The sequence below is a fragment of the Burkholderia sp. Ax-1724 genome (assembly GCF_011752995.1).
Taxonomy (GTDB): Bacteria; Pseudomonadota; Gammaproteobacteria; order Burkholderiales; family Burkholderiaceae; genus Paraburkholderia.
This window is the reverse complement of record NZ_VWWL01000018.1, coordinates 1-55,560: the sequence shown is the minus strand read 5'-3', so window position 1 is coordinate 55,560 and position 55,560 is coordinate 1. Positions and strand designations below refer to the sequence as shown.

Annotated in this window: 60 protein-coding genes, 4 tRNA genes, 1 rRNA gene and 1 pseudogene (1 of these 66 only partly in view); 6 read left to right on the top strand and 60 right to left on the bottom strand. The window is 61.4% G+C overall.

Annotated features, from left to right (window positions below):
* From pilQ to pilM, 4 genes and pseudogenes are all read right to left on the bottom strand, one after another.
* Positions 1–1,214: pseudogene (gene pilQ, locus F3J19_RS21220) on the bottom strand (type IV pilus secretin PilQ) (it extends 515 nt beyond the left edge of the window).
* Positions 1,215–1,237: 23 nt separating this feature from the next.
* A complete protein-coding gene (locus F3J19_RS21215) occupies positions 1,238–2,185 on the bottom strand; it encodes a hypothetical protein (RefSeq protein WP_167045489.1) in 948 nt (315 codons plus the stop codon).
* Positions 2,182–3,006, bottom strand: coding sequence for a fimbrial assembly protein (locus tag F3J19_RS21210; protein ID WP_240159126.1), 825 nt, complete (start codon positions 3,004–3,006; stop codon positions 2,182–2,184). The genes F3J19_RS21215 and F3J19_RS21210 overlap by 4 nt, the downstream gene beginning before the upstream one ends.
* Positions 3,003–3,998 (bottom strand): pilus assembly protein PilM, encoded by a 996-nt coding sequence (gene pilM, locus F3J19_RS21205; protein ID WP_167045486.1) that lies wholly within the window; start codon positions 3,996–3,998, stop codon positions 3,003–3,005. The genes F3J19_RS21210 and pilM overlap by 4 nt, the downstream gene beginning before the upstream one ends.
* 269 nt (positions 3,999–4,267) lie before the next feature.
* Here pilM and F3J19_RS21200 point away from each other — a divergent pair, with 269 nt between their 5' ends.
* Positions 4,268–6,673 carry a penicillin-binding protein 1A gene (locus F3J19_RS21200; protein WP_167045483.1) on the top strand — a complete coding sequence of 802 codons (2,406 nt, stop codon included), beginning with the start codon at positions 4,268–4,270 and terminating at the stop codon, positions 6,671–6,673.
* Positions 6,674–6,787: 114 nt separating this feature from the next.
* Here F3J19_RS21200 and cyaY read toward each other — a convergent pair whose 3' ends face one another.
* The gene (gene cyaY / locus F3J19_RS21195) at positions 6,788–7,108 is read right to left on the bottom strand and encodes an iron donor protein CyaY (protein ID WP_167045480.1); all 321 of its coding nucleotides are present in this window, start codon (positions 7,106–7,108) and stop codon (positions 6,788–6,790) included.
* 35 nt (positions 7,109–7,143) lie between these two features.
* On the opposite strand from cyaY, the gene F3J19_RS21190 reads away from it, so the two are divergent.
* Together F3J19_RS21190 and lysA are read left to right on the top strand one after the other, a co-directional pair.
* A complete protein-coding gene (locus F3J19_RS21190; RefSeq protein WP_167045477.1) occupies positions 7,144–7,488 on the top strand; it encodes a lipoprotein in 345 nt (114 codons plus the stop codon).
* 9 nt (positions 7,489–7,497) lie between these two features.
* Positions 7,498–8,760 (top strand): diaminopimelate decarboxylase, encoded by a 1,263-nt coding sequence (gene lysA / locus F3J19_RS21185; protein WP_167045474.1) that lies wholly within the window; start codon positions 7,498–7,500, stop codon positions 8,758–8,760.
* A gap of 161 nt (positions 8,761–8,921) precedes the next feature.
* Here the strand turns inward: lysA and msrQ are convergent, their stop codons facing one another.
* From msrQ to F3J19_RS21160, 5 genes are all read right to left on the bottom strand, one after another.
* Positions 8,922–9,635, bottom strand: coding sequence for a protein-methionine-sulfoxide reductase heme-binding subunit MsrQ (gene msrQ, locus F3J19_RS21180; RefSeq protein ID WP_205193123.1), 714 nt, complete (start codon positions 9,633–9,635; stop codon positions 8,922–8,924).
* Positions 9,636–9,651: 16 nt separating this feature from the next.
* A complete protein-coding gene (gene msrP / locus F3J19_RS21175; protein ID WP_167045468.1) occupies positions 9,652–10,647 on the bottom strand; it encodes a protein-methionine-sulfoxide reductase catalytic subunit MsrP in 996 nt (331 codons plus the stop codon).
* Positions 10,648–10,876: 229 nt separating this feature from the next.
* Complete coding sequence (ccsB, locus tag F3J19_RS21170; protein WP_167045465.1) at positions 10,877–12,100, bottom strand: c-type cytochrome biogenesis protein CcsB; 1,224 nt, start codon at positions 12,098–12,100, stop codon at positions 10,877–10,879.
* A gap of 4 nt (positions 12,101–12,104) precedes the next feature.
* Positions 12,105–14,309: a cytochrome c biogenesis protein ResB gene (locus F3J19_RS21165; protein ID WP_167045462.1), complete on the bottom strand. Its 2,205-nt coding sequence runs from the start codon at positions 14,307–14,309 to the stop codon at positions 12,105–12,107.
* Positions 14,310–14,424: 115 nt separating this feature from the next.
* A complete protein-coding gene (locus tag F3J19_RS21160) occupies positions 14,425–15,078 on the bottom strand; it encodes a c-type cytochrome (RefSeq protein ID WP_167045459.1) in 654 nt (217 codons plus the stop codon).
* Positions 15,079–15,298: 220 nt separating this feature from the next.
* Between F3J19_RS21160 and yihA the strand changes: the two genes are divergently transcribed.
* Complete coding sequence (gene yihA, locus F3J19_RS21155) at positions 15,299–15,952, top strand: ribosome biogenesis GTP-binding protein YihA/YsxC (protein ID WP_167045456.1); 654 nt, start codon at positions 15,299–15,301, stop codon at positions 15,950–15,952.
* A 260-nt stretch (positions 15,953–16,212) separates the two neighbouring features.
* Entirely contained in the window at positions 16,213–17,211 is a 999-nt protein-coding gene (gene hemB, locus F3J19_RS21150) for a porphobilinogen synthase (RefSeq protein ID WP_167045453.1), read from the top strand.
* 153 nt (positions 17,212–17,364) lie between these two features.
* Here hemB and dsbD read toward each other — a convergent pair whose 3' ends face one another.
* From dsbD to rpoB, 38 genes are all read right to left on the bottom strand, one after another.
* On the bottom strand, positions 17,365–19,239 hold the full coding sequence (gene dsbD, locus F3J19_RS21145) for a protein-disulfide reductase DsbD (protein WP_167045450.1): 1,875 nt from the start codon (positions 19,237–19,239) through the stop codon (positions 17,365–17,367).
* Positions 19,232–19,558 carry a divalent-cation tolerance protein CutA gene (gene cutA, locus F3J19_RS21140; RefSeq protein ID WP_205988803.1) on the bottom strand — a complete coding sequence of 109 codons (327 nt, stop codon included), beginning with the start codon at positions 19,556–19,558 and terminating at the stop codon, positions 19,232–19,234. The genes dsbD and cutA overlap by 8 nt, the downstream gene beginning before the upstream one ends.
* Positions 19,559–19,748: 190 nt before the next feature.
* Positions 19,749–20,141 (bottom strand): 50S ribosomal protein L17, encoded by a 393-nt coding sequence (rplQ, locus tag F3J19_RS21135; protein ID WP_013589828.1) that lies wholly within the window; start codon positions 20,139–20,141, stop codon positions 19,749–19,751.
* A gap of 183 nt (positions 20,142–20,324) precedes the next feature.
* Positions 20,325–21,302: a DNA-directed RNA polymerase subunit alpha gene (rpoA, locus tag F3J19_RS21130; RefSeq protein WP_075303258.1), complete on the bottom strand. Its 978-nt coding sequence runs from the start codon at positions 21,300–21,302 to the stop codon at positions 20,325–20,327.
* Between the two features lie 124 nt (positions 21,303–21,426).
* Positions 21,427–22,050 (bottom strand): 30S ribosomal protein S4, encoded by a 624-nt coding sequence (rpsD, locus tag F3J19_RS21125; protein WP_167045447.1) that lies wholly within the window; start codon positions 22,048–22,050, stop codon positions 21,427–21,429.
* A gap of 148 nt (positions 22,051–22,198) precedes the next feature.
* The gene (rpsK, locus tag F3J19_RS21120) at positions 22,199–22,603 is read right to left on the bottom strand and encodes a 30S ribosomal protein S11 (protein WP_006052224.1); all 405 of its coding nucleotides are present in this window, start codon (positions 22,601–22,603) and stop codon (positions 22,199–22,201) included.
* 28 nt (positions 22,604–22,631) lie between these two features.
* Positions 22,632–22,997: a 30S ribosomal protein S13 gene (rpsM, locus tag F3J19_RS21115; protein WP_006052223.1), complete on the bottom strand. Its 366-nt coding sequence runs from the start codon at positions 22,995–22,997 to the stop codon at positions 22,632–22,634.
* A gap of 41 nt (positions 22,998–23,038) precedes the next feature.
* Positions 23,039–23,155: a 50S ribosomal protein L36 gene (gene rpmJ, locus F3J19_RS21110; RefSeq protein ID WP_004199844.1), complete on the bottom strand. Its 117-nt coding sequence runs from the start codon at positions 23,153–23,155 to the stop codon at positions 23,039–23,041.
* 20 nt (positions 23,156–23,175) lie between these two features.
* Positions 23,176–23,394, bottom strand: a complete 219-nt coding sequence (gene infA, locus F3J19_RS21105) for a translation initiation factor IF-1 (protein ID WP_004521905.1) — start codon at positions 23,392–23,394, stop codon at positions 23,176–23,178.
* Positions 23,395–23,402: 8 nt separating this feature from the next.
* Positions 23,403–24,749, bottom strand: a complete 1,347-nt coding sequence (gene secY, locus F3J19_RS21100; RefSeq protein ID WP_008923333.1) for a preprotein translocase subunit SecY — start codon at positions 24,747–24,749, stop codon at positions 23,403–23,405.
* A 46-nt stretch (positions 24,750–24,795) separates the two neighbouring features.
* The gene (gene rplO / locus F3J19_RS21095; protein WP_008923334.1) at positions 24,796–25,230 is read right to left on the bottom strand and encodes a 50S ribosomal protein L15; all 435 of its coding nucleotides are present in this window, start codon (positions 25,228–25,230) and stop codon (positions 24,796–24,798) included.
* Between the two features lie 29 nt (positions 25,231–25,259).
* Entirely contained in the window at positions 25,260–25,442 is a 183-nt protein-coding gene (gene rpmD / locus F3J19_RS21090; RefSeq protein WP_008923335.1) for a 50S ribosomal protein L30, read from the bottom strand.
* 11 nt (positions 25,443–25,453) lie between these two features.
* Positions 25,454–25,972 carry a 30S ribosomal protein S5 gene (gene rpsE / locus F3J19_RS21085; RefSeq protein WP_167045433.1) on the bottom strand — a complete coding sequence of 173 codons (519 nt, stop codon included), beginning with the start codon at positions 25,970–25,972 and terminating at the stop codon, positions 25,454–25,456.
* Between the two features lie 14 nt (positions 25,973–25,986).
* Positions 25,987–26,352 carry a 50S ribosomal protein L18 gene (gene rplR, locus F3J19_RS21080; RefSeq protein ID WP_008923336.1) on the bottom strand — a complete coding sequence of 122 codons (366 nt, stop codon included), beginning with the start codon at positions 26,350–26,352 and terminating at the stop codon, positions 25,987–25,989.
* A 12-nt stretch (positions 26,353–26,364) separates the two neighbouring features.
* Positions 26,365–26,895: a 50S ribosomal protein L6 gene (gene rplF, locus F3J19_RS21075; protein ID WP_167045430.1), complete on the bottom strand. Its 531-nt coding sequence runs from the start codon at positions 26,893–26,895 to the stop codon at positions 26,365–26,367.
* A gap of 18 nt (positions 26,896–26,913) precedes the next feature.
* Positions 26,914–27,309, bottom strand: coding sequence for a 30S ribosomal protein S8 (rpsH, locus tag F3J19_RS21070; RefSeq protein ID WP_006052216.1), 396 nt, complete (start codon positions 27,307–27,309; stop codon positions 26,914–26,916).
* Between the two features lie 14 nt (positions 27,310–27,323).
* Positions 27,324–27,629 carry a 30S ribosomal protein S14 gene (gene rpsN / locus F3J19_RS21065; RefSeq protein WP_013340737.1) on the bottom strand — a complete coding sequence of 102 codons (306 nt, stop codon included), beginning with the start codon at positions 27,627–27,629 and terminating at the stop codon, positions 27,324–27,326.
* Between the two features lie 7 nt (positions 27,630–27,636).
* Positions 27,637–28,176, bottom strand: coding sequence for a 50S ribosomal protein L5 (rplE, locus tag F3J19_RS21060; RefSeq protein ID WP_085489231.1), 540 nt, complete (start codon positions 28,174–28,176; stop codon positions 27,637–27,639).
* 16 nt (positions 28,177–28,192) lie between these two features.
* Positions 28,193–28,501, bottom strand: coding sequence for a 50S ribosomal protein L24 (gene rplX / locus F3J19_RS21055; RefSeq protein WP_008923340.1), 309 nt, complete (start codon positions 28,499–28,501; stop codon positions 28,193–28,195).
* A gap of 9 nt (positions 28,502–28,510) precedes the next feature.
* On the bottom strand, positions 28,511–28,879 hold the full coding sequence (gene rplN / locus F3J19_RS21050) for a 50S ribosomal protein L14 (RefSeq protein WP_006998478.1): 369 nt from the start codon (positions 28,877–28,879) through the stop codon (positions 28,511–28,513).
* A 290-nt stretch (positions 28,880–29,169) separates the two neighbouring features.
* Positions 29,170–29,442 (bottom strand): 30S ribosomal protein S17, encoded by a 273-nt coding sequence (gene rpsQ / locus F3J19_RS21045; protein WP_007180129.1) that lies wholly within the window; start codon positions 29,440–29,442, stop codon positions 29,170–29,172.
* Positions 29,439–29,633, bottom strand: a complete 195-nt coding sequence (gene rpmC / locus F3J19_RS21040; protein WP_007180130.1) for a 50S ribosomal protein L29 — start codon at positions 29,631–29,633, stop codon at positions 29,439–29,441. Before rpmC ends, rpsQ begins: the two co-directional genes overlap by 4 nt.
* Before the next feature lie 10 nt (positions 29,634–29,643).
* Entirely contained in the window at positions 29,644–30,060 is a 417-nt protein-coding gene (gene rplP, locus F3J19_RS21035) for a 50S ribosomal protein L16 (RefSeq protein ID WP_008923342.1), read from the bottom strand.
* 2 nt (positions 30,061–30,062) lie between these two features.
* Complete coding sequence (rpsC, locus tag F3J19_RS21030; RefSeq protein ID WP_167045427.1) at positions 30,063–30,866, bottom strand: 30S ribosomal protein S3; 804 nt, start codon at positions 30,864–30,866, stop codon at positions 30,063–30,065.
* Positions 30,867–30,877: 11 nt separating this feature from the next.
* A complete protein-coding gene (gene rplV, locus F3J19_RS21025; RefSeq protein ID WP_007730533.1) occupies positions 30,878–31,207 on the bottom strand; it encodes a 50S ribosomal protein L22 in 330 nt (109 codons plus the stop codon).
* Between the two features lie 12 nt (positions 31,208–31,219).
* Positions 31,220–31,495, bottom strand: a complete 276-nt coding sequence (gene rpsS / locus F3J19_RS21020) for a 30S ribosomal protein S19 (protein ID WP_006998484.1) — start codon at positions 31,493–31,495, stop codon at positions 31,220–31,222.
* A gap of 10 nt (positions 31,496–31,505) precedes the next feature.
* Positions 31,506–32,333 carry a 50S ribosomal protein L2 gene (rplB, locus tag F3J19_RS21015; RefSeq protein ID WP_167045424.1) on the bottom strand — a complete coding sequence of 276 codons (828 nt, stop codon included), beginning with the start codon at positions 32,331–32,333 and terminating at the stop codon, positions 31,506–31,508.
* Positions 32,334–32,335: 2 nt separating this feature from the next.
* Entirely contained in the window at positions 32,336–32,650 is a 315-nt protein-coding gene (gene rplW / locus F3J19_RS21010; RefSeq protein ID WP_008923345.1) for a 50S ribosomal protein L23, read from the bottom strand.
* Positions 32,647–33,267 carry a 50S ribosomal protein L4 gene (gene rplD / locus F3J19_RS21005; RefSeq protein ID WP_008923346.1) on the bottom strand — a complete coding sequence of 207 codons (621 nt, stop codon included), beginning with the start codon at positions 33,265–33,267 and terminating at the stop codon, positions 32,647–32,649. The genes rplW and rplD overlap by 4 nt, the downstream gene beginning before the upstream one ends.
* A complete protein-coding gene (gene rplC, locus F3J19_RS21000; protein ID WP_167045421.1) occupies positions 33,267–33,926 on the bottom strand; it encodes a 50S ribosomal protein L3 in 660 nt (219 codons plus the stop codon). Before rplC ends, rplD begins: the two co-directional genes overlap by 1 nt.
* A 201-nt stretch (positions 33,927–34,127) precedes the next feature.
* Positions 34,128–34,439 (bottom strand): 30S ribosomal protein S10, encoded by a 312-nt coding sequence (rpsJ, locus tag F3J19_RS20995; protein ID WP_017777154.1) that lies wholly within the window; start codon positions 34,437–34,439, stop codon positions 34,128–34,130.
* A gap of 123 nt (positions 34,440–34,562) precedes the next feature.
* Complete coding sequence (gene tuf / locus F3J19_RS20990) at positions 34,563–35,753, bottom strand: elongation factor Tu (protein ID WP_167045394.1); 1,191 nt, start codon at positions 35,751–35,753, stop codon at positions 34,563–34,565.
* Between the two features lie 48 nt (positions 35,754–35,801).
* Positions 35,802–37,904, bottom strand: a complete 2,103-nt coding sequence (gene fusA, locus F3J19_RS20985) for an elongation factor G (RefSeq protein ID WP_167045418.1) — start codon at positions 37,902–37,904, stop codon at positions 35,802–35,804.
* 131 nt (positions 37,905–38,035) lie between these two features.
* Positions 38,036–38,506 carry a 30S ribosomal protein S7 gene (gene rpsG, locus F3J19_RS20980; protein ID WP_006053291.1) on the bottom strand — a complete coding sequence of 157 codons (471 nt, stop codon included), beginning with the start codon at positions 38,504–38,506 and terminating at the stop codon, positions 38,036–38,038.
* Between the two features lie 180 nt (positions 38,507–38,686).
* A complete protein-coding gene (rpsL, locus tag F3J19_RS20975; RefSeq protein WP_006053290.1) occupies positions 38,687–39,067 on the bottom strand; it encodes a 30S ribosomal protein S12 in 381 nt (126 codons plus the stop codon).
* Between the two features lie 221 nt (positions 39,068–39,288).
* Positions 39,289–41,136 (bottom strand): DNA helicase RecQ, encoded by a 1,848-nt coding sequence (gene recQ / locus F3J19_RS20970; RefSeq protein ID WP_167045414.1) that lies wholly within the window; start codon positions 41,134–41,136, stop codon positions 39,289–39,291.
* Positions 41,137–41,347: 211 nt separating this feature from the next.
* Entirely contained in the window at positions 41,348–45,586 is a 4,239-nt protein-coding gene (gene rpoC / locus F3J19_RS20965; RefSeq protein WP_167045411.1) for a DNA-directed RNA polymerase subunit beta', read from the bottom strand.
* A gap of 21 nt (positions 45,587–45,607) precedes the next feature.
* The gene (gene rpoB, locus F3J19_RS20960; RefSeq protein WP_167045408.1) at positions 45,608–49,714 is read right to left on the bottom strand and encodes a DNA-directed RNA polymerase subunit beta; all 4,107 of its coding nucleotides are present in this window, start codon (positions 49,712–49,714) and stop codon (positions 45,608–45,610) included.
* Positions 49,715–49,838: 124 nt separating this feature from the next.
* Between rpoB and F3J19_RS20955 the strand changes: the two genes are divergently transcribed.
* Positions 49,839–50,051, top strand: coding sequence for a hypothetical protein (locus F3J19_RS20955; RefSeq protein ID WP_167045405.1), 213 nt, complete (start codon positions 49,839–49,841; stop codon positions 50,049–50,051).
* Positions 50,052–50,084: 33 nt separating this feature from the next.
* Here the strand turns inward: F3J19_RS20955 and rplL are convergent, their stop codons facing one another.
* The 12 genes from rplL to rrf all read right to left on the bottom strand — a co-directional run bounded on the left by rplL (position 50,085) and on the right by rrf (position 55,551).
* The gene (gene rplL / locus F3J19_RS20950) at positions 50,085–50,462 is read right to left on the bottom strand and encodes a 50S ribosomal protein L7/L12 (RefSeq protein ID WP_167045402.1); all 378 of its coding nucleotides are present in this window, start codon (positions 50,460–50,462) and stop codon (positions 50,085–50,087) included.
* A 63-nt stretch (positions 50,463–50,525) separates the two neighbouring features.
* Positions 50,526–51,029, bottom strand: a complete 504-nt coding sequence (rplJ, locus tag F3J19_RS20945) for a 50S ribosomal protein L10 (RefSeq protein ID WP_167045857.1) — start codon at positions 51,027–51,029, stop codon at positions 50,526–50,528.
* Positions 51,030–51,331: 302 nt separating this feature from the next.
* The gene (gene rplA / locus F3J19_RS20940; protein ID WP_167045400.1) at positions 51,332–52,030 is read right to left on the bottom strand and encodes a 50S ribosomal protein L1; all 699 of its coding nucleotides are present in this window, start codon (positions 52,028–52,030) and stop codon (positions 51,332–51,334) included.
* Positions 52,031–52,462 carry a 50S ribosomal protein L11 gene (gene rplK / locus F3J19_RS20935; protein WP_042329781.1) on the bottom strand — a complete coding sequence of 144 codons (432 nt, stop codon included), beginning with the start codon at positions 52,460–52,462 and terminating at the stop codon, positions 52,031–52,033.
* A 162-nt stretch (positions 52,463–52,624) separates the two neighbouring features.
* Complete coding sequence (nusG, locus tag F3J19_RS20930) at positions 52,625–53,182, bottom strand: transcription termination/antitermination protein NusG (RefSeq protein ID WP_075303275.1); 558 nt, start codon at positions 53,180–53,182, stop codon at positions 52,625–52,627.
* 1 nt (position 53,183) lies between these two features.
* On the bottom strand, positions 53,184–53,564 hold the full coding sequence (secE, locus tag F3J19_RS20925; protein ID WP_167045397.1) for a preprotein translocase subunit SecE: 381 nt from the start codon (positions 53,562–53,564) through the stop codon (positions 53,184–53,186).
* Between the two features lie 35 nt (positions 53,565–53,599).
* Positions 53,600–53,675 (bottom strand) — tRNA-Trp (locus tag F3J19_RS20920).
* 64 nt (positions 53,676–53,739) lie between these two features.
* Positions 53,740–54,930 (bottom strand): elongation factor Tu, encoded by a 1,191-nt coding sequence (tuf, locus tag F3J19_RS20915; RefSeq protein ID WP_167045394.1) that lies wholly within the window; start codon positions 54,928–54,930, stop codon positions 53,740–53,742.
* 62 nt (positions 54,931–54,992) lie between these two features.
* A tRNA-Thr gene (locus F3J19_RS20910) sits at positions 54,993–55,067 on the bottom strand.
* A 16-nt stretch (positions 55,068–55,083) separates the two neighbouring features.
* A tRNA-Gly gene (locus tag F3J19_RS20905) sits at positions 55,084–55,157 on the bottom strand.
* A gap of 40 nt (positions 55,158–55,197) precedes the next feature.
* Positions 55,198–55,283, bottom strand: a tRNA-Tyr gene (locus tag F3J19_RS20900).
* A gap of 154 nt (positions 55,284–55,437) precedes the next feature.
* Positions 55,438–55,551: ribosomal RNA gene (gene rrf, locus F3J19_RS20895) — 5S ribosomal RNA — on the bottom strand.
* Positions 55,552–55,560 lie beyond the last annotated feature (9 nt).

The window sequence follows — 55,560 nt, the reverse complement described above, 5'->3', positions numbered from 1 at the left end:
CGAACAACGTGAGGCCCGCGGTGGCGGCATCGAAGCCCGAGACCGGCCGGGCGGACAGATCGAAGACGGTGCCGTCCGCGCCGCCGCCGAGGCCTCTTGCCGTGCCGTCCGCACTCGTGCCCGCGAGCGAGAGCTTCACGCCGAGATTGCGCGAAAAGCCATGGTCGCCCTCCACGATGCGCGCCTCGATCAGCACCTGGCGGGTCGGCCGGTCGACGGCCGCGATCAGCGCCGCGATCTGTTCGAGCCGCCCCGCGAGATCGGTCACGAACAGCAGATTGGTACGCGGATCGGCGGTCACGGCACCGCGTTTGGACAGCACGCGCTGGGTGCCTGAGCCGGTCAGCAGACGCCGCACGTCCTCGGCGTGCGCGTAGTGCAACTGGAACGTGCGGCTCGCGAGCGGTTCGAGATCGGCGGCCCGCGCGTGCGCTTCGAAGCGCTGCCGTTCGCGCCGCGGCCAGCTCCGCGGCCGGCGCGACCCAGAGCACGTTGCCGTGCCGTTCCATCGACAGATTGTTGACGTCGAGCAACGTGTCGAACGCGGTGCGCCATGGCACCTTGTCGAGCCGCAGCGAAACGGCGCCGCGCACCTTGTCGCTCGCGACGATGTTCAGGCCGGTGAACTCGGCGAACGCTTTGAGCACGGCGCCGAGTTCCGCGTGCTGGAAATTCAGCGAGATCGGTTTGTCGCCGGCCGGCAGACCGGCGTCGGCGGCAGCGTTCGCTGCGTCGCTCAGGCGCGCGGGCGGCGGCAGCGGGACGGGTGGGCCTTCGAGCGTGCCGCCGGCGGTGTCGTCGCGCGCGGCTGCGGCGGATTGTTTCGGCGACGGGACGGCGCTGCCGGTGCTTGCCGTGCCGTCGGCGGAGTCGCTCAGGGATGCGTTTGGCGCATCGGCCGAGGGCGCGGCCGTTCCGGTAGCGTCCGCATCTTGCGCGGTGTTTTGCGCCGCGCTTTGTGCCGCGTTTTGTGCCGAACCGTCGCGAAACGGATTCGGCACCTCGCCGCCGCCACCGCTTGACAACGGCGCCGTTCCGTATCCCGAATCCGCTGACGAATCCGTATCTTCGAGCGACATATAGGCCGGCAGCGGCGGCAACAATGGCGGTATCGAAGCCTGCGCGAGGTCTGCACCCACCGTGGCGTTGATGCAGAGGCCGAGGCAAAGACCGGCACTGCCGCTCCAGCCGCGCCCGATGCGCGACACGACCATGCCCCATCGCTTCACCCGATTCGTCATGACGCCTCCGTCAACGTGAGCGTGCGTGTCGCCGCGCCGTTCGCGAGCGTGATGCCGAGCGCGTCGAGCCGCGCGACACGCTCGGTGCCAAGCTGCTGCCCGGCCGTGATCGTGGTGGCGCCGTCCGGCGTATCGAGCAGTGCGAGCCCGTGCCCGCGATCGCTGAGCAGGCCGACCAGACGCAACGGTTCGGCATCGTCCGGTGCGCCGCTGGTGTACGTCGGCGGCTGCGCAAACGGATCGAAGAACACGAGCTCCTCGTCGTCTTCATCGGTCTCGTCCGGATCGAGGCTGGCATCGACGCTCGCGCCATCGCGCAGCCGAGCCGCGTCGGCCGCCACGGCCGGCCGCCGCGCCTCGAACACGCGCAACGTCGCGCTCACCGCGAGCGCCGTGCTGTCCTGCTTGACGGTCACGTCGACGGGAACGATCAGCACCGGCAATTGCGCGAGCCCATGAAAGAACGCCATCAGATGAACGAAGTCGCTGCGCGCCGTGAGTTGCAAAGGGCGCATGCGTTCGGCGCCGTCGCCGCTCGCGGCACCGGGTTCCACGGAGAGCAACGCCACGCCGTTCTGCGCGGCCAGTTCGGAAACGACGCGCACGTCGTCCGCCGAACCCCATGAGGCAGCAACCGGAGAGACAACCGGCAGCGCGGCCGCCTGACGGCGCAACGACGGCAATTGCGCGAGCGCGCGCCGCGCATCGGCGAGACGCTGCGTGCTGAGCGCGAGCGTCGCTCGGCTCGCGACCAGACCGCCAAGATCGGCGGCAATCCAGCCATACGCGCCGAGGCCAAACACGAGCAGCGCAAGCAGCGACGCGACCAGCCAGCGGCGACGCCGGCTCCACGCATCGAGCGGCACCCGCACACGCCTTATCCAGCGCGAGAGATCGAACGAGGCGTACGGCACGCCGCCCGCTTCGAAAAAGGTCGTACTCATTTTTCACCTCCCGATTTTGCGGACTTCGCCCCGTGCGCCGCCGACGCCCCAGCCAGCAGCGTGTTTTTCGGTGGCGGCTCCCCCCAGCGCAAACGCGCGTCGAACTCGACTGGACCGCTTGCCGTCTTATCCGCCGTCTTATCCGCCGTCTTATTTGCCGCCTTATTTGCCGCCTTATTTGCCGCCTTATTTACCGTCTTATCCGTCGCCGCGCCGCCGCGCGTGGCCGGCCGATGCAGGTCGCGCATCTCCGCGCCCTGCACGCCGTGAACCGCCCCGACGCGTTTGAGCCATTCAGCCGACGCAACATGGCTGCGCGACGTCGCGAGCAACTCCGTCTCATACTCGCGCTGGCGCAACTGCCGCAGCACGACGCCGTCGCCGGGTTCGAAACTCAGCACTTCGAGCAGATCGAGCAGGTGCGCGAGCGGCACCGACAGGCTCGTTGCTCGCGCAGCGTCGTTGCGCTGCTCGTCCTGCGCTCGCCGCAGCTTCGCGTGCTCGGCGAGCGGCGCCGCGAGTTGCGCGAGCGCCTGTTCGGCCGACGCACGCCGTGCCTCGAGCCGCGTCTTTTCGACTGCCTGCCAGCCGGCAAATGCAAGTACGCCGGCCGCGCCGACGCACGCCGCCACCGCCCAGTCGCGCAGACAGCGCCGCCGCGCCAGCCGTGCATTGCGTTGCCGGTAAGGCAGCAGATTGAAACCGCCGAGCCACGGCTTCGCGAAGCGCGTCTCACGCGACGCGACCGGCGGCGTCGGCGGCAGCGATGGGCGCGCCGCCGGCCAGAACGGCAGAAACACAAACGAAAGGCCGCGCATCATTCGATCACCCCGCGCAGCGCGAGCCCGAACGCGACCGCGCCGGCCGGCTCGTACAGCAGTCCGTCGTCGAGCGGCCGCATGCGGCTGCCGAGCAGCGCGCATTCGAATGGCAGCACCGAGCAGCCGAGCACGTCGCCGATATCGGCCATCGAAAAGCCGACGCCATCGAGCAGATCGATCTCGCCGCCGACCAGCGCGCAATCGAACACCGGCCCGCGAACGAGGTCGCGCAGCGCATCCGCGAGATCGGTGTGCTCGGGCGCCGGGTAATGCATCTCGCCCTCGATCGCGCCGTCGACGACACGCCACCCGTACACGCCGTCCGTGCCGATCCACAGCGCCGCATACGGCTCGTGCGCATCGAGTTCCTGATCCGCTGCATAGCGCAGCGCGCGCAACGCCGCATGCGGCTCGCCGTCGATCGCGGTCAGCGAAATGCCCGCGGTCGCCGCGCATTCGATGCGCGCTTCGAGATGCTGGCGAGCGGTCGCCGCGATCGTCACCGAACGCACCGGCGCCGGCGTGTCGTCGACATACCAGTCGACCGCGAGCGCATGCCGCTCGATGCCGGCGATGCGCTCCGCCTCGCCCATTACCGCGGGCGCGAGGCCGGCAAGCGCGGGACCGCCGTCCTCTTCCACGCAATGACTCTGCGCCGCGAGCTGTGCGAGCGGCACCGTGGTCGTGAGCGTCGCCGACGCGGGCACCGCCATCGAACATTGCAGCGCATGCGTCGCGCACAGCCGCGGCAGCCCCGCAAACGCATCGCGCAAGGCGCGCGCGATGGCTTGGCGGTCGGCGATCTCGGTGCCCGCCATCGCGCCAGCCGCCAGCGGCACCGTCTTCACATATTCGAGATGCAGCGCGCCATAGGCGCGCGCACGCTGACTCAGCACGACGAGCCGCACGCTTTGCGAACCGACGTCGATCCCGGCGGCGAAGCGCTGCCGCCCCGACTGCATCGCTTCAAGCCACGAATTTTTATATGCCATCAGGCCCTCCCTCTGACTCACGCGACGAACCATTCGAACGCGAGCAACGAGGGACCATTGTGGAGAGACAGGGCTCCGAGCGACATTCAGCCAAATGGCTAACGTTGCGGCGAGGACGCCCCTCGCGGGATCAAAGCGACTACAGTGAAGCCATCTCCAGGCACGGCGCGCCGCCGGTTTTCACACTGCTTTCCAGACCATTCGTAAGCATGCCGAAAGCTGAGGAAGCGAGGCGGCTATAATCGCGGGACCGTTTTTTCGATACCCCTATGCAACCCACGTCTCCTACGTCCCCGCCGCCCGCGCCGACAAAGCGCAAACGCCCGTTGTGGCTGAAGCTCGTCCTCGGCTTTGTGGGCCTGATCGTGGCGGGCGTCGTGTGCATGGCGCTGGTGCTCGGCTATGCGCTCGTGGTCGCCACGCCGAACCTGCCTTCGCTCGATGCGCTGACCGACTATCGTCCGAAAGTGCCGCTGCGCATCTACACGGCCGACCACGTGCTGATCGGCGAATTCGGCGCGGAACGGCGCGACATCGTGCATATCCAGGACGTGCCCGACAGCCTGAAGAACGCGATCCTCGCGATCGAGGACGCGCGCTTCTACGACCACGGCGGCGTCGACCTGACCGGCATCGCGCGCGCGGGCTTCGTCGCGCTGGCCAACGGCCACGCGACGCAAGGCGCGAGCACGATCACGATGCAGGTCGCGCGCAACTTCTTCCTCTCCAGCGAGAAAACCTATACGCGCAAGATTTACGAGATGCTGCTCGCGTACAAGATCGAGTCGAAGCTGACGAAGGATCAGATTCTCGAGGTGTACATGAACCAGATCTATCTCGGTCAGCGCGCCTATGGTTTTGCGAGCGCCGCGCGGGTGTACTTCGGCAAGGATCTCAAGGATCTGACGCTCGCCGAATCGGCGATGCTCGCGGGCTTGCCGAAAGCGCCGTCCGCGTATAACCCGGTCGTCAATCCGAAGCGCGCGAAGGTACGGCAGGAGTACATCCTGCAACGCATGTACGAGCTGCGCTACATCACCCAGCAGCAGTACGACGACGCGCGCGGCCAGCCGCTCGTCGTCAAGGGCATGGGGAAGGAGTACAGCGTGCACGCGGAGTACGTCGCGGAAATGGTGCGGCAGATGATGTACACGCAGTATCGCGAGGAAGCCTACACGCGCGGGCTGAACGTCGTGACCACGATCGACTCGGCCGATCAGGACGTCGCCTATCGCGCGCTGCGCAAGGGGCTGATGGACTACGAACGGCGGCACGGCTATCGCGGGCCGGAGGCGTTCATCGATCTGCCGTCCGATGCGCAGGAGCGCGAACAGGCGATCGACGACGCGCTCGTCGAGCATCCGGACAACGGCGAGATCATCGCGGCCGTCGTCACGGCGGCGAGTCCGAAGCAGGTGCAGGCGACGTTCATCGACGGCAACGTCGCGACGATCCAGGGCGACGGCCTGCGCTATGCGCAGTTCGCGCTCGGCCCGCGCGCGCAGCCGAATCAGCGCATCCGGCCCGGTGCGATCGTGCGGCTCGTGAAGAACGACGACGGCGACTGGTCGATCACGCAATTGCCGCAGGTGGAAGGCGCGTTTATTTCGGTGGTCCCGCAGGACGGCGCGATTCGTGCGCTGGTCGGCGGCTTCGACTTCAACAAGAACAAGTTCAATCACGTCACGCAGGCGTGGCGTCAGCCGGGGTCGAGCTTCAAGCCGTTCATCTATTCGGCGTCGCTCGAAAAGGGACTCGGGCCGGCCACGATCATCAACGACGCGCCGCTCTTTTTCAGCGCCGCCGAAACCGGCGGCCAGGCGTGGGAGCCGAAGAACTACGGCGGCGGCTTCGACGGTCCGATGACGATGCGCACCGCGCTGCAGAAGTCGAAGAACCTCGTGTCGATCCGCATCCTGAACCAGATCGGCACCAAGTACGCGCAGCAGTACATCACGCGCTTCGGCTTCGACGCCGAGCGTCACCCCGCCTATCTGCCGATGGCGCTCGGCGCGGGTCTCGTCACGCCGTTGCAGATGGCGGGCGCGTTCTCGGTGTTCGCCAACGGCGGCTACCGCATCAACCCGTATCTGATCGCCGAAGTCACCGATCAGCGCGGTGTCGTCGTCGCCCATGCGCAGCCGCTCGTGGCCGGACAAAGCGCGCCGTTCGCGATCCAGCCGCGCAACGCCTACGTGATGAACAGTCTGCTGCAAAGCGTCGCGCAGCGCGGCACCGGCGCGAAGAGCAACGCGCTCAAGCGCACCGATCTCGGCGGCAAGACCGGCACGACCAATGATTCGCGCGACGCGTGGTTCGCCGGTTATCAGCACACGCTCACGGCCATCGCATGGATCGGCTACGACAACCCGCGCAGTCTCGGCGACAAGGAAACCGGCGGCGGCCTCGCGCTGCCGGTGTGGATCGAGTACATGGGCCACGCACTGAAGGGCGTGCCCGAGTACAAGATGGCGCGCCCCGATGATGTCAGCGAAATCGGCTCGGAGCTTTATTTCGACGACTTCACGCCGGGGCACGGTTTCGTCGCGACGGTCGGCGTGAGCCAGGCCACGCTCGACGCCGGGGCGAGCGCCGCTTCCGCGGCCTCGGCGGCGCCCGAGCAGGTCGGCGAGCAGGAGAAGCAGGACATCATGAATCTGTTCCGCGGGCATTGAGCCGCGGACACCGAGGCTGCCTCGCGAAGTTGCGTAGAACTCCCGCCGGAAAGCAAAAACCGCCGCGTTCGATGGCTCGATACGCGGCGGTTCTGTTTTGAGAGCGCCTCGGGCTTACTGCGCGGCGATCTGCACCGGCTCGCCGGCCTGCTCGGTCGCGTACTGCGAGAGCGCCGCGAAAAACTCCGCGCCGCTGCGCGTGTCGCGCCATTGCCCATCGACGAAACGGAAGTGAAAACCGCCCGCCTTCGCGGCGATCCAGATCTCGCTCATCGGCGGCTGAAGGTTGACGATGATCTTCGTGCGGTTCTCGAATTCGAGCGTCAGAACGTTGCCGCTGCGCTCGGCTTCGATGTCGGCGCCGATGTCGTCGAGCGCGCTCTCGATGGCGGCCAGCACGGCTTCCGCACGGGTCAGGTAATCACTATCGGACATGCTAAACTCCATCGATTATTCATTCAGGGACAGTCATGCGAGTCGTATCTCGGATGCGCGCGGCGGCACCCGGCCGCGCGATTGTAGCGGTTTTAGCCATTTTCGCAGGTTGCGTGCTCGCCGGTTGCGGTCAACGCGGCTCGCTCTATCTGCCAACCGTGCCGCCCATGCCTGCCCCGCCGGCTCATCGCACGCAAACGCCGGCGCCGGATCAAACGCAACCGGCTAGCGGCAGCGCGGCCGACATGGGCTCGATCCCGGACACCTCGGGCACGCCGCTCACGCTGGCCCCCGAAGATCAGCTTGCCACGCCGCCCGCTTCGGCGGCTTCCGCTCCCGCCGTGCCGCTGCCCGCCTCTGCCGCTCCTTCCGTTCAATAAGACTTTCGCATGACTCGATCCGCATTTGACTACGTCGACGGCATATTGCACGCTGAAGACGCGTCCGCCGTTTCCCTCGCCGAGCAGTTCGGCACGCCGCTCTACGTTTATTCACGCGCCGCGCTCACCGCCACATGGAACGCCTACGCAGGCGCCTGCGCCGGACGCCGCGCGAGCGTGCACGTGGCCGTCAAGGCCAACAGCAATCTCGCGGTGCTGAACGTGTTCGCGCGCCTCGGCGCGGGCTTCGACATCGTCTCGGGCGGCGAACTGGCGCGCGTGCTGGCGGCGGGCGGCAAAGCGGAAAACACCGTGTTTTCGGGCGTCGGCAAGCAGGCGGGCGAAATGCGCGACGCGCTCGCGGCCGGCGTCAAATGCTTCAACGTCGAATCGATTCCCGAACTCGACCGCCTCAACACGGTGGCCGGCGAAATGGGCAAGAAAGCGCCGGTGTCGCTGCGCGTGAATCCCGACGTCGACGCGAAAACGCATCCGTATATTTCCACCGGACTCAAGAGCAACAAGTTCGGCGTCGCCTTCGAAGACGCGCGCGCCACGTACCGGGCGGCCGCGGCGATGGCGAATCTCGAGGTGGTCGGCATCGACTGCCATATCGGCTCGCAGATCACCGAAGTCGCGCCGTATCTCGACGCGATCGACAAACTGCTGGACCTCGTCGAGCAGATCGAGCAGGACGGCGTGACGATTCGCCATATCGACGTGGGCGGCGGTCTCGGCATCACCTACGACGACGAAACGCCGCCGGAAATCGGCATGTTCGTGCGCACGGTGCTTGATCGCATCGAAGCACGCGGCCACGGCCATCGCGAAGTGTATTTCGAGCCGGGCCGCTCGCTGGTCGGTAATGCGGGCGTGCTGCTCACGCGTCTCGAATTCCTGAAGCCGGGCGCGGACAAGAACTTCGCGATCGTCGACGCGGCGATGACCGATCTCGCGCGCCCCGCGATGTACGAGGCGTATCACGCGATCGACCCCGTCGTGAAGCGTGACGTGCCCGCGCACGTGTACGACGTGGTCGGCCCGGTCTGCGAAAGCGGCGACTGGCTCGGCCGAGAACGGTTGCTCGCCGTCGAGCCGGGCGACCTGCTCGCGATCCGCTCGGCCGGCGCGTACGGCTTCGTGATGAGCTCGAACTACAACACGCGTGCACGCGCCGCCGAAGTGATGGTGGATGGTACACAGGCGCATGTGGTTCGCGCGCGTGAAGAGGTACAGCAGCTGTTTGCGGGTGAGGCGATTTTGCCGGAGTAAACATCGATAAGCACCGGTCAGCATCGAAGAACGTCGAGCGCCGCACTGAACCCGGTTCCTCGTGCAAGCAGCAAAAAGCAAAAAGGCGATGCCACTACGGCATCGCCTTTTTGCTATTGAACGCTATCGCCACCCAAGCAGCGTAAACCGAGCGCCCGCCGTCACCGTCGCCGCGTTTTCAGACTCCGCTCGCGCAGCCACACCACCAGACGCCAGCCGAGCAGCGCGATCATGATCGCGCCGTAAATCTTCGGCAGCAGCAGATCGTGCTTGCCGGCCTTCATCCACCAGAAGTGCAGGATCGCGAGCACGCCGATCGCGTAGATCGCGCGATGCAGCGTCTGCCAGCGACGCCCGAGCTTGCGCACCATCGCGCGTGGCGAGGTGGCCGCGAGCGCGATCAGCAGCACGAACGCCGCGAAGCCCACCGTGATGAACGGCCGCTTGCCGATGTCCTTCAGAATCGCCGCGAGATCGAACCACTTGTCGAACCAGAGGTAGGTGGTGAAATGCAGCGCCGCGTAGAAGAACGCATAAAGACCGAGCATGCGCCGCAAGCGCAGCAACGCGGCGACACCGGTGAGGCGGCGCAGCGGCGTCACCGCCAGCGTGATGCAGAGGAACACGAGCGTCCACAGGCCCGTCGAGCGTGTGATGAACTCGATCGGATTCGCGCCGAGCCGGTCGGTCATGCCGAACAGCACGATGCGCGCGAGCGGATACAGCGCCGCGATGAACACCGCGACCTTGGCCGGCACGATCCAGCGCGCGCCGCCCACGGGCCGCTGCGCCGCCGACGCTTTCGCTCGCGCGGCCGAGGTCGCCCCTTGCGTCGCGGGTTCGTTCCGGGTGACGGATTGCGTCTCGGAAGTCATCGTCATCGCCGTCGCCTCAGAAATTCTTCTTCAGGTCCATGCCCTGATAGAGCGATGCGACCTGATCGCCGTAGCCGTTGAACATCAGCGTCTTGCGCTTCGGCGTGAAAAAACCGTCCTCGCCGATGCGCCGCTCGGTCGCCTGGCTCCAGCGCGGATGATCGACGTTCGGATTCACGTTCGAATAAAAGCCGTATTCGTTCGACGCATACGTGTTCCAGCTCGTCGGCGGCTGCTTCTCGACAAAGCGGATTTTCACGAGCGACTTCGCGCTCTTGAAGCCGTACTTCCACGGCACCACGACCCGCACCGGCGCGCCGTTCTGGTTCGGCAACACCTGGCCGTAGACGCCCATCGTCAGCAGCGTCAGCGGATGCATCGCTTCGTCCATGCGCAGGCCTTCGGAGTAGGGCCAGTCGAGCACGGGCGTCGACAACCCCGGCATCTGCGACGGATCGGCAAGCGTGATGAACTGCACGTACTTCGCGTTGCCGGTCGGCTCGACGCGCTTGATCAGTTCCGACAGCGACACGCCGATCCACGGAATCACCATCGACCAGCCTTCGACGCAACGCAGCCGGTACACGCGTTCCTCGAGCGGCGCGAGCTTCAGCAATTCGTCGATGTCGTACACCTTCGGGTTCTTGATCGCCCCCTCGACGCTCACCTTCCACGGGTGCGGGCGCAGCGTGCCCGCGTTCTGCGCGGGATCGGATTTGTCGGTGCCGAACTCGTAGAAGTTGTTGTAGGTCGTGATGTCCTTGTACGGCGTGATCTTGTCCAGCGCGACGAACTTCGTGTTCGTTTTCGCCGCGAGTTTCTGCGCCTTCGGGTCCGGTGACGAGTACGTCGCGAGCGCCTCGCCGCTCACGCCGATCAGGCTGCCGAGCGCCATCGCGCCCGCCGCCTGCAGGATGCGCCGCCGGTTCTCGAAGACATGCCGCGGCGTGATTTCGCTGCGCGCGATGTCATCGCCGGTCAGTTGAATGCTGTCGCTTCGCTTGATCCACATGGTGCTGCTCCTTGCTGCCCCGCCGCGTCGCGCGCGTCGCAGGGCCGTATTGATGATCGCCCGTTCGGGGGCATCTGTCATCCGCGGCATTGACGCCAATCCCCGCGCCGGTACTGGCGCAGGCACTCGAACGGCAAACGTCTGGATGCAACGGATATTCCGTCCGCCATGAAAAAACCGCCGGTGACCAGGCACTCGGCGGTTTTTAGTCGGTGCAGCGCGGCCGATCTTACAGCTTGCCGTAACTATGCAAGCCCGACAGGAACATGTTCACGCCGAGGAACGCGAACGTCGTGACCAGCAGGCCGGTCAGCGCCCACCATGCGGCCACCGCGCCGCGCAGGCCTTTCATCAGACGCATATGCAGCCACGCCGCGTAGTTCAGCCAGACGATCAGCGCCCACGTTTCCTTCGGGTCCCAGCTCCAGTAGCCGCCCCACGCTTCGGCGGCCCATAGCGCGCCGAGAATCGTCGCGATCGTGAAGAACGCGAAACCGACCGCGATCGACTTGTACATCACGTCGTCGAGCACCTCGAGCTCGGGCAGACGATCCGCGAGTATGCCGCGTTCCTTCGCCAGATACGCGACGCCGACCATCGCCGACAGCGCGAAGCTGCCGTAGCCGATGAAGTTCGCCGGCACGTGAATCTTCATCCACCAGCTTTGCAGCGCCGGCACGAGCGGCTGAATCTGCTGCGCATCGCGTGCGACCGAATACCACATCAGGAAGCCGACCGCCGCGCTGATTACGAGCAGCACGAATGCGCCGAGCGCACGCGTGTTGTAGTGCTGCTCGTAGTACAGATAGAACAGCGCCGTAATCAGGCTGAACAGCACGAACACTTCATAGAGGTTCGAGATCGGAATATGGCCGACATCCGCGCCGATCAGGTACGACTCGTACCAGCGCACCATCATGCCGACGAAGCCCATCAGCACAGCCGCCCACGTCATTTTCGAGCCGATCGCGGCGCCGGTCGGCGAGCGCGACAGCAGCGCGATCCAGTAGAACACGGTCGCAAATACGAACAGCGCGCTCATCCACAGGATCGCGGACTGGCTCGACAGGAAGTATTTGAGGAAGAACGCGTTGTCGGCGCGGCTCAGATCGCCGTGATAGATCTGGATTGCGAACAGCGACAGCGCGGCGATCCCCACCATCAGCGGACGCACCGGCTTCCAGCGCCAGCCGAGCACGACGAAAACCGGCACCGAGCACACCAGCACCAGTTTGTCGTAGTAGTTCATGAACGGGTGATAGCGCGACAGCGCGAACCCGGCGCCCCCGACGAGCACCAGCGCGAACAGCCAGTCGACGATACCGAGCCGTTTCAGGAACGGCCGTTCGTCGTAGTACGGAAGCTGTTCGGGCGTGCCGCCCGCGAACGCCTTGTCGGCACGCGCGGCGGAAGCGGGAGAAGAAGCGGATGAGGAAACGTGAGTCAAGTCCATGATCTTACCGGGTCGAATCCTGTGAGCTTGGCGCGCCGGCCTGAGCGGACGGGCCGGCGTCGGCTGCTGCGCTGAGTTTCGCGCCCAGTGCGGCGCCTACGGCGTCGCGCGTCTGGACGAACTCCTTTTCGAAGTCGAGCGTCTTGCGCGCACTCGACATCGCCATCACGACGTTCGTGCCGTGCTCGGTATCTTTGAGCCAGAACCACAGACGCCGTTCGCGGACGTAGAACATCGAAAAGATGCCCAACACGAGAAGCAGGCTGCCAAGATACACGACTTTTTTGCCAGGCGCGCGCGTCAACTGAAATACCGAAGCTTGCACCTGCTTGAATGAGTCAAGCTGCAAATAGACGGGCGATCCATACAGAAAGCTGTCGGATATCGCGTTGAGCGAACTCTGGATGAAGCGGCTCGAGTCCGCGTTGGCCGGCGCGGCGGGCTCGCCGAGTTGCTGGCGCGACAGTTGCCACAAGTCCCACGTCACGCCTTCGAGCATGCGCAGCAGCAGGCCCGCAGCCTTTTCCTGCTCGCCCTTCGGCACCGAATGGTCGATAAAACCCGCGATCGCCTGGAAACCGCCGGGCGTTTCGCCATTCGGCATCTTCAGGCTGCTGTCGGCGCCCGCAAAAAGGGTCAGCACCCGCAGCGCGCTTTCCTCGAGATGTTGCTGCAGTTCGGCATTCGAGCCCGGCACCGAGCGCTGCGCGAACTGGTGCGCGGCCGTGGCGCGTTTCGCGGGGTCTTCGAGCGTCGCGCGCAGGCCCATCCACTCCTTGAGCGTGCCGCCACTGTCGGCCGGAATGCGCAGGTAGCGGAACGGGTCGTCGGGGTTCAGGCGCATGCCGGCGAGGAACATCTTTTCGCCGTTCACGTCGACCGGCAGCATGTAATTGTTGTACTCGCGCGCCTGGCCATCCTTGCCGCGAATCTTGTACTGCACCGACGGGCCGACGTTGTGCAGATCGAGCGGCTTCGAGGTCTTCGCGCCGGAGCCGAGGCGCTCGTCGAACGCTTCCTTCAGCGAGTGATGCGCGGCGACGCCGCGCGCGTCGTTCTGGCCGCTGCCGTTCGAGATGTTTTCGACGTTGATCGCGCGGAAGTCGGTGAACTCGACGGTCTGCCCGTCAGCGAGCGGCGTGGCCGTGCTCAGCGGCGCGCTGCCGCCGATCGTGCCGCCGAACGGCGCGGTCTTCGCGCTCGGACCCGACATCGGGTAGGCGGTCATCTGCATCTGCGAGCCGCCGTCCTGGAAGCTCGACTGGTAAATCGACACGCCGTCGTATTCGAACGGCTTGTTGACCTCGACGCGCGCCGGCACGCGCGCGCCGGTCTTGTGATCGATCACGACGATGTCGCTTGCGAACAGCTTCGGCATGCCGGTCGAGTAGTAATCGACGATGAACTTGTTCAGCTCGATCGAAAACGGCAGGTCCTGGATCAGCGAGCCGTTGGGCTGGTTCAGGATCGCCGTCGACACGTGCTGCCCTTCGGGGACCCACGCGTAGCCGCGGAACGTCGGGTTCGATTGCGACAGCCGATGCTCGGGCGGAATCTCGTTGATGACCGTGTTCGAGTTGATCGGCGACTTGTCGAACAGCCACATCTGCAGCTTGATCGGCAGGTTGCTGTCGAGCAGGCCGCCGAGGCAGATCACGACGATCGCGAGGTGCGCGGAAATGTAGCCGAACTTCGTCAGCGCGCCGCGCTTCGCGGCGATCAGCGTCGCGCCTTCCGACTCGCGCGTGACGAACTTGTAGCCGAGTTTCGCCGAGAGCCTGGCGAGCACCGCCGAGGTCTGCGCGCGCGTGCCGTGCACCGCGAACTCGCCCTTGTGATGAAACGCACGCAGGCTGCCTTCGCGGACCTTGTCCTTCCAGCTCTTCGCGTCGGCGAGCATCTTCGGCGCATTGCGGATCACGCACAGCGACACCGACACCATCAGGAAGCCGAGAATCAGCATGAACCACCACGAGCTGTACACCGTGTAAAGGCTCAGCGCGCGGAAGATGTCCGCCCAGAACGGGCCGAACTGGTTGACGTAGTTGGGATACGGATCGTCCTGCGTGAGGACAGTGCCGATGATGCTGGCGATCGACAGAATCACGAGCAGTGCAATGGCGAAACGCATCGAGCTCAGAAGCTCGACGGTACTGCGCAAGACGCGATTGCTCGACTTCGACTGCAGACCCGACGTGGTGACGCTCATTCAAACTCCGACTGAACAGCAAAAAAGGGTGCAGGGCTATCGTAGAGACGACACCCTCACCCTTTTCTTGTTTTTACCGGCCTCGCCGAGCCGGTTGCATTCCGCGTGCGGATTCCTAATGCAAGCCCGCGATGTAATCGGCGACGGCCTTGATCTCGTTGTCCGACAAACGCGATGCTATCGCATGCATCGCGTCGTTGTTATTACGCGCGCCCGGCCCTTGGGCAAACGCGGTCAACTGCGCCACCGAGTACTCGGCCCACTGTCCCGACAAATGCGGGAACTGCGACGGGATGCCTTGACCGGTGGGACCATGGCAGCTTGCGCAGGCCGGCACGCCCCGGTCGGCGATGCCGCCGCGATAAATCTGCTGACCGAGTGCGACAGTGTTCTTATTATGCGCATAGCCGGGCTTCGGCGTCTGCGTCGAGAAATAGGCCGCGACGTTGACCATGTCCTGATCGGACAGCGCCGCAGCCATGCCCGCCATGATCGCATTGTTGCGCGCGGGCTGCCTGGCGCCCGGCTGCGTCTTGAAATCTCTGAGCTGCTTGACGAGATACTCAGGATGCTGGCCCGCCAGCTTCGGATAGGCACCACCGGCGCTGTTGCCGTCTGCCCCGTGGCATGACGCGCAGACCTGCATGGCGATTGCCTGCCCCCGATTGACGTCCGGTTTCGCCGGATCTGCTGCTCGTGCCTGAATTGCCAAACCTGAAAGACCTGCCGCTACGTGAAGCACCATCAGAGTCTTGCACAGTCGATTCATTCGCACACCCTGTCTCGTCTTGTGGGATTTTAGAGGTTCTGCAAAGTACGACGACGGCGACCGAGTGACCGCCAGGAGCCCCCAAGGCACGTGGGGCGGCCCCCTCAGGTTTTCAGTAAACCATCGTATTGTACAATAACTCGCTAATCGCTTAGACGCCAGTCGGGCTTGACCCCGTTCCCGCTGCGAGTTCCGCGGCGTCTTCCATCTGGCTTCCACCATGCCCTTCCTGCTCCACGAATCCCGTTTCTTCACTACCGTCAATCATCTGCGCGATCTGCCCGCAACCGCGCAGCCCGAAATCGCTTTTGCCGGACGCTCGAACGCGGGCAAATCGACCGCGATCAATGTGCTCTGCAATCAGAAGCGGCTCGCGTTCGCGAGTAAGACGCCCGGCCGCACGCAGCACATCAACTATTTTTCGGTGGGCAAGGTGGACGAACTGACGGGCTATCTCGTCGACCTGCCCGGCTACGGCTATGCGGAAGTGCCTGGCGCGGCGAAGGCGCACTGGGAAGCGCTGCTGTCCACCTATCTGCAATCGCGCTCGCAGTTGCGCGGCATGATCCTGATGATGGACTCGCGCCGGCCGCTGACGGAGCTGGACCGGCGCATGATCGAGTGGTTCGCGCCGACCGGCAAGCCGATCCACACGCTGCTGACCAAATGCGACAAATTGACGCGCCAGGAAAGCACGAACGCGTTGCGCACCGCCCAGAAGGGATTGGCCGAATACCGCGCCGCCGGCTATCGCGGTGAACTGAGCGCGCAACTGTTCTCGGCGCTCAAGCGCACCGGGCTCGATGAGGCGCATGCACTGATCGAAAGCTGGCTGATTCCCGAGGCGGCGGCCGATACGCAGACCGCCGAATGAATGCCAACCGGCACCGGAAACCATGAAATGGCGGCTAAGACCGCACTTTCCGGCCGCCCATAAAAAAACCCGCCGCTTGAACGGCGGGTTAAACAGCCTAATCGAAAAAACGACAGGCACCCGCTCAGGGAGGAGAAGCGGGGAGGTCAGCGCAAGGCGCCTTGCTCGATCGGTATGATATACCATTGTCTCGAAAAGTTTCCGGGAGCGGAGGCAGGCGCTACGTGTCCACTCCACCCATCCACGATCCTCGATTCGATATGAGCTTCTATCCTCACCACCGTCCGCGCCGCATGCGCCATGACGACTTCTCGCGTCGCATGATGCGCGAAAACATCCTCACCACCAACGATCTGATCTACCCCGTCTTCATCGTCGAAGGCACGAATGTGCGTCAGGCCGTGCCGTCGATGCCGGGCGTCGAGCGTGTATCGGTCGACCTGCTGATGGGCGTCGCCGAGCAATGCGTCGAGCTGGGCGTGCCGGTCCTGTCGCTGTTTCCCGCGATCGAGCCGTCGCTGAAGACGCCCGATGGCCGCGAGGCGGCCAACCCTGCCGGCCTGATTCCGCGCGCCGTCCGCGAGCTGAAAAAGAATTTCCCCGATCTCGGCGTGCTCACCGACGTCGCACTCGATCCGTACACGAGTCACGGCCAGGACGGCGTGCTCGACGAAGCCGGCTATGTGATCAACGACGATACCGTCGAGATCCTCGTCGAACAGGCGCGCGCGCAGGCTGAGGCCGGCGTCGACATCGTCGCGCCGTCGGACATGATGGACGGCCGCATCGGCGCGATCCGCGAGATGCTCGAGAGCGAGAACCACATCCACACGCGCATCATGGCTTACGCGGCGAAGTACGCTTCGGCGTTCTACGGCCCGTTCCGCGACGCCGTCGGTTCGGCGACGAACCTCGGCAAGAGCAACAAGATGACGTACCAGATGGACCCGGCCAATTCGAACGAGGCGCTGCGCGAAGTGCAGGCGGACATCAACGAAGGCGCGGATATGGTGATGGTCAAGCCGGGCATGCCGTACCTCGACATCGTGCGCCGCGTGAAGGACGAGTTCCAGTTCCCGACCTACGTGTATCAGGTAAGCGGCGAATACGCGATGCTGAAGGCCGCCGCGCAGAACGGCTGGCTCGATCACGACAAGGTGATGATGGAATCGCTGCTCGCGTTCAAGCGGGCTGGTGCGGACGGTGTGCTGACGTATTTCGCGCTCGATGCCGCGCGAATTTTGCGTTCGCAGAAGTAGGCCGCAGCGCGCAGTAGCTTGAGCGCGATTTAGCGCTCGCCTGCTGGTTGATGCAACGAAGAACGGCGGCAGACCTCGTGGTCGAGCTGCCGTTTTTTATGCAGGTCTTCTTCAGGCGATGCGGCGCAGGAGCGCCGCCTGCGGCACGCCCCACTACACGCCGGCCGGCTTCACCCGATCCAGCGTGCGAAGAAATTTATCCGCCGACTCGTAGCCGACAACCCGCAGTACTTCCTTGCCGCCCGGGTCGAAGAAAATGATGCCCGGTGGCCCGAACAGATCGAAGCGCTTGAGCAGCGCCTGATCGTCGGTATTGTTCGCGGTGACATCGGCGCGCAGCAGCTTCATCTGCTTCAGTTTTGCCTGGACGCGCGGGTCGCTGAAGGTGAACTTCTCCATTTCCTTGCAGCTCACACACCAGTCCGCGTAGAAATCGAGCATGGAGGGCTGTGCGGCGGTTTTGACGGCCTGGTCGAGTTGATCCGACGAACGTACCGGCGCGAACGTCAAATCGCTCTGTGGCGCCGCACCAGTGGAATCGGGCCCATTGGCGGCAGTCGCCTCGACGCCGCCGCGCGCCGCGAGGACCGCGAGCGGCCGCAGTGGGTCCGACGATCCCGCCGCCAGACCGACCAGCAATGTCGCCGCCCATACGGCCATCACCACCCCGACCGCGCGGCCGAGCCGGCGCCATACCGATCCGCCGGCGATCGGCGCTGAAAAAAGCCCGAGCGCGGCCGCCGCGATCAGCAGCCAGAGTGCGCTCAACAGCATGGTCGCGGCCGCGCCCAGCACCGGCCAAACGATCCACAGCGCGGCAGCGAGCAGCACGACGCCGAAGAACACCTTCACGCCGTCCATCCACGCACCCGCGCGCGGCAGGAACGTGCCTGCGCCGAGACCGAGGATCAGCAGCGGCACGCCGAGCCCGATACCCATCGAGAACAGCGCGGCACCGCCGAGCACGGCGTTGCCGGTATGCGCGATAAACGCGAGCACGGCAAAGAGCGGAGCAGTCATGCACGCGCCGACCACCAGCGCGGAAAGCGCACCCATCACAGCGACAGCGGTAAATTTGCCGCCCGAGCGTCCCGCCGACGCGCTCGACATGCGATCCCGCCAGCGCGCCGGCAGTTCGATGTCGACACCGGAGATCAACAGCAGCGCGAAAATCGTCAGCAACACGCCGAACGCGCCGAGCACCCACGGGTTTTGCAACCACGCGCCGAGACTCTGCCCAACGAGTGCCGCCGCGACGCCGAGCGCGGTGTACACGAGCGCCATACCGATCACATAGGCGAGCGACAGCGCGAAGCCACGCGAACGCGTGACTCGCGCGCCTTCACCGATGATGATCGCCGACAGGATAGGGATCATCGGATACGAACACGGCAACAGGCTCAGAATCGCGCCGGCCACGAAATACAGCCCGACGATCGCGAAGAAGCCGCCGCGCTGCAGCAGCGACTGGGCATAGTCGGCGCTGGTGGCGCGCTCATACCAGGGCTCGTCGTCCGCCGTGGATTGCTGGGTGGCCACGGCGGGCGCCCCGCTGCCAGCAGGCTGCAAAGCCGCGCCGCTCACGTGATACACACGCTCCATCGGCGGATAACAAATGCCGGCGTCGGCACAACCTTGCGACGTCACCGCCAGATCGAATGGGCCCGTGGCCTGTTTGACCGGAATGCGGATCGTCAACTCGTTGCGATAGGTTTCGACGTTCTTGTTGAACGTCTGATCGAACTTGACGTGACCCGCCGGCAATTGCGGCTCACCGAGCGTGACCGTGCCGTTTCGGGTCGCGAATGCAAAGCGCTCGCGGTACATGTAGTAGCCGTCCGCGATCTTGTATGTCACGTCGACTTCGCCGGGCTGCTCGGTCGCGCTGAATTTGAATGCGACGGCGGGGTCGAGAAAGTCGTCTGCGGCACGGGCAGGCGTGGCGAATTGCGCGAGCATCGCGCAGCCGAGCAGGAAGAATACGACGCGCAGGACATCTCGCGCACGTCGGTCGAGACCGTTAAACATGGAGAGTACGTTGGGTTTCAGCAGTGATCCACTGGCCGTACGCGGCCGATGCCGTCGCTTGCCAGCAAAGGATCTCCGGCGTGTCGTAGGGATGGTGAGCCTGGATGTACTGCTCGAGTTCGGGCGCGCGTGCCAGGCTGGTCTTGAACAGCAACTGGATTTCCTCGGCAGTCTCGACTGCACCCTGCCAGTGATAACTCGACTGCACGCTGCCGAGTTGCGTCACGCACGCACAAAGACGGGCGGCGAGCGCCTCCGCAGCGAGCTTCTGAGCGACGGCCGCATCCGGCACAGTCGTCAGCATCAAGGTCACATTCACACTCACAAAAAACTCCGGCGACGCGCGATTCAGACCCATATCGTATCACCGGGTCCTTCCGCCCCGCAGATCGCTGCCCGCTGCATTTGGCCGCTGCCGAGGCGCTGTTTGCGTGTGGCGATCAGGAGTCAGGCGTGGAAAACAAAAAAGCCAGGCTAGGTGCCTGGCTTTTTCTCGAAGCTAAAAAAGCTTATTCAGCTTCTTGCACTTCAACTTCTTCAACTTCCGGACGGTCGAGCAGTTCGACCAGTGCCATCGGTGCGTTATCGCCAACGCGGAAGCCGAACTTCAGGACGCGCAGGTAGCCGCCCGGACGATTTGCGTAGCGCGGGCCGAGCACGTCGAACAGCTTCGTGACCGAGTCACGATCGCGCAGGCGGTTGAACGCGAGACGACGGTTTGCCAGCGACGGCTTCTTGCCGAGCGTGATCAGCGGCTCGACGACTTTACGGAGTTCTTTTGCTTTCGGCAGCGTGGTCTTGATGACTTCGTGCTCGATCAGCGAGTTGGACATGTTACGGAGCATTGCCAGACGGTGGCTGCTCGTGCGGTTCAGTTTCCGCAGACCATGACGGTGACGCATGTTAATTCCTTCAGTTCAAAGTTTTGGTCCAGCTCTTCTATCGCGCTCGTTTCGCTGCATCGACATGCAGGCGGTGAGAGTGCACGGGCCGGTAGTGAAAAAAGACAAGACGTGGATTTTAAAGGAAAATCCGCGTCTTTGCCAGTACAGTACAGCGGAACGACTCGCGGGCTACACCCGAAATTACTTGTCGAGACCAGCCGGCGGCCAGTTTTCGAGCTTCATACCGAGCGTCAGACCACGCGACGCCAGAACTTCCTTGATTTCGTTCAGCGACTTGCGGCCAAGGTTCGGCGTCTTGAGCAGCTCGTTTTCCGTGCGCTGGATCAGGTCGCCGATATAGTAGATGTTCTCGGCCTTCAGGCAGTTCGCGGAACGAACTGTCAGTTCGAGGTCATCGACCGGACGCAGCAGGATCGGATCGATCTGCGGTGCGCGCGACGGCGCTTCAGCCGCAGCTTCCGTACCTTCCAGAGCCGCGAACACCGACAGTTGATCGACCAGAATGCGAGCCGATTGACGGATCGCTTCTTCCGGCGAAATCACACCGTTGGTTTCGATGTTCATCACGAGCTTGTCGAGGTCGGTACGCTGCTCGACGCGAGCGCTTTCGACCGCGTAGCTCACGCGGCGAACCGGCGAGAACGACGCGTCCAGCACGATACGGCCGATGATCTTGGCCGACTCTTCGCCGTAACGACGCACGTTGCCCGGCACATAGCCGCGGCCCTTTTCGACCTTGATCTGCACGTCGAGCTTGCCGCCCTTCGACAGGTGCGCAATCACGTGATCCGGGTTGATGACTTCGCAATCGTGTGCGAGTTCGATATCGCCGGCAGTGACCACGCCTTCGCCGTCCTTGCGCAGCGTAACCGTCACTTCGTCACGGTTATGCAGCTTGAAGACGACACCCTTCAGGTTCAACAACAGGTTGACCACATCCTCTTGCACACCGTCGAGCGTCGAATACTCATGCACGACGCCTGCGATCGTCACTTCGGTCGGCGCGTAGCCCACCATCGACGACAACAGTACGCGCCGAAGCGCGTTACCCAAGGTGTGGCCATAACCGCGTTCAAACGGTTCCATGACCACTTTCGCGTGGCTCTCGCCAAGCGATTCAACTGCGATGATCTTGGGCTTCAACAAACTGGTTTGCATAGGTTTTCCTTTTCAATACCCTCGGCTCGTTACACCGATAAGGCTGACCGGTAACAACCTGAAAATAAACAGCCGAGACGGCCCCTTGCACAACGCAATCGGGCCGCCCCGGCAGTCAATCCGATTACCGCGAATACAATTCGACGATCAGGCTTTCGTTGATGTCGCCAGCGATGTCGCTGCGTTCCGGCTTCTGCTTGAAGGTACCTTCGAACTTCTTCGCGTCGACCGCGACCCAGCTCGGCATACCGCCTTGCTCAGCGAGCGACAGGGCTTCGATGATACGAGCCTGCTTGCGCTTCTGTTCGCGCACGGCGACGATGTCGCCAGCCTTCACTTGCATCGACGGGATGTTCGTCACGACGCCGTTCACTGTGATCGCCTTGTGGCCCACGAGCTGACGTGCTTCAGCGCGCGTCGAGCCGAAACCCATGCGATACACGACGTTGTCCAGACGCGACTCGAGCAGTTGCAGCAGGTTTTCACCCGTGTTGCCCTTCAGGCGATCTGCTTCAGCGAAGTAGCGGCGGAACTGGCGCTCGAGCACACCGTAAATGCGCTTCACTTTTTGCTTTTCGCGAAGCTGCGTACCGTAGTCGGACGTACGTGCGCCCGAGGTGCGGCCGTGCTGACCAGGCTTGCTGTCAAGCTTGCACTTGTCGGCGAGCGAGCGGCGGGCGCTCTTCAGGAAGAGGTCGGTGCCTTCACGGCGGGACAGCTTGGCCTTAGGGCCGATATAACGTGCCACGTTGATTCCTTCTGTGAATAATCACGCGAGTGTATCCACTCACGCTAGTCCGAACCCTTTGGGTCGAACGGTGGGCTTAGTCAATTCAGTAACGCGCGCAGCCCGCCGCCGCGCAAAGCGGCAACAGGCGCTCGCAAAAACCAGCGTCTTAGATACGACGACGCTTCGGCGGACGGCAGCCGTTGTGCGGGACCGGCGTCACGTCGGAGATCGCGGTGATCTTGATACCAAGACCATGCAGCGCGCGCACCGCCGATTCACGGCCAGGACCAGGGCCCTTGATCCGCACTTCGAGGTTCTTCACGCCGTATTCCATCGCCACGCGGCCAGCCGATTCAGCTGCAACCTGAGCTGCAAACGGGGTCGACTTACGCGAACCCTTGAAGCCCTGACCACCCGACGTTGCCCAAGCAAGCGCGTTGCCTTGACGGTCGGTGATCGTGATGATGGTGTTGTTGAACGACGCGTGAACGTGAACCACGCCCTCGGCGACGTTCTTCTTGACCTTCTTGCGAACGCGTTGCGCCGCGGAGTTGTTCGAAGCCTTAGCCATTACGTTTTCCTGTAACTGTCAGTTCCGCTTACTTCTTCAGCGACTGCGCTGCACGACGCGGACCCTTGCGCGTACGGGCATTCGTACGCGTACGCTGGCCGCGCAGGGGAAGACCCTTACGATGCCGCACGCCACGATAGCAGCCGAGATCCATCAAGCGCTTGATGTTCATCGTCGTTTCACGACGCAGATCACCTTCGACGATGAACTTGCCGACTTCTTCACGCAGCTTTTCGAGGTCTGCGTCGTTCAGGTCTTTGACCTTCTTCGAAAATGCCACACCAGCAGCGACGCAAATGTCGCGCGAGCGCGTGCGGCCGATACCGTAAATAGCCGTCAGGCCGATTTCGGTATGCTGGTGATTCGGGATGTTAACCCCTGCGATACGAGCCATTGTTTTTCCTCAAACAAAAAGCGCAAGCAAAAGCGCGGCGTTCAGCCTTGACGCTGTTTGTGGCGCGGATCAGAGCTGCAAATCACGCGCACAACGCCTTTGCGCTTGATGATCTTGCAATTGCGGCAAATGCGCTTAACCGATGCCATCACTTTCATGATATTACCCTTTTTTCAAATCACTTCGCCCGGAACACGATCCGCGCACGCGACAGATCGTAAGGCGTCAATTCAACCGTCACCTTGTCGCCCGGCAGAATTCGGATGTAATGCATCCGCATCTTGCCGGATATGTGTCCCAATACGACATGGCCGTTTTCCAGCTTCACCCTGAAGGTAGCGTTAGGCAGGTTCTCGATTACTTCGCCCTGCATCTGGATAACATCGTCTTTGGCCATAAGTCCTTTCAACGCATCGGGACGCCGCCGCCTTTGAAATTAGCTTTCTTCAGCAGCGATTCATACTGTTGCGACATAACGTACGACTGCACCTGCGCCATGAAATCCATTGTGACGACGACAATGATCAGCAGCGACGTTCCACCAAAATAAAACGGCACGTTCCAGCGCAGCACCAGAAATTCGGGCAGCAGGCAAACGAACACGATGTAGATCGCACCGGCCAGCGTCAGACGCGTGAGGATGCGGTCGATATATCGCGCTGTCTGATCGCCCGGGCGGATGCCTGGGACGAAAGCGCCACTCTTTTTCAGGTTGTCGGCCGTTTCTCTGCTGTTGAACACCAGTGCGGTGTAGAAGAAACAGAAGAAGACGATCGCCAACGCGTACAGCAACACGTACACGGGTTGACCAGGCTTCAAGGCCTCGGCCACGTTGTGCAACGTGTCTGCGAACCAGCTGGTGCGCGAACCCGAACTGAACCAGTTCAGGATGGTTGCCGGGAAGAGAATGATCGACGATGCGAAGATCGGCGGAATCACACCCGACATGTTCAGCTTCAGCGGCAAATGCGAAGACTGGCCACCGTAAATCTTGTTGCCCACTTGGCGTTTCGCGTAATTCACAAGAATCTTGCGCTGGCCGCGTTCGATGAACACCACCAGATACGTCACAGCGGCAATCAGCGCGACGACGATAATCGCCGAGATGATGCTCATCGAGCCGGTTCGCACCAGTTCAAAGAGACCACCGATTGCGTTCGGGAAACCGGCCGCAATACCACCGAAAATGATGATCGAGATACCGTTGCCAAGCCCGCGCTCCGTGATCTGCTCACCCAGCCACATCAGGAACATCGTGCCGGTCACCAGCGTTACGACCGTCGTCAACCGGAACACCATCCCCGGATCGATCACGAGGCCCGGCTGATTTTCCAGCGCGACGGCAATGCCGAACGCCTGAAAGGTCGCCAGCACAACCGTGAAGACCCGCGTGTACTGCGTAATCTTCCGTTGGCCTGCCTGCCCTTCCTTTTTCAACGCCTCGAGCTGCGGCGAGACAATCGCCAGCAACTGCATGATGATCGACGCCGAAATGTACGGCATGATCCCCAGCGCGAAAATCGTGAACCGCGAAAGTGCGCCACCCGAGAACATGTTGAACATGCCAAGGATGCCGCCCGACTGGCTTTGGAACAGCTTCGCCAGTTGGTCCGGGTCGATACCCGGCACCGGAATGTGCGCGCCGATACGATAGACGACCAGCGCCAGCAGCAGGAACACTGCTCGCCGACGCAGATCGCCAAACTTCGCCGCGCTGCGACCGGGTTTTGCGAGACTCGGGCTGTTAGCCAAGTACCTTCTCCGATGCAAATGCTAGTGCCGGCAAATAACTTGCGCGTTACTCGGCAAACGAGCCACCGGCTGCTTCGATAGCAGCGCGTGCGCTCTTCGTCGCACCCAGACCCTTCACAACGACCTTGCGCTTGAGCTCGCCCGTTGCAATGATCTTGGCGCTACGGATCAGCTCGCCGACCAAGCCGGCTTGCTTGAGAGCCAGCAGATCGATTTCGTCGACCGGCAGCTTCTCGATATCCGAGAGACGCACTTCACCGACGAATTCCTTCGTCAGCGAGGTGAAGCCACGCTTCGGCAGGCGACGTTGCAGCGGCATTTGACCGCCTTCGAAGCCAACCTTGTGAAAGCCGCCCGAACGCGACTTCTGACCCTTGTGACCACGGCCAGCGGTCTTGCCGAGGCCGGAGCCGATGCCGCGGCCAACGCGACGCTTTGCATGCTTCGCGCCTTCAGCCGGCTTCAGGTTATTCAATTCCATTATCAACTCCTTGAGTCCTGGTCAGCCGCTTAGCTGATGACCTTAACGAGGTACGAAACCTTGTTGATCATGCCGCGCACAGCCGGCGTATCCTGCAACTCGCTAACCGAGTTGAGTCGGCGCAGGCCCAGACCACGCACCGTTGCACGGTGCGATTCGCGAGTGCCGATCAGGCTCTTGACGAGCTGGACCTTGACAGTTTTATCAGACATGGTGTCCACCTTTAGCCCAGAATTTCTTCGACGGACTTGCCACGCTTCGCAGCGATGTCGGCCGGCGTGGACTGCTTGCGCAGGCCGTCGAGCGTCGCACGAACGAGGTTGTACGGATTCGTCGAACCGTGGCTCTTGGCCACGACGTTCTGCACGCCCATCACGTCGAACACTGCACGCATCGGACCGCCAGCGATCACACCGGTACCGTCCTTCGCCGGAGCGAGGAGGACCATCGATGCGCCGTGCTTACCGTGCACTTCGTGTTGCAGGGTACCGTTCTTCAGCGGCACCTTGAACATGTTGCGGCGGGCCTGCTCCATCGCCTTCTGGACAGCAACCGGCACTTCCTTCGCCTTGCCCTTGCCCATACCGACGCGACCATCACCGTCGCCAACCACGGTCAGTGCAGCGAAGCCGAGAATACGGCCCCCCTTCACGACCTTGGTCACGCGGTTGACCGAGATCATCTTTTCACGAAGGCCGTCGTCGCGTTCGTCAGCCTGAACTTTAGCTTGCATCTTTGCCATGACGAATTCTTCCCTTAGAACTTGAGTCCGGCTTCGCGCGCCGCATCAGCCAGCGCTTTCACGCGGCCGTGGTAACGGAAACCCGAACGGTCGAAGGCGACGGATTCGATGCCGGCAGCCTTAGCCTTTTCTGCAATGCGCTTGCCGATCAGGGTCGCAGCAGCAACGTTGCCGCCCTTGCCCGATTGATCAGCCAGTTGCGCACGCACTTCGGCTTCGAGCGTCGACGCGCTGGCGAGCACCTTGGTGCCGCACGGCGAGAACACTTGTGCGTAGATGTGCGTGTTCGTGCGATGCACGGCGAGACGCGCGACCTGCAGCTCAGCGATCTTGATACGCGTCTGACGAGCGCGGCGCAGGCGAGATTGAGTCTTATCCATGATTGCGCACCCTTACTTCTTCTTCGTTTCTTTGAGGATCACAACCTCGTCGGCGTAACGCACGCCCTTGCCCTTGTAGGGCTCCGGCGGACGGTAGCCGCGCACTTCTGCCGCGACTTGACCGACTTGTTGCTTGTTGATCCCCTTGATCACGATTTCGGTTTGCGACGGGGTTTCTGCCTTGACGCCAGCCGGCATCTGGTGCACCACCGGGTGCGAGAAACCCAGCGACAGATTCAGCTTGTCGCCTTGCGCCTGCGCGCGGTAACCAACGCCAACCAGCGTCAGCTTGCGCTCGAAACCCTTCGTCACGCCGTGCACCATGTTCGCCACCAGTGCGCGCATCGTGCCCGACATCGCATTCGCTTCGCGGCTTTCGTCGACCGGCTCGAACTTCAGCGTGCCGTTGTCGTTCACCACCTTCACGAGGCTGTTTGCAGCCTGCGAAATCGTACCCAGCGGACCCTTGACAGTGATGCTGTCGGCGCTCAGGGCCGCTTCCGCGCCTTGCAGCGCGATCGGGCTCTTACCTACTCGAGACATGTTTCTCTCCTTTCGGCCTTAAGCGACGTAGCAGATGACTTCGCCGCCAACGCCCGTTGCACGTGCCTTGCGGTCCGTCATCACGCCCTTCGGCGTCGACACGATTGCGACACCGAGACCATTCATGACCACGGGGATGTCGTTGCGGCCGCGGTACACACGCAGACCCGGCTTCGAAACGCGTTCAATGCGCTCGATGACCGGACGGCCAGCGTAATACTTCAACACGATGTTCAATTCCGACTTCGCACCTTCGGACTTCACTGCGAAATCGTCGATATAACCTTCGTCCTTCAGGACCTGCGCAATCGCAACCTTGACTTTCGACGAGGGCATAGTCACCGAAACCTTCTCGACCATCTGCGCATTGCGGATGCGAGTCAGCATATCGGCGATAGGATCACTCATGCTCATTTATGTTTCTCCTATTACCAGCTCGCCTTGGTCAGGCCAGGGATCTCGCCGCGGAACGCGATTTCACGAATCTTGTTACGCGCCAGCCCGAATTTACGGAACGTGCCGCGCGGACGACCGGTAATTGCGCAACGGTTGCGCTTACGAGTCGGATTGGAGTTACGCGGCAGTTGCTGCAGTTCCAGACGTGCTGCGTAATGCTCTTCGTCCGACTTGCTCATATCGCTAATGATCGCCTTCAACTCTGCACGCTTGGGAGCGTACTTAGCTGCGAGACGAGCACGCTTCTTTTCACGTTCGATCAGTGCCAGTTTAGCCACGGTAACCTCAGTTTCTGAACGGGAACTTGAAGCTGGCGAGCAGAGCCTTTGCTTCATCGTCAGTCTTCGCAGTCGTCGTGATGCTGATGTTCAGCCCACGCAGTGCGTCGATCTTGTCGTAGTCGATTTCGGGGAAAATAATCTGCTCTTTCACACCGATGTTGTAGTTGCCGCGACCATCGAACGCCTTACCCGACACGCCACGGAAGTCGCGCACACGGGGGAGCGCAACCGTCACGAAACGGTCGAGGAATTCGTACATTGCCTGGCCACGCAGCGTGACCATTGCACCGATCGGATAGCCCTGACGGATCTTGAAGCCAGCGATTGCCTTACGCGCCTTCGTGATCACCGGCTTCTGACCAGCGATCTTCGTCAGATCGCCAACGGCGTTTTCGATGATCTTCTTGTCAGCGATCGCTTCGCCAAGGCCCATGTTCAGGGTGATCTTGGTGATGCGCGGCACTTCCATCACGGACTTGTAACCGAACTTCTCGATGAGGCCGGGTACAACCTTCTCTTTGTAAAACTCTTGCAAACGAGCCATTTTTTACTCCGCAGCGTCAGGCGCTCAGCACGGCACCGGTCGTCTTCAGGAAACGGACTTTCTTGTCTCCTTCGACCTTGATGCCTACACGCGATGGCTTGCCATTCGCGTCGACCAATGCGACGTTCGAAATTTGCAGCGGCATCGTCTTGGCTTCCACGCCGCCCGTCGTACCCTTCATCGGGTTCGGCTTGACGTGCTTCTTGACGAGGTTGATACCCTCGACAGTCACGGTTTCGCCGTGAACGGCCAGCACAACGCCACGCTTGCCTTTGTCTTTGCCGGTAATGACGATAACTTCGTCACCCTTGCGAATCTTGTTCATCGCGACTCCTTACAGCACTTCAGGCGCCAGCGAAACGATCTTCATGAATCGTTCGCTGCGCAACTCGCGCGTGACAGGCCCAAAAATACGGGTGCCAATAGGTTCGAGCTTGGTATTCAGCAGCACTGCGGCATTGCCGTCGAACTTGATCAGCGAGCCGTCCTGACGGCGCACGCCCTTGGCGGTGCGAACCACCACGGCGTTGTAAATTTCGCCTTTCTTCACGCGCCCGCGCGGCGTTGCCTCTTTGACAGTCACCTTGATGATGTCGCCAATACTGGCATAACGACGCTTCGAGCCGCCGAGCACCTTGATGCACATGACTTCACGTGCACCCGTGTTGTCGGCTACTTCAAGCCGAGTTTCGGTCTGGATCATGGTTTATCTTTCCCAACTTAATCCGGTTACACCACCATGGTGCTTCCCGGTCAGTCTTGGTCCCGTCAGCCAATCGGCTGCTTGGGTTAGAACAGCAGCGACGGCAAACGAAACCCGCCATCGCAATCCGGTGAATCCTTCGATACAGGCTGGCGCCCGAACCGCTTCCCCCACCAACTTCGCCCGCGACGGGGCTCCCATAAAGAGGGAAGACCGAGATTATATCAAATAATCCCGGTCTTGCAAGCGAAACTTACTGCGATTTCAACTACTTCTACAGCTTTGCGACATTAGATGACGCGAGCAGCCTCGACCAGGCGAGCCACAACCCAAGCCTTCGTCTTCGAAATCGGACGAGTTTCCTGGATTTCAACGAGGTCGCCCTCGTTGTACGTGTTCGCATCGTCATGCGCGTGGTACTTCTTCGAACGCACGACGTACTTGCCGTAGATCGGGTGCTTCACGCGGTGTTCGACCAGCACGGTAACCGTCTTGTCCATCTTGTTGCTGACGACCTTGCCGACCAGCGTCCGCTTGAGCGAGGTTTTTACGCTATCGTTCATTTCTGGTTCGCCTTCTCAGTCAGGACGGTCCGCACACGTGCGATGTCGCGACGGACCTTCTTCAGCTGGCTCGTGTTCGTGAGCTGCTGGGTCGCGAGTTGCATGCGCAGGCCGAATTGCGCCTTCAGCAGGTCCGACAGCTCCTTGTTGAGCGCGGCCTGATCTTTCTGGTGAAGTTCGGAAGCCTTCATCATTTGCTCCTTAGGCGCCGAGCTGACGCACGATAAACGTCGTCTTCAGCGGCAGCTTCGCTGCAGCCAGACGGAACGCTTCGCGCGCCAGTTCTTCGGTTACGCCGTCCATTTCGTACAGCATCTTGCCCGGTTGAATCTCAGCGACGTAGTACTCCGGGTTACCCTTACCGTTACCCATACGCACTTCAGCCGGCTTGGTCGAGATCGGCTTGTCCGGGAAAATGCGGATCCAGATGCGGCCACCGCGCTTGATGTGACGCGTCATTGCACGACGCGCCGCTTCGATCTGGCGCGCGGTCAGACGGCCACGACCGACAGCCTTCAGGCCGAATTCACCGAACGACACCGCGTTGCCGCGGGTAGCAACGCCGGTGTTACGACCTTTCTGCTCTTTGCGATACTTTCTGCGTTTCGGTTGCAGCATCGTTATTCTCCAGTCTTCCCGTCGCCGGCACCGCCAGCACGACGGGGAGCGCCACGGCGTGCACCTGCCGGGCCACCACCTTCACCATCACGACGCGGACGGCGATCACCACCCGGACGTGCGTTGCGGCGCGGACGCTTTTCTTCGGTGACTTCTTCGACCACCGGTGCGTCGTTGCGGCCGAGCGTGTCGCCCTTGTAGACCCACACCTTCACGCCGATGATGCCGTACGTCGTCTTTGCTTCCGACGTCGCGTAGTCAATATCGGCACGCAGCGTATGAAGCGGCACGCGACCTTCGCGATACCATTCCGTACGGGCGATTTCGATACCGTTCAGACGGCCAGCGCTCATGATCTTGATGCCTTGAGCACCCAGACGCATCGCGTTCTGCATCGCACGCTTCATCGCGCGGCGGAACATGATCCGGCGCTCGAGCTGCTGCGTGATCGAATCAGCAATCAGTTGCGCGTCGGTTTCCGGCTTGCGGATTTCTTCGATGTTGACGTGAACCGGAACGCCCATGCGCTTTTGCAGCTCGGACTTCAGCAGTTCGATGTCCTCGCCCTTCTTGCCGATCACGACACCCGGACGCGAGCTGAAAATCGTGATACGCGCGTTCTTTGCAGGACGCTCGATCACCACGCGGCCGACGGACGCGTTCTTCAGCTTCTTCTTCAGGTATTCACGAACACCGATGTCTTCCTGCAACATCGCCGCGAAATTGTTGTTGTTCGCGTACCAACGCGAAGCCCAATTGCGGCTGACGGCCAAACGGAAGCCAGTCGGATGAATTTTCTGTCCCATCGTATGACCCCTTAATTCCCGACCGTCACAGTGATGTGACAGGATTGCTTCTCGATGCGGTTACCGCGGCCCTTGGCGCGTGCGGTGAAACGCTTCAGCGATGCTGCCTTGTCGACGTAAATGCTCGTGATCTTGAGCTCGTCGATATCGGCACCTTCGTTGTGCTCCGCATTCGCGATCGCCGACAGCACGACCTTTTTCACGATTCCCGCAGCCTTCTTCGGCGAGAACGTCAGAACGTTCAGCGCCTTGTCGACCGGCAAACCGCGGATCTGGTCAGCCACAAGGCGCGTTTTCTGCGCCGAGATGCGGGCACCGCGATGAATTGCTTTCACTTCCATCTTGATTGCCCCTTATTTCTTGGCCTTCTTGTCGGCCGCGTGACCCTTGAACGTACGGGTCAGTGCGAACTCGCCAAGCTTGTGGCCGACCATGTTTTCCGTGACATACACCGGAACGTGTTGACGGCCGTTGTGCACGGCGATCGTCAGACCGATGAAGTCCGGCAGGATCGTCGAGCGACGCGACCAGGTCTTGATCGGTTTCTTGTCACGCGATGCTGCAGCCGCCTCAACCTTCTTCAGCAAATGGGCGTCGCAGAACGGACCTTTCTTAATAGAACGTGCCATTGCCTACTCCTTAACGCTTGTGACGGCGCTGGACGATCATGCTCGTCGTGCGCTTGTTGCTGCGGGTGCGATAGCCCTTCGCCGGCGTACCCCACGGGCTCACCGGATCGCGACCAGCCGCAGTCTTGCCTTCGCCACCACCATGCGGGTGGTCGACCGGGTTCATTGCAACGCCGCGCACCGTCGGACGGATACCGCGCCAGCGGTTTGCGCCAGCCTTACCGATTTGACGGAGGCTATGCTCTTCGTTGCCCACTTCACCGATCGTCGCGCGGCATTCAACGTGCACGCGGCGGATTTCGCCCGAACGCAGACGAACCTGCGCGTAGACGCCTTCGCGAGCCAGCAGCATTGCCGACGTACCAGCCGAACGCGCCATCTGCGCGCCCTTGCCCGGCAGCATTTCGATGCAGTGAATCGTCGTACCGACCGGAATGTTGCGGATCGGCAGCGTGTTACCTGCGCGGATCGGCGCTTCCGAACCCGACATCAGTTGCTGACCGACTGTGACACCCTTCGGAGCGATGATGTAGCGGCGCTCGCCGTCTGCGTACAGAACCAGCGCGATGTTCGCGCTACGGTTCGGGTCGTACTCGAGACGCTCGACCTTGGCCGGAATGCCATCCTTCGTGCGACGGAAGTCGATGACGCGATAGTGATGCTTGTGACCACCACCCTTGTGACGCGTGGTGATGTGGCCGTTGTTGTTACGGCCGGCGGTCGAGGATTGCGTGTCGAGCAGCGCAGCAAACGGCTTGCCCTTGTGCAGTTCCTTGTTGACCACCTTGACCATCGCGCGGCGACCCGGCGAAGTCGGCTTAACTTTCACGATTGCCATGATTACTTGGCCTCCGCTTCAAAGTTGATTTCCTGGCCGGGCTTCAGGCAGACATACGCCTTCTTCACGTCCTTGCGCTTGCCCATGAAGCGACCAAAGCGCTTGGCTTTGCCCTTCGCGACCAGCACGTTGACGGAATCGACTTCCACCTTGAACAGCAGCTCGACTGCGGCCTTCACTTCCTGCTTCGTGGCATCCGGCGCGACTTCGAACACAACCTGCTCGTTCTTGTCGGCAACCAGCGTCGCCTTTTCGGAGACCACCGGCGCGAGCAGGACCTGCATCAAACGATGATCGTTCTTGCGAATCTCGCTCATGACAGCAACTCCTCGATCTGGGCGACCGCAGCCTTCGTGATCAGGACTTTCTTGAAGTAGATCAGCGACAGCGGGTCGGCGTAACGCGGCTCGACAACCGCCACGTGGGCGAGGTTGCGCGACGCGAGGTACAGGTTTTCGTCAACCGTGTCGGTGATCACCAGCACGGAGTCGAGACCCATCGCCTTGAATTTTTCGGCCAGCAGCTTCGTCTTCGGCGCTTCGAGCGTCAGTTCGTCGACCACCGAGATGCGGCCTTCGCGAGCCAGCTGCGAGAAGATCGAGCAGAGACCTGCGCGATGCATCTTCTTGTTGACCTTGTGCGAAAAGTTTTCTTCCGGCGAATTCGGGAAGATACGGCCACCGCCGCGCCACAGCGGGCTCGACGACATACCGGCACGGGCACGGCCCGTACCCTTCTGGCGCCACGGCTTCTTGGTCGTGTGCTTGACCTGCTCACGATCCTTCTGCGCGCGGTTGCCGCTACGGGCATTCGCCTGGTACGCAACCACAACCTGGTGAATCAGGGCTTCGTTGTAGTCACGGCCGAACACGACGTCCGACGCGCTAACGCCTGCACCTTCCTGACCATTGGCATTCAGGAGCTTAAGTTCCATTATTTCGCTCCTTTCACGGCACGCGTCTTCACGGCCGGCGTAACGAATACCTTGCCACCCTTCGCACCCGGAACGGCGCCCTTGACCAGCAGCAACTTGCGGTCAGCGTCGATACGAGCGATTTCGAGGTTTTGCACCGTTACATTCTCGTCACCCATGTGACCGGTCATGCGCTTACCCGGAAAAACACGACCCGGATCCTGCGCCATACCGATCGAGCCCGGCACGTTGTGCGAGCGCGAGTTACCGTGCGATGCACGGCCGGACGAGAAGTTGTAACGCTTGATGGTACCGGCGTAGCCCTTACCGATCGACACGCCTTGCACGTCAACCTTCTGGCCCACTTCGAACAGTTCGGGACCAACCACGGTGCCGTTCGACAACTCGGCAGCCTTGGCGGCATCGATCTTGAATTCTTTGAGGATTTCACCGGCTTGAACACCGGCTTTGGCGAGATGACCTGCCAACGGCTTCGTCACGCGCGATGCACGGCGCGTACCGAATGCAACCTGCACGGCCGTGTAGCCGTCGGTTTCAACAGTCTTGATCTGCGTCACGCGGTTGTCGGACACGTCCAGCACGGTGACGGGAATCGAATCCCCTTCAGCCGTGAAGATACGGGTCATGCCAACCTTGCGACCTACGAGTCCAAGGCTCATCGTTTTCTCCATTCCCGACTGCGATTGGTCGGGGCTAATTTACAAAATGCCGGCGCCGTTTCGGGCATGAAACCATGCTGCAGCACGCCGACTTTTTTACGCAAATGCGCGAAAAGCCTAGCATTATAGCGAGGCCTTTCGTTTTTCGCAAGCAATCAATGACTTAGCGTTCTCCGATCAACCTGAGAACCGCTGGAAGCCTTACTGCAGCTTGATTTCAACGTCCACGCCGGCCGGCAGATCCAGCTTCATCAGCGCGTCGACGGTCTTGTCCGTCGGATCGACGATGTCCATCAGACGCAGGTGCGTGCGGATTTCGAGCTGATCACGCGACGTCTTGTTGACGTGCGGCGAACGCAGGATGTCGAAACGTTGAATACGGGTCGGCAGGGGCACCGGGCCACGAACGATTGCGCCAGTCCGCTTTGCCGTGTCGACGATCTCAGCTGCCGATTGATCGATCAGGCGATAGTCGAAAGCCTTCAGGCGAATGCGGATTTTCTGGTTTTGCATGACGAATTCCTTGAAAAGAGCGAGGCGATATTGCACCGCCAATTAGAAAAAGAACGTAGGCCCGGGCGCTCGCAGGGAGCGAGTGCCCGGACCCGGGCACAGCAAATACAGCAATCTTCGATTCTACTCGATGATCTTGGCGACGACACCAGCGCCGACCGTACGACCGCCTTCGCGAATCGCGAAACGCAGACCTTCTTCCATCGCGATCGGGTTGATCAGCTTCACCGTGATCGACACGTTGTCGCCCGGCATCACCATTTCCTTGTCCTTCGGCAGCTCGATCGAACCCGTCACGTCCGTCGTACGGAAGTAGAACTGCGGACGGTAGTTGTTGAAGAACGGCGTGTGGCGGCCGCCTTCATCCTTGCTCAGCACGTACACCTCTGCCGTGAAGTGCGTGTGCGGGTTGATCGAACCCGGCTTCGCCAGAACCTGACCACGCTCCACGTCTTCACGCTTCGTGCCGCGCAGCAGGATACCCACGTTGTCGCCTGCCTGCCCCTGGTCGAGCAGCTTGCGGAACATTTCCACGCCCGTGCAGGTCGTCTTGGCCGTTGCGCGGATACCGACGATCTCGATTTCCTCGCCGACCTTGATGATGCCGCGCTCGACGCGACCCGTCACCACCGTGCCGCGACCCGAGATCGAGAACACGTCTTCCACCGGCATCAGGAACGAACCGTCAACCGCGCGCTCCGGCGTCGGGATGTACGTGTCCAGCGCGTCGGCCAGGCTCATGATCGCCACTTCGCCCAGTTCGCCCTTGTCGCCTTCCAGCGCCAGCTTGGCCGAACCCTTGATGATCGGCGTGTCGTCGCCCGGGAAGTCGTACTTCGACAGAAGTTCGCGCACTTCCATCTCGACGAGCTCCAGCAGCTCAGCGTCGTCCACCATGTCGCACTTGTTCAGGAACACGATGATGTACGGAACGCCAACCTGACGCGCCAGCAGGATGTGCTCACGCGTTTGCGGCATCGGGCCGTCTGCGGCCGAGCACACCAGGATTGCGCCGTCCATCTGCGCTGCGCCCGTGATCATGTTCTTCACGTAGTCGGCGTGGCCCGGGCAGTCGACGTGTGCGTAGTGGCGGTTTGCCGTTTCGTACTCGACGTGCGCGGTGTTGATCGTAATACCACGTGCCTTTTCTTCCGGCGCTGCATCGATCTGGTCGTATGCCTTCGCTTCGCCGCCGAACTTCTGCGTCAGAACCGTCGTGATCGCCGCCGTTAGCGTGGTCTTGCCGTGGTCAACGTGACCGATCGTGCCCACGTTCACGTGCGGCTTGGTCCGTTCGAATTTACCTTTAGCCATGTTTCTCTTCTTTCAAAAAGTTAATCGTTGAATGACTTTACCGCGCGCTTACTTCGACTTCGCGTTGATGATCGCTTCGGACACGTTACGCGGAGCTTCAGCATAGTGCTTGAATTCCATCGTGTACGTTGCACGCCCCTGGGTCAGCGAACGCAGCGACGTCGAGTAGCCGAACATTTCCGACAGCGGCACTTCGGCGCGAACGATCTTGCCGCCGCCAACCATGTCGTCCATGCCCTGGACGATACCGCGACGGCCCGACAGATCGCCCATCACGTTGCCCATGTAGTCTTCCGGCGTTTCGACTTCGACTGCCATCATCGGTTCGAGGATGACCGGCTGAGCCTTGCGCATCGCTTCCTTGAACGCCATCGAACCAGCCATGCGGAACGCATTTTCGTTCGAGTCGACGTCGTGGTACGAACCGAACGTCAGGTGAACCTTCACGTCAACGACCGGGAAGCCAGCCAGCACGCCGGCCTTCAGCGTTTCCTGGATACCCTTGTCGACTGCCGGGATGTATTCACGCGGAATCACGCCGCCCTTGATCTCGTCCAGGAACTCGTAGCCCTTGCCTTGCTCGTTCGGCTCGAGCGTGATGACCGCGTGACCGTACTGGCCGCGACCACCCGACTGCTTGACGAACTTGCCGTCAACGTCTTCCGCCTTGCCGCGAATAGTTTCGCGGTAAGCCACTTGCGGCTTGCCAACCGTTGCTTCGACGCCGAACTCACGCTTCATCCGGTCGACCAGAATTTCCAGGTGGAGCTCACCCATACCCGAAATAATGGTTTGACCCGATTCCTCGTCCGTTTGAACGCGGAACGACGGATCTTCCTGCGCCAGACGGTTCAGCGCCAGCCCCATCTTTTCCTGGTCCGGCTTCGTCTTCGGCTCAACAGCCTGCGAAATCACCGGTTCCGGGAAAATCATGCGCTCGAGCACGATCGGGCTCGTCGGATCGCACAGCGTGTCGCCGGTGGTCGCATCCTTCAGGCCAACCGCAGCAGCGATGTCGCCTGCTCGCACTTCCTTGATTTCTTCGCGCTGATTCGCGTGCATCTGCAAAATACGGCCCAGACGTTCCTTCTTGTCCTTGGTCGCGTTCAGCAGCGTGTCGCCAGAATTCACCACGCCAGAGTACACACGGAAGAAGATCAGTTGGCCGACGAACGGGTCGGTCATGATCTTGAATGCCAGTGCCGAGAACTTTTCGTCGTCGGCTGCGCGGCGCTCGCCCCTTTCACCGTTTTCCAGCTCGCCGGTAACCGGCGGGATGTCGATCGGCGACGGCAGGAAGTCGAGCACGGCGTCCAGCATGCGCTGCACGCCCTTGTTCTTGAACGCGGTGCCGCACAGCATCGGCTGGATTTCGCAAGCGATCGTACGGTCGCGCAGACCCTTGATGATTTCTTCCTCGGTCAGCTCGCCCGACTCGAGGTACTTGTTCATCATGTCTTCGCTGGCTTCAGCCGCGGCTTCGACCATCTTTTCACGCCATTCGTTGCACGTGTCGACGAGTTCTGCCGGGATGTCTTCGTACGAGAACTTGGTACCCTGGGATGCGTCGTCCCAAATGATCGCCTTCATCTTCATCAGGTCGACGACACCCGTGAAGTTTTCTTCCGCGCCGATAGGCACGACGACCGGAACCGGATTCGCCTTCAAACGCAGCTTGAGCTGGTCGTAGACCTTGAAGAAGTTCGCGCCGGTACGGTCCATCTTGTTGATGAACGCGAGACGGGGCACCTTGTACTTGTTAGCCTGACGCCACACGGTTTCCGACTGGGGCTGCACGCCACCCACGGCGCAGTACACCATGCAGGCACCGTCGAGCACGCGCATCGAGCGCTCGACTTCAATCGTGAAGTCGACGTGGCCCGGGGTGTCGATAATGTTGATGCGGTGCTCGGCGCGGTCGCCCGCCATGCCCTTCCAGAATGCCGTGGTAGCAGCGGAAGTAATCGTGATGCCGCGTTCCTGCTCCTGCTCCATCCAGTCCATGGTGGCAGCGCCGTCGTGAACTTCACCAATCTTGTGGTTCACGCCGGTGTAGAACAGAATGCGCTCGGTCGTCGTCGTTTTGCCGGCGTCGATGTGAGCGCTGATACCGATGTTACGGTAGCGCTCGATAGGTGTCTTGCGAGCCACTTTGATCCTCTATTGGGATGACGCGATGCGAGAAATACCCATCGCGCTGTAACACAAACGGGCGAGGCGCTCTGGAAGCGCACCCGCCCGGAATTTCTTTCCGTTTTTCGCTAAACCCGGAACCGGGAAGCTTAGAAACGGAAGTGCGAGAACGCCTTGTTGGCTTCTGCCATCCGGTGAACTTCGTCGCGCTTCTTCATCGCGCCGCCGCGGCCTTCAGCCGCTTCGGAGAGTTCACCTGCCAGCCGCAGGGCCATCGACTTCTCGCTGCGCTTCTTCGCGGCTTCACGCAGCCAACGCATCGCCAATGCCATACGACGCGACGGACGCACTTCGACCGGAACCTGATAGTTCGCACCACCAACGCGGCGGCTCTTCACTTCGACCACCGGCTTGACGTTGTTGAGCGCCACCGTGAACACTTCCAGCGGGTCCTTGCCACCCTTGGTCTGGATCTGTTCGAAAGCGCCGTACACGATACGCTCGGCAACCGACTTCTTGCCGGAGAGCATCAGCACGTTCATGAATTTTGCTACATCTACGTTACCGAATTTCGGATCCGGCAACACTTCCCGCTTGGGGACTTCGCGACGACGCGGCATGTTTCTTCCTTTACCTTTTCAGTTGGAGCTATTTCAGCTCCGCGGCCACCAACTAACCCGATTCATCCCTAAGACTTACCAGCCTGGTCGGGTGACCACTTACTCGATAGCGCCGGCAATTCCGGCACCATCGCTATTACCGCCATGACAGGCGACCTGAAACTACGAGTGACCGGCTAATTACTTGCCAGCCTTGGCACGCTTCGCGCCGTACTTCGAGCGAGCCTGCTTACGATCCTTGACACCCTGGGTATCCAGCGAGCCGCGAACCATGTGGTAACGCACACCCGGCAAGTCCTTCACACGGCCGCCGCGAATCAGCACGACCGAGTGTTCCTGCAGGTTGTGGCCTTCACCACCGATGTACGAAATGACTTCGAAGCCGTTCGTCAGACGAACCTTGGCGACCTTACGGAGTGCCGAGTTCGGCTTCTTCGGCGTCGTCGTGTACACACGGGTGCACACGCCGCGACGCTGGGGGCAGTCCTGCAAGGCCGGGCTCTTGCTTTTCGTCGTTTCCGACGTGCGGCCTTTGCGAACCAGTTGATTGATGGTTGGCATTGTTTATTCCTGAAATTGAACAAAATCGACGCATCTGTTTCCGGGCAAAGCGGAAACGCCTGCGCATCGAACTTCCGGATGGCCTGACTGCGCACAAATTGAAGCCGAGCGCAGACACCCCAAGAACCGGAACCTAGCATAATATTCCGAAAATACTAAGGAAGTCAACAGCTTGCGATGTTTCGCACCCCTGTTGATCAATCCAAACGATCGCGTACCGGTCAGTCGGCGGCCACGACGTGCAGCAATTCGTGGCCGAAACGGTCGAGTTTGCGGGCACCCATGCCCGGAATACCGCGCAGGTCGTCGATGGAATCGGGGCCGATACGCGCAATTTCCGCGAGCGTCGCATCGTGGAAAATCAGATACGCCGGCACCCCATCGCTCTTCGCGGTGTCGGTACGCCATGCGCGCAGGCGTTCCCAGCGGGAACGCTCGAGCGGCCCCATGCCGATCGTCGGATCGGCCCGCTCGCTCGTGCGGCCGGACGATTGGCGCGTGCGGGTCGGCTTCACATAGCGGCGCATCGTCACCTTCTGCTCACCCTTGAGCACCGGCTTGCTCGCTTCGGTCAGCACGAGCGAGCCAAAGCCTTCGTGGTCGACCGTCAGATAGCCGAACGCCACGAGCTGGCGGAACACCGCGCGCCATTCCGGCTCACCGAGCGCCGAGCCGATACCGAAAGTGGTCAGTTTCTCGTGACCGCGTTGCAAGATTTTCTCGCTGCGATTGCCGCGCAGAATGTCGATCAGATGACCGGCACCAAAGTGGAAGCCACTCGCCCGCTGCGCCCGGAACACGCACGACAGCGCCATCTGCGCCTCGCGCGTCGCATCCCACGTGGGCGGCGGTTCGAGACAGTTGTCGCAGTTGCCGCAGGGCTGGCTCGTTTCGCCAAAGTACGCGAGCAGCCGTACCCGCCGGCAGGTTGCGGTTTCGCACAGGCCGAGCAGCGCGTCGAGCTTGCCAGTCTGGACGCGCTTGTGCGCCTCGTCGGCGTCGGACTCGTCGATCATCTTGCGCTGCTGCACGACGTCGCCAAGACCGTAGGCCATCCACGCGTTCGAGGGCATCCCGTCGCGCCCCGCGCGGCCGGTCTCCTGATAGTAGCCCTCGACGCTTTTCGGCAGATCGAGGTGCGCGACGAACCGCACGTCGGGCTTGTCGATGCCCATGCCGAAGGCGATCGTCGCGCACATCACGATGCCCTCTTCGCGCTGGAACATCTCCTGGTGCTTCTGACGCACCTCGAACTCCATGCCGGCGTGGTAAGGCAGCGCGCGCATGCCCTTTTCCTTGAGCCACTCCGCCGTTTCCTCGACCTTGCGGCGCGACAGGCAATAGACGACGCCCGCGTCGGTCGTGCCGTCCGGCTTCGTATGCTCGGCGCGGATGAAGTCGAGCAGCTGCGCACGCGCATTGTCCTTTTCGGCGATGCGATAGCGGATGTTCGGCCGGTCGAAGCTCGACACGAACACGCGCGCATCCTCAAGCGCGAGACGGTGAATGATTTCATCGCGCGTGATCGCATCCGCCGTGGCCGTGAGCGCAATGCGCGGCACATCCGGAAAGCGCTCATGCAGCACCGACAGCTGGATATATTCGGGCCGGAAATCGTGCCCCCATTGCGACACGCAGTGGGCCTCGTCGATCGCGAAGAGGCCGATGCGCGTGCGCTCCAGCAGCTCCTGGAAGCGCGGGGTCATGAGCCGTTCCGGCGCGACGTACAGCAGATCGATGTCGCCATCTCGCAGCGCACGCTCCGTGGCCATCGCCTCGGCGCTCGACAGCGTCGAGTTCAGATACGCGGCGCGCACGCCGACTTCCGTCAGCGCCGCCACCTGGTCCTGCATCAGTGCGATCAACGGCGACACCACGATGCCCGTGCCGAAGCCGCGCTCGCGCCGCACGAGCGAAGGAATCTGATAGCAGAGCGATTTACCGCCACCCGTCGGCATCAGCACGAGGCAATCGCCGCCGTCGGCGACGTGCTCGACAATTTCGCCCTGCTGTCCTCTGAATGCGGGATAACCAAAGACTTCGTTGAGGATTTCGAGCGGACGGGACATGAATTTGAGAGAGGCGGCCAAAGGCAGATGACACGAATTTTACCAACGCATGCGTGCTGCGCCCGCGCTTTACGACAACCTTAGCCATCCGGCCTAGGCTCGCGCCGGCGCATGACGCCAATGGCATCCGCAAAAACATAAAAAAAGCCGCCCAGTCGAAACTGGGCGGCTTGCGTGGCTTGTCAAGCGTGGCGGCTTACGCCGCCCGCACTTACTCGCCCGTGTGCTGCTGTTCGGCAGCCGGCGCTTCCGGCGTACCGAATTCGAACGACTCTTCCGCTGCGATCTGATCGAAACGCTCGCGGTCGGCCAGTTCCTTGCTCTTGCGCGCCTTGTGGAACGCGAGACCCGTACCGGCCGGAATCAGACGGCCGACGATCACGTTTTCCTTCAGGCCACGCAGATCGTCGCGCTTGCCCATGATCGCCGCTTCGGTCAGCACGCGGGTCGTTTCCTGGAACGACGCCGCAGAGATGAACGAATCGGTCGACAGCGACGCCTTCGTGATACCGAGCAGCACGTTTTCGTACGTCGCCGGACGCTTGTCTTCCGCGATCATGCGGTCGTTCTCGTCGAGCATGTCCGACCGCTCGACCTGTTCGCCCGGGATGAAACGCGTATCGCCGTTGTCGACGATCTGCACGCGGCGCAGCATCTGACGCACGATCACTTCGATGTGCTTGTCGTTGATCTTCACGCCCTGCAGACGGTACACGTCCTGCACTTCGTCCACGATGTAGCGCGACAGCGCCTCGACGCCCTGCAGACGCAGGATGTCGTGCGGATCAGCCGGTCCGTCGACGATCATTTCGCCCTTGTTGACGACCTGACCATCGTGCACCAGAACCTGCTTTTCCTTCGCGATCAGGAACTCGTGCTGGTTGCCCTCGAGGTCCGTGATAACGAGACGCTGCTTGCCCTTCGTGTCCTTACCGAACGACGTCGTACCCGTGACTTCCGCCAGGATACCCGCGTCCTTCGGCGAACGTGCTTCGAACAGTTCCGCCACACGCGGCAGACCGCCGGTAATGTCACGCGTCTTCTGCGATTCGGTCGGGATACGTGCGAGCACTTCACCGACCTGCACCTGCTGACCGTCCTTCACGGTAATCAGCGCGCCGACCTGGAAGCCGATCTGCACCGAGTGCTCGGTGTTCGGGATCTTCACTTCCTCGCCGTTCGCGTCGAGCAGCTTGACCTGCGGACGCACCGTCTTCGAGGCCTGCGAACCGCGACGCTTCACGTCGATCACGACGAGCGTGGACAGACCCGTCACGTCGTCGATCTGCTTCGCGACGGTCACGCCTTCCTCGACGTTCTCGAACTTCACCGTACCACCGTACTCGGTGATGATCGGACGCGTCATCGGATCCCACGTCGCCAGTTGCGTGCCGGCCTTGATCTGCGCGCCGTCGAGCTGCAGCAGCGTGGCGCCGTACGGCACCTTGTGACGCTCGCGCTCGCGGCCGTGATCGTCGGTGATCATCGCCTCGCCCGAACGCGAGATGACGATCTGCTCGCCCTTCGCATTCGTGACGTAACGCATCGTCGCCGTGAAACGCACCGTACCGTTCGACTTCGCTTCGACCGACGAAGCCACCGCCGCACGCGACGCCGCACCACCGATGTGGAACGTACGCATCGTGAGCTGCGTGCCCGGTTCGCCGATCGACTGCGCCGCGATCACGCCGACCGCTTCGCCGACGTTGACCGACGAGCCGCGGCCGAGGTCGCGGCCGTAGCAGGCCGCGCACAGACCGTAGCGCGTTTCGCAGGTGAGCGGGGTGCGCACGCGCACTTCGTCGATGCCGAGGCGTTCGATTTCCTCGACCGCGTCTTCGTCGAGCAGTGTGCCCGTTTCGAACAGCGTTTCCTGCGATTCCGGATTGACGACGTCAGCCACCGCGACGCGACCCAGAATACGGTCACGCAGCGCTTCGACCACTTCACCGCCTTCCACGAGCGCCTTCATCGCCACGCCGTTGGACGTGCCGCAATCGCTCTCGACCACGACCAGATCCTGCGTCACGTCGACCAGACGGCGCGTCAGGTAACCCGAGTTCGCGGTCTTCAGTGCCGTATCAGCCAGACCCTTACGAGCACCGTGGGTCGAGATGAAGTACTGCAACACGTTCAGACCTTCGCGGAAGTTCGCCGTAATCGGCGTCTCGATGATCGAGCCGTCCGGCTTCGCCATCAGGCCGCGCATACCGGCCAGCTGACGGATCTGAACCGCGGAACCGCGCGCGCCCGAGTCGGCCATCATGTAGATGGAGTTGAACGACTCCTGACGCGTTGCGTTGCCGTCGCGGTCCGTGACCGGTTCCGTCGACAGCTGCTCCATCATCGCCTTGCCGACCGCTTCCGACGTTGCCGACCAGATGTCGACCACGTTGTTGTAGCGTTCCTGCGCGGTGACGAGACCCGACATGTACTGACGGTCGTATTCCTTCACCTTCTTCGCAGCGTCGCCGACGATGGTTTCCTTCTGCGGCGGCACGAGCATGTCGTCGACGCAGATCGAAATACCGGCGCGAGTTGCGAGGCGGAAGCCCGACTGCATCAGCTGGTCGGCGAAAATCACCGTCTCGCGCAGACCGCACTTGCGGAACGCGGTGTTGATCAGACGCGAGATTTCCTTCTTCTTCAGCGGCTTGTTCAGCACCGAGAACGGCAGACCCGGCGGCAGGATTTCCGACAGGATCGAGCGGCCGACCGTGGTCGCATACAGCGTGACCTTCGGCACGAACGCCGGCGCGCCTTCCGACTTGTCTTCGTTGTGGACCATTTCCGTGATCCGCACGTTGACGCGCGAGGCCAGCTCGACTTCCTTGTTCTCGTAGGCGCGCAGCACTTCCGACACGCCCGTGAACGTCAGGCCTTCGCCCTTGCCGTTCACTGCTTCACGCGTCGCGTAGTACAAGCCGAGCACGATATCCTGCGACGGCACGATCGACGGATCACCGTTGGCCGGGAACAGCACGTTGTTCGACGCCAGCATCAGCGTGCGCGCTTCCATCTGCGCTTCGAGCGACAGCGGCACGTGAACGGCCATCTGGTCACCGTCGAAGTCGGCGTTGAATGCCGCGCAAACGAGCGGGTGCAGCTGGATTGCCTTACCTTCGATCAGCACCGGCTCGAAAGCCTGGATGCCGAGACGGTGCAGCGTCGGCGCGCGGTTCAGCATGACCGGATGTTCGCGGATCACCTCTTCGAGGATGTCCCACACGACCGGCGTCTGGTTCTCGACTTCCTTCTTCGCAGCCTTGATGGTAGTCGCGACACCCATCACTTCGAGCTTGTTGAAGATGAACGGCTTGAACAGTTCGAGCGCCATCAGCTTCGGCAGGCCGCACTGGTGCAGCTTCAGCGTCGGGCCGACCACGATCACCGAACGGCCCGAGTAGTCGACGCGCTTACCGAGCAGGTTCTGACGGAAGCGACCGCCCTTACCCTTGATCATGTCGGCGAGCGACTTCAGCGGACGCTTGTTCGCGCCGGTCATCGCCTTGCCGCGACGGCCGTTGTCGAGCAGCGAGTCGACGGCTTCCTGCAGCATCCGCTTTTCGTTGCGGACGATGATTTCAGGCGCCTTCAGCTCGAGCAGACGCTTCAACCGGTTGTTACGGTTGATGACGCGGCGATACAGGTCGTTCAGGTCCGACGTCGCGAAACGGCCGCCGTCGAGCGGCACGAGCGGACGCAGTTCCGGCGGCAGCACCGGCAGCACTTCGAGAACCATCCAGTCCGGCTTGATGCCCGAACGCTGGAATGCCTCGAGCACCTTCAGGCGCTTCGCGTACTTCTTGATCTTCGCTTCGGAACCGGTGTTGCGCAGTTCCGTGCGCAGCAGCTCGACCTGCTCGTCGATGTTGATCGCGCGCAGCAGTTCGCGAATACCTTCCGCGCCCATTTCGGCACGGAATTCGTCGCCGTATTCCTCGACCTTGTTGTAGTAATCCTCTTCGGTCATGATCTGGCGCGCTTTGAGCGGCGTCATGCCTGGATCGATCACCACATATGCTTCGAAGTACAGCACGCGCTCGATGTCGCGCAGCGTCATGTCGAGCACCATGCCCAGACGCGACGGCAGCGACTTCAGGAACCAGATGTGCGCGACCGGCGAGGCCAGCTCAATGTGGCCCATCCGCTCGCGACGCACCTTCGCGAGCGTCACTTCGACGCCGCACTTCTCGCAGATCACGCCGCGGTGCTTCAGGCGCTTGTACTTGCCGCAAAGGCATTCGTAGTCCTTGATCGGACCGAAAATCTTCGCGCAGAACAGACCATCGCGCTCCGGCTTGAACGTGCGGTAGTTGATGGTTTCCGGCTTCTTGACTTCACCGAACGACCACGAACGGATCTTGTCCGGCGAGGCCAGACCGATCTTGATCGCGTCGAAAACTTCAGGTTGTTGGACTTGCTTGAATAGATCGAGCAAAGCTTTCATCGCTTCTCTCCAGTAGTCCGATTAGTTCCGGTCCAGGTCGATGTCGATACCCAGCGACCGGATTTCCTTCACCAACACGTTGAACGACTCAGGCATGCCGGCATCGATCACGTGATCGCCCTTGACCAGGTTTTCGTACACCTTGGTCCGGCCCGTCACGTCGTCCGACTTCACCGTCAGCATTTCCTGCAGCACGTAGGATGCGCCGTACGCTTCGAGCGCCCACACTTCCATTTCACCGAAACGCTGGCCACCGAATTGCGCCTTACCACCCAGCGGCTGCTGCGTGACGAGCGAGTACGGGCCCGTGGAACGCGCGTGCATCTTGTCGTCGACCAGGTGGTGCAGCTTCAGGTAGTGCATGTAGCCGACCGTCACCGTACGTTCGAACATCTCGCCCGTGCGGCCGTCGTACAGACGCACCTGGTTCTTCGACGGCGTCATGCCGAGGTTCTGTGCGATGTCGTCCGGGAATGCCAGATCCAGCGCGCGCGACATTTCTTCTTCCGTCGCACCGTCGAACACCGGCGTGGCGAACGGCACGCCTTCGCGCAGGTTCTTCGCCAGCTCGAGGATTTCGTCGTCGCTGAAGCTGTCCAGCTCTTCGGCGCGGCCCGACTCGTTGTAGATCTTGATCAGGAATTCGCGCAGTTCGGCAATCTTCGCCTGACGCTGCAGCATTTCGCCGATACGCCAGCCGAGACCCTTCGCGGCCCAACCCAGATGTACTTCGAGAACCTGACCCACGTTCATCCGCGACGGCACGCCGAGGGGATTCAGCACGACGTCGGCCGGACGGCCGTCGGCCATGTACGGCATGTCTTCGATCGGCACGATCTTCGACACGACACCCTTGTTACCGTGACGGCCTGCCATCTTGTCGCCAGGCTGCAGGCGGCGCTTCACCGCCAGATACACCTTGACCATCTTCAGCACGCCCGGCGGCAGTTCGTCGCCTTGCGTGAGCTTCTTGCGCTTCTCTTCGAACGCGAGGTCGAACTGGTGACGCTTCTCTTCGATCGAGTTCTTGATCGCTTCGAGCTGGGCCGCTGCTTCTTCGTCCGCGAGGCGGATGTCGAACCAGTGGTAGTGGTCCAGATCTTCGAGGTATGCGCGCTCGATCTTCGTGCCCTTCGCGAGCTTCTTCGGACCGCCGTTCGCCACCTTGCCTTCGAGCATGCGCGCGAGACGCTGGAACGCATCGCCTTCCACGATACGCAGCTGGTCGTTCAGGTCGAGGCGATAGCGCTTCAGTTCATCGTCGATGATCTGTTGCGCGCGCTTGTCGCGCTGGATGCCTTCGCGCGTGAACACCTGCACGTCGATCACGGTGCCGCTCATGCCCGACGGCACGCGCAGCGACGTGTCCTTCACGTCCGAGGCCTTCTCGCCGAAAATCGCGCGCAGCAGCTTTTCTTCCGGCGTCAGCTGGGTTTCGCCCTTCGGCGTGACCTTGCCGACCAGCACGTCGCCCGCTTCGACTTCCGCGCCGATGTACACGATGCCCGACTCGTCGAGACGGCCAAGCTGCACTTCCGCGAGGTTCGAGATGTCGCGCGTGATTTCTTCCGGTCCGAGCTTCGTGTCGCGTGCCACGACGTTCAGTTCTTCGATGTGGATCGACGTGTAACGGTCGTCGGCCACGACCTTTTCCGAGATCAGGATCGAGTCTTCGAAGTTGTAGCCGTTCCACGGCATGAACGCGATCAGCATGTTCTGGCCGAGCGCGAGCTCGCCCAGATCGGTCGATGCGCCGTCAGCCAGCACGTCGCCGCGCGCAACCTTGTCGCCCATCTTCACGATCGGACGCTGGTTGATGTTCGTGTTCTGGTTCGAACGCGTGTACTTGATCAGGTTGTAGATGTCGACACCGACTTCACCCGCAACCGCTTCGTCGTCGTTCACGCGAATCACGATACGGCCCGCGTCGACGTAATCGACCACACCGCCGCGCAGTGCCTGAACCGTCGTGCCCGAGTCGACCGCCACGGTGCGCTCGATGCCCGTACCGACGACCGGCTTCTCCGGACGCAGACACGGCACGGCTTGACGCTGCATGTTCGAGCCCATCAACGCGCGGTTCGCGTCGTCGTGCTCGAGGAACGGAATCAGCGAAGCTGCAACCGACACGATCTGCGACGGCGCCACGTCCATGTACTGGATGCGGTCCGGCGTGACCATCAGCGTTTCACCCGCTTCACGCGACGACACGAGTTCGTCGGTCAGCGTACCGTCGTCGGCCACCGCCGCGTTCGCCTGAGCGATCACGTAACGGCCTTCTTCGATCGCCGACAGATAGTCGATCTGGTCGGTCACCTTGCCGTCCGTCACCTTGCGATACGGCGTTTCGAGGAAGCCGTATTCGTTCAGGTGCGCGTACAGAGCGAGCGAGTTGATCAGACCGATGTTCGGACCTTCCGGCGTTTCAATCGGGCACACGCGGCCGTAGTGGGTCGGATGCACGTCGCGGACTTCAAAGCCTGCGCGCTCGCGCGTCAGACCGCCCGGGCCCAGTGCGGAAACACGACGCTTGTGCGTGATTTCCGACAGCGGGTTGGTCTGATCCATAAACTGCGACAGCTGCGACGAACCGAAGAACTCGCGGATCGCCGACGAAATCGGCTTCGAGTTGATCAGATCGTGCGGCATCAGGTTTTCGCTTTCGGCCTGGCCGAGGCGTTCCTTCACGGCACGTTCGACACGCACGAGACCCGCGCGGAACTGGTTTTCCGCGAGTTCGCCGACGCAACGCACGCGACGGTTGCCGAGGTGGTCGATGTCGTCCACTTCGCCCTTGCCGTTGCGCAGCTCGACGAGGATCTTGATCGTCGCGAGGATGTCGTCGTCCTGCAGCGTCATCGGGCCGACGATTTCGTCACGGCCGACGCGGCGGTTGAACTTCATACGACCCACCTTCGACAGGTCGTACGCTTCTTCGCTGTAGAACAGACGGTTGAACAATGCCTCGACCGCTTCTTCGGTCGGCGGCTCGCCCGGGCGCATCATGCGGTAGATCGCGATGCGGGCGGCCATCTTGTCCGCCGTTTCGTCGATGCGCAGCGTCGACGAGATGTACGGACCCTGGTCCAGATCGTTCGTGTAGAGCGCCTGGATGTCCTTGATCTTCGCTTCGCGCAGCTTCTCGAGGACGGTTTCGGTGACTTCGTCGTTCGCATTCGCGATGACTTCGCCGGTGTCGCCGTCGACGACGTTCTTCGCCAGCACGCGGCCGAGCAGATAGTCTTCCGGCACCGAGATGAACTTGGTCTTCGCGTTGTCGAGATCGCGAATGTGCTTGGCGTTGATCCGCTTGTCCTTCTGGACGATCACGTTGCCATCGCGGTCCGTGATGTCGAAACGCGCAACTTCACCACGCAGACGCTCCGGTACGAACTCCATCTGCGCGCCTTCCGGCATCAGCGTGAAATTGTCGAACACGAAGAAGTTGGCGAGGATCTGTTCCGGCGTGAGGCCGATGGCCTTCAGCAGGATCGTGACCGGCATCTTGCGGCGACGGTCGACACGGAAGTACAGCACGTCCTTCGGGTCGAACTCGAAATCGAGCCACGAACCGCGGTAAGGAATGATACGTGCCGAAAACAGCAGCTTGCCCGAGCTGTGCGTCTTGCCCTTGTCGTGCTCGAAGAACACGCCCGGCGAACGATGCAGCTGCGAAACGATCACACGTTCCGTGCCGTTGATGACGAACGAACCGGTCGGCGTCATGAGCGGAATTTCGCCCATGTACACTTCCTGTTCCTTGACTTCCTTGACGACCGGCTTGCTCGGCGACTCCTTGTCGAGCAGCACCAGACGCACCTTGGCGCGCAGCGCCGAGCAGTACGTCAGACCGCGCTGCTGACATTCCTTGATGTTGAATGCCGGCGGCGACAGCATGTAGCTGACGAATTCGAGACGAGCGAAGCCGTTATGCGAAACGATCGGGAAAACGGACGTGAACGCAGCTTGCAGGCCTTCCGGCTTACGCTGCGTCGAAGACGTGTCTGCTTGCAGAAACGTGCTGAATGATTCAAGCTGGGTAGCCAGCAGGAAAGGTACTTGGTGAACGATGGGGCGTTTCGCGAAACTCTTGCGAATACGCTTCTTCTCGGTGAAGGAATATTGCATACGATCTCCGAATCACGGCGGGCATAGTTGTCGAGGCAGGATACCTTGATGAGACAACCCGAGTGTTCACCGACTGAGACCCGATGGCCGTCCAATGGCTTGAACGAGCCTAGAAGCTTGGTGGTTGGCCGCTACCAACCGCTGGCTGACGGCAGCGGATGCCTGTGTTGCCCGCTACCCGACCAAACTTGCCTTCTGCAGTCGCTTCAGAAGACAAAGAGAAACGCCGGTCAATGTTGCCGATTGGCGATTTTCTTTGGCTTCTGGGAATCACGTTCTTGCCGGAACAAACCCACAAAAACGCAAGCCCCACAAAGCACAAAAAGGCCGGCGGTGAAAAACCGCCAGCCTTCGCACAGCGCGTTGAAACTTACTTGATTTCAACCTTCGCGCCAGCTTCTTCCAGCTTCTTCTTGGCTTCTTCAGCAGCAGCCTTGGGCACCGCTTCCTTGACGGGCTTCGGTGCGCCATCGACCAGATCCTTCGCTTCCTTCAGGCCGAGACCCGTCAGTTCGCGAACAGCCTTAATGACCGAAACCTTGTTTGCGCCGGTTTCAGCCAGGATGACCGTGAATTCGGTCTGCTCTTCAGCAGCAGCAGCGCCGCCGCCTGCACCTGCCGGGCCAGCCACTGCAACAGCAGCTGCCGACACGCCAAACTTTTCTTCGAACGCCTTAACCAGCTCGTTCAGTTCCAGAACCGACATCGAGCCTACGGCTTCGAGGATGTCTTCTTTTGCGATTGCCATTTGAAATACTCCTAAATTGAATTCGGATACAGCCAGCGATCAATTACGCTCGACTGATGTACGTTACGCAGCGGTTTCTTCGCCTTGTTTCTTCTCTGCCAGCGCGGCCAGAGCACGCGCGAAGCCAGAAACAGGAGCCTGCATGACGAACAGCAGCTTGGAGAGCAGTTCTTCGCGGCTCGGGATGTTTGCCAGCGCTTGCACGCCAGCCTTGTCCATCACCTTGCCTTCGTAGGAACCAGCCTTGATGATCAACTTGTCATTGCTCTTGCTGAAGTCATTGACGACCTTGGCAGCAGCAATTGCATCTTCGGAGATGCCGTAGATCAGGGGGCCAGTCATCTGCTCTGCCAGCGGAGCAAACGGCGTACCTTCGACAGCGCGACGCGCCAGCGTGTTCTTCAACACGCGAAGATAAACCTGTTGCTCACGCGCTTTCGCGCGCAGCTTGGTCAGATCGCCAACCGCGATTCCACGATACTCAGCCAGAACCACGGTCTGAGCTTTCGCGACTTGCGCGGCAACCTCAGCGACGACGGCCTGCTTGCTTTCTTTGTTGAGTGGCACGGTTAACCTCCAGATTCGATACACGCGGCGTGCGCCTTGTGTACCGCGTTCAATAACGGCGTCCGACCAGTCAGGAGTATTTCGACCGCCCGACACCCGCATTGCTGCGGACATCCAACGGTTTCATCACCACAAACTTTTTCGGGTTCGCCATCTGCGTTGGCTTTACATTAAGGACTCGCCTACCTGCTGCGGGCCCGCCAACGGTCTTTGACAACCGGTTGCGCGATGCAGACTGCCACCTTGCAACCGCCCAAAGCCCTTATAGACCGCCCCGACTTACGTCAGGGCGATGAAATTCATTACTGCGCTGCGATCGACGCTTGATCGACGCGAACGCCCACACCCATCGTGCTCGACAGAGCGACCTTGCGCAGGTACACACCCTTGCTCGTTGCCGGCTTCGCCTTTTGCAGCGCGTCGATCAGAGCATTCAGGTTGGTACGCAGAGCAGTTGCTTCGAACGAAGCACGGCCGATCGTGGCGTGGATGATGCCGGCCTTGTCGACACGGAATTGCACCTGACCAGCCTTGGCGTTTTTGACTGCGGTCGCGACATCCGGCGTGACCGTGCCGACCTTCGGGTTCGGCATCAGACCGCGCGGGCCGAGGATCTGACCGAGCGTACCGACGATACGCATCGTGTCCGGCGAGGCAATCACGATGTCGAAGTTCAGGTTGCCGGCCTTAACCTGTTCAGCCAGGTCTTCCATACCGACGACGTCCGCACCGGCTGCACGAGCCTGCTCAGCCTTTTCACCTTGCGCGAACACCGCGACGCGAACCGACTTACCCGTACCAGCGGGCAGCACGACCGAGCCACGAACCACTTGATCCGACTTCTTCGCGTCGATGCCGAGTTGCACCGCGACGTCGATCGATTCGTCGAACTTCGCGCTTGCGCACTCCTTCACGAGCGACAGAGCGTCTTCGAGCGGGTAGAGCTTCTGACGATCAACCTTTGCTGCAAATGCTTGCAGACGTTTCGAAAGCTTGGCCATTTACACGCCCTCCACGGTGATGCCCATCGAGCGGGCGCTACCAGCGATCGTGCGAACCGCTGCGTCCAGATCAGCAGCCGTCAGATCGGGCATCTTGGTCTTGGCGATATCTTCAGCTTGAGCACGGGTGATCTTGCCGACCTTGTCGGTATGCGGCTTGCTCGAACCCTTGTCGATCTTCGCTGCCTTCTTGATCAGAACCGTGGCCGGCGGCGTCTTCAGCACGAACGTGAAGCTCTTGTCCGCGAATGCCGTGATCACGACCGGAATCGGCAGGCCCGGTTCCATTGCTTGGGTCTGCGCGTTGAACGCCTTGCAGAACTCCATGATGTTCAGACCGCGCTGGCCCAGTGCCGGACCGACCGGCGGCGACGGGTTGGCTTTACCTGCAGGAATCTGCAGCTTGATAAAGCCGATGATTTTCTTTGCCATCTTGAGAACCTCTTTGGAACGCCGACGTGTATGTGGACGTTCAGTGAGTAGTAGCGCGTGTTCGCTGAAAAACTAGCTAGTTACGCTCCTCAACGACCATTACGCGGGCCGTAAGCGCGAAATACGGAACGCACCGAGCGGCGCGTTCCGTAAAATTCTGGATTACAACTTTTCGACCTGGCCGAATTCCAACTCAACCGGCGTTGCGCGGCCGAAGATCGTAACGGAAACACGGACTCGCGACTTTTCGTAGTTCACTTCTTCGACGCTGCCGTTGAAATCAGTGAATGGGCCTTCCTTCACCCGCACCATCTCGCCTACTTCAAACAGGGTCTTCGGACGCGGCTTCTCCACGCCTTCCTGCATCTGCGACATGATTTTTTCAACTTCCCGAGGAGAAATCGGGCTCGGGCGATTGCGCGCCCCACCGACAAAACCGGTCACCTTTGCCGTATTTTTTACGAGATGCCACGTTTCGTCTGTCATTTCCATTTCCACCAGCACATAGCCGGGGAAGAAACGACGCTCCGTCACTGATTTGTGACCACCTTTCACCTCGACGACTTCTTCAGTCGGAACAAGGATCTGGCCAAACTGGTCCTGCATACCGGCACGCTCGATGCGCTCCTGAAGCGCTCGTTGCACGCTCTTCTCCATGCCGGAGTAGGCGTGCACCACGTACCAACGTTTGCCGCTCGGGGATGCCGGTGTATCGCTCATATCATTTCCAACCCAGAATCACCGAGAAAATCGCCCACTCAATGGATTTATCGCAAACCCAGAGAAAAATCGCCATCACGACCACAAAGCCGAACACTACAAGCGTTGTCTGAGTAGCCTCTTTACGGGTAGGCCAAACAACCTTACGAACTTCTTTGTACGAGTCTTTGGCGAAAGCGATAAAACCCTTGCCAGGCACTGAGAGAAGACCGACTGCGACACCCGCGATCGCACCAACAGCCAAGGCGGCTCCGCGGATGTACCATTCCTGGCCACTCAGCCAGAAGAACCCCACGAACCCGGCCAAGACCAGCAATACACCCGCGATCAACATCAACTTGTCGCCAGATGTATTTACAGTTTCGACGGAAGGATTCGCCATAACACCTTAACGAAGCGCCACTACGGCGCAATAGTTGGCAGGGGCAGAGGGAATCGAACCCCCAACCTTCGGTTTTGGAGACCGACGCTCTGCCAGTTGAGCTATACCCCTAAACCATTTGGGGCTGACGACACCGCCAACCCCGATACAACCGATTATCGAGAACTATCTGGCGTTACTCGATGATCTTGGCGACGACACCAGCGCCGACCGTACGACCGCCTTCGCGAATCGCGAAACGCAGACCTTCTTCCATCGCGATCGGGTTGATCAGCTTCACCGTGATCGACACGTTGTCGCCCGGCATCACCATTTCCTTGTCCTTCGGCAGCTCGATCGAACCCGTCACGTCCGTCGTACGGAAGTAGAACTGCGGACGGTAGTTGTTGAAGAACGGCGTGTGGCGGCCGCCTTCATCCTTGCTCAGCACGTACACCTCTGCCGTGAAGTGCGTGTGCGGGTTGATCGAACCCGGCTTCGCCAGAACCTGACCACGCTCCACGTCTTCACGCTTCGTGCCGCGCAGCAGGATACCCACGTTGTCGCCTGCCTGCCCCTGGTCGAGCAGCTTGCGGAACATTTCCACGCCCGTGCAGGTCGTCTTGGCCGTTGCGCGGATACCGACGATCTCGATTTCCTCGCCGACCTTGATGATGCCGCGCTCGACGCGACCCGTCACCACCGTGCCGCGACCCGAGATCGAGAACACGTCTTCCACCGGCATCAGGAACGAACCGTCAACCGCGCGCTCCGGCGTCGGGATGTACGTGTCCAGCGCGTCGGCCAGGCTCATGATCGCCACTTCGCCCAGTTCGCCCTTGTCGCCTTCCAGCGCCAGCTTGGCCGAACCCTTGATGATCGGCGTGTCGTCGCCCGGGAAGTCGTACTTCGACAGAAGTTCGCGCACTTCCATCTCGACGAGCTCCAGCAGCTCAGCGTCGTCCACCATGTCGCACTTGTTCAGGAACACGATGATGTACGGAACGCCAACCTGACGCGCCAGCAGGATGTGCTCACGCGTTTGCGGCATCGGGCCGTCTGCGGCCGAGCACACCAGGATTGCGCCGTCCATCTGCGCTGCGCCCGTGATCATGTTCTTCACGTAGTCGGCGTGGCCCGGGCAGTCGACGTGTGCGTAGTGGCGGTTTGCCGTTTCGTACTCGACGTGCGCGGTGTTGATCGTAATACCACGTGCCTTTTCTTCCGGCGCTGCATCGATCTGGTCGTATGCCTTCGCTTCGCCGCCGAACTTCTGCGTCAGAACCGTCGTGATCGCCGCCGTCAGCGTGGTCTTGCCGTGGTCAACGTGACCGATCGTGCCCACGTTCACGTGCGGCTTGGTCCGCTCAAACTTACCCTTGGCCATTTTCGACTCCTAAGAGGATTTTCCGTACGTTGCGCCGGGCGCAAACAATCACTGAATACTTCTGGTGCCCATGGGCAGGATCGAACTGCCGACCTCTCCCTTACCAAGGGAGTGCTCTACCACTGAGCCACATGGGCGCTACTTCCGTGTCACTGGAGCGGGTGAAGGGAATCGAACCCTCGTCGTAAGCTTGGAAGGCTTCTGCTCTACCATTGAGCTACACCCGCAACGATCATGGATTCCCAACAACTGCTACAACTTGCATTCTGGTGGAGGAGGTTGGATTCGAACCAACGTAGGCGTAAGCCAACAGATTTACAGTCTGCCCCCTTTAGCCACTCGGGCACCCCTCCGCAGAGAACTGACGATTATGGGGGAACAACATCTTTTTGTCAAGGCTTGCTTGACCATTCCAAACCCACCGTTCTCACTTATATGCAGCGATTTCAGGTCTTCCGTAAACGGAAAAACCCCACCGCAATGGGTGGGGTTTTTGAGCAAGAAGGAGCCTGACGATTACCTACTTTCACACGGGCAATCCGCACTATCATCGGCGTGGAGTCGTTTCACGGTCCTGTTCGGGATGGGAAGGGGTGGGACCGACTCGCTATGGTCATCAGGCATGACGGG

What these genes read in the sequence shown, in the direction of transcription:
- rplX (WP_008923340.1), bottom strand. Translation starts at nt 28,501, where the DNA reads ATGAACAAGATTCGCAAGGGTGACGAAGTTATCGTCATTACCGGCAAA.
- secE (WP_167045397.1), bottom strand. Translation starts at nt 53,564, where the DNA reads ATGGCGAATCCTTCCGTCGAAACTGTAAATACATCTGGCGACAAGTTG.
- rpsQ (WP_007180129.1), bottom strand. Translation starts at nt 29,442, where the DNA reads ATGAACGATAGCGTAAAAACCTCGCTCAAGCGGACGCTGGTCGGCAAG.
- F3J19_RS21215 (WP_167045489.1), bottom strand. Translation starts at nt 2,185, where the DNA reads ATGAGTACGACCTTTTTCGAAGCGGGCGGCGTGCCGTACGCCTCGTTC.
- rplR (WP_008923336.1), bottom strand. Translation starts at nt 26,352, where the DNA reads ATGGATAAGACTCAATCTCGCCTGCGCCGCGCTCGTCAGACGCGTATC.
- rpsM (WP_006052223.1), bottom strand. Translation starts at nt 22,997, where the DNA reads ATGGCTCGTATCGCAGGGGTTAACATCCCGAATCACCAGCATACCGAA.
- rpsC (WP_167045427.1), bottom strand. Translation starts at nt 30,866, where the DNA reads ATGGGACAGAAAATTCATCCGACTGGCTTCCGTTTGGCCGTCAGCCGC.
- rpoB (WP_167045408.1), bottom strand. Translation starts at nt 49,714, where the DNA reads ATGCAATATTCCTTCACCGAGAAGAAGCGTATTCGCAAGAGTTTCGCG.
- recQ (WP_167045414.1), bottom strand. Translation starts at nt 41,136, where the DNA reads ATGTCCCGTCCGCTCGAAATCCTCAACGAAGTCTTTGGTTATCCCGCA.
- rplV (WP_007730533.1), bottom strand. Translation starts at nt 31,207, where the DNA reads ATGGAAGTGAAAGCAATTCATCGCGGTGCCCGCATCTCGGCGCAGAAA.
- rplC (WP_167045421.1), bottom strand. Translation starts at nt 33,926, where the DNA reads ATGAGCCTTGGACTCGTAGGTCGCAAGGTTGGCATGACCCGTATCTTC.
- rpmC (WP_007180130.1), bottom strand. Translation starts at nt 29,633, where the DNA reads ATGAAGGCTTCCGAACTTCACCAGAAAGATCAGGCCGCGCTCAACAAG.
- lysA (WP_167045474.1), top strand. Translation starts at nt 7,498, where the DNA reads ATGACTCGATCCGCATTTGACTACGTCGACGGCATATTGCACGCTGAA.
- rpsH (WP_006052216.1), bottom strand. Translation starts at nt 27,309, where the DNA reads ATGAGCATGAGTGATCCTATCGCCGATATGCTGACTCGCATCCGCAAT.
- rpmJ (WP_004199844.1), bottom strand. Translation starts at nt 23,155, where the DNA reads ATGAAAGTGATGGCATCGGTTAAGCGCATTTGCCGCAATTGCAAGATC.
- rpsL (WP_006053290.1), bottom strand. Translation starts at nt 39,067, where the DNA reads ATGCCAACCATCAATCAACTGGTTCGCAAAGGCCGCACGTCGGAAACG.
- msrQ (WP_205193123.1), bottom strand. Translation starts at nt 9,635, where the DNA reads ATGACTTCCGAGACGCAATCCGTCACCCGGAACGAACCCGCGACGCAA.
- ccsB (WP_167045465.1), bottom strand. Translation starts at nt 12,100, where the DNA reads ATGGACTTGACTCACGTTTCCTCATCCGCTTCTTCTCCCGCTTCCGCC.
- cyaY (WP_167045480.1), bottom strand. Translation starts at nt 7,108, where the DNA reads ATGTCCGATAGTGATTACCTGACCCGTGCGGAAGCCGTGCTGGCCGCC.
- rpsK (WP_006052224.1), bottom strand. Translation starts at nt 22,603, where the DNA reads ATGGCTAAGGCTTCGAACAACTCCGCGGCGCAACGCGTTCGCAAGAAG.
- rplK (WP_042329781.1), bottom strand. Translation starts at nt 52,462, where the DNA reads ATGGCAAAGAAAATCATCGGCTTTATCAAGCTGCAGATTCCTGCAGGT.
- infA (WP_004521905.1), bottom strand. Translation starts at nt 23,394, where the DNA reads ATGGCCAAAGACGATGTTATCCAGATGCAGGGCGAAGTAATCGAGAAC.
- hemB (WP_167045453.1), top strand. Translation starts at nt 16,213, where the DNA reads ATGAGCTTCTATCCTCACCACCGTCCGCGCCGCATGCGCCATGACGAC.
- rpmD (WP_008923335.1), bottom strand. Translation starts at nt 25,442, where the DNA reads ATGTCTGATAAAACTGTCAAGGTCCAGCTCGTCAAGAGCCTGATCGGC.
- dsbD (WP_167045450.1), bottom strand. Translation starts at nt 19,239, where the DNA reads ATGTTTAACGGTCTCGACCGACGTGCGCGAGATGTCCTGCGCGTCGTA.
- nusG (WP_075303275.1), bottom strand. Translation starts at nt 53,182, where the DNA reads ATGAGCGATACACCGGCATCCCCGAGCGGCAAACGTTGGTACGTGGTG.
- yihA (WP_167045456.1), top strand. Translation starts at nt 15,299, where the DNA reads ATGCCCTTCCTGCTCCACGAATCCCGTTTCTTCACTACCGTCAATCAT.
- F3J19_RS21210 (WP_240159126.1), bottom strand. Translation starts at nt 3,006, where the DNA reads ATGATGCGCGGCCTTTCGTTTGTGTTTCTGCCGTTCTGGCCGGCGGCG.
- rplO (WP_008923334.1), bottom strand. Translation starts at nt 25,230, where the DNA reads ATGGAATTGAATAACCTGAAGCCGGCTGAAGGCGCGAAGCATGCAAAG.
- tuf (WP_167045394.1), bottom strand. Translation starts at nt 54,930, where the DNA reads ATGGCCAAGGGTAAGTTTGAGCGGACCAAGCCGCACGTGAACGTGGGC.
- rpoA (WP_075303258.1), bottom strand. Translation starts at nt 21,302, where the DNA reads ATGCAAACCAGTTTGTTGAAGCCCAAGATCATCGCAGTTGAATCGCTT.
- tuf (WP_167045394.1), bottom strand. Translation starts at nt 35,753, where the DNA reads ATGGCTAAAGGTAAATTCGAACGGACCAAGCCGCACGTGAACGTGGGC.
- rplN (WP_006998478.1), bottom strand. Translation starts at nt 28,879, where the DNA reads ATGATCCAGACCGAAACTCGGCTTGAAGTAGCCGACAACACGGGTGCA.
- rplL (WP_167045402.1), bottom strand. Translation starts at nt 50,462, where the DNA reads ATGGCAATCGCAAAAGAAGACATCCTCGAAGCCGTAGGCTCGATGTCG.
- F3J19_RS21160 (WP_167045459.1), bottom strand. Translation starts at nt 15,078, where the DNA reads ATGAATCGACTGTGCAAGACTCTGATGGTGCTTCACGTAGCGGCAGGT.
- pilM (WP_167045486.1), bottom strand. Translation starts at nt 3,998, where the DNA reads ATGGCATATAAAAATTCGTGGCTTGAAGCGATGCAGTCGGGGCGGCAG.
- F3J19_RS21165 (WP_167045462.1), bottom strand. Translation starts at nt 14,309, where the DNA reads ATGAGCGTCACCACGTCGGGTCTGCAGTCGAAGTCGAGCAATCGCGTC.
- rpsS (WP_006998484.1), bottom strand. Translation starts at nt 31,495, where the DNA reads ATGGCACGTTCTATTAAGAAAGGTCCGTTCTGCGACGCCCATTTGCTG.
- rplF (WP_167045430.1), bottom strand. Translation starts at nt 26,895, where the DNA reads ATGTCTCGAGTAGGTAAGAGCCCGATCGCGCTGCAAGGCGCGGAAGCG.
- rpsJ (WP_017777154.1), bottom strand. Translation starts at nt 34,439, where the DNA reads ATGCAAAACCAGAAAATCCGCATTCGCCTGAAGGCTTTCGACTATCGC.
- msrP (WP_167045468.1), bottom strand. Translation starts at nt 10,647, where the DNA reads ATGTGGATCAAGCGAAGCGACAGCATTCAACTGACCGGCGATGACATC.
- rpsE (WP_167045433.1), bottom strand. Translation starts at nt 25,972, where the DNA reads ATGGCAAAGATGCAAGCTAAAGTTCAGGCTGACGAACGCGACGACGGC.
- F3J19_RS21190 (WP_167045477.1), top strand. Translation starts at nt 7,144, where the DNA reads ATGCGAGTCGTATCTCGGATGCGCGCGGCGGCACCCGGCCGCGCGATT.
- rpoC (WP_167045411.1), bottom strand. Translation starts at nt 45,586, where the DNA reads ATGAAAGCTTTGCTCGATCTATTCAAGCAAGTCCAACAACCTGAAGTT.
- rplA (WP_167045400.1), bottom strand. Translation starts at nt 52,030, where the DNA reads ATGGCCAAGCTTTCGAAACGTCTGCAAGCATTTGCAGCAAAGGTTGAT.
- rplP (WP_008923342.1), bottom strand. Translation starts at nt 30,060, where the DNA reads ATGCTGCAACCGAAACGCAGAAAGTATCGCAAAGAGCAGAAAGGTCGT.
- rplD (WP_008923346.1), bottom strand. Translation starts at nt 33,267, where the DNA reads ATGGAACTTAAGCTCCTGAATGCCAATGGTCAGGAAGGTGCAGGCGTT.
- rplE (WP_085489231.1), bottom strand. Translation starts at nt 28,176, where the DNA reads ATGGCTCGTTTGCAAGAGTTTTACAAAGAGAAGGTTGTACCCGGCCTC.
- rplW (WP_008923345.1), bottom strand. Translation starts at nt 32,650, where the DNA reads ATGAGCGAGATTCGCAAGAACGATCATCGTTTGATGCAGGTCCTGCTC.
- rpsG (WP_006053291.1), bottom strand. Translation starts at nt 38,506, where the DNA reads ATGCCGCGTCGTCGCGAAGTCCCCAAGCGGGAAGTGTTGCCGGATCCG.
- rplQ (WP_013589828.1), bottom strand. Translation starts at nt 20,141, where the DNA reads ATGCGTCACCGTCATGGTCTGCGGAAACTGAACCGCACGAGCAGCCAC.
- rplB (WP_167045424.1), bottom strand. Translation starts at nt 32,333, where the DNA reads ATGGCAATCGTGAAAGTTAAGCCGACTTCGCCGGGTCGCCGCGCGATG.
- F3J19_RS21200 (WP_167045483.1), top strand. Translation starts at nt 4,268, where the DNA reads ATGCAACCCACGTCTCCTACGTCCCCGCCGCCCGCGCCGACAAAGCGC.